Source organism: Lachnospira pectinoschiza (assembly GCF_900103815.1).
GTDB classification, from domain to species: Bacteria; Bacillota; Clostridia; order Lachnospirales; family Lachnospiraceae; genus Lachnospira; species Lachnospira pectinoschiza_B.
Window position 1 is genome coordinate 1 of the sequence record NZ_FNHZ01000008.1, and the last position, 57,671, is coordinate 57,671.

At 36.6% G+C, this 57,671-nt stretch carries 41 protein-coding genes and 17 tRNA genes; 50 read left to right on the forward strand and 8 right to left on the reverse strand.

Annotation, left to right across the window (positions count from 1 at the left end; genetic code table 11):
- The first annotated feature begins 136 nt into the window (after positions 1-136).
- From BLQ66_RS10460 to BLQ66_RS10560, 21 genes are all read left to right on the forward strand, one after another.
- Positions 137-208: transfer RNA gene (locus tag BLQ66_RS10460), tRNA-Asn, on the forward strand.
- A 39-nt stretch (positions 209-247) separates the two neighbouring features.
- Positions 248-319, forward strand: a tRNA-Glu gene (locus tag BLQ66_RS10465).
- Between the two features lie 29 nt (positions 320-348).
- Positions 349-420, forward strand: a tRNA-Thr gene (locus tag BLQ66_RS10470).
- A gap of 7 nt (positions 421-427) precedes the next feature.
- Positions 428-501: transfer RNA gene (locus tag BLQ66_RS10475), tRNA-Ile, on the forward strand.
- Positions 502-534: 33 nt separating this feature from the next.
- Positions 535-608, forward strand: a tRNA-Asp gene (locus BLQ66_RS10480).
- A gap of 40 nt (positions 609-648) precedes the next feature.
- Positions 649-721 (forward strand) — tRNA-Val (locus BLQ66_RS10485).
- A gap of 32 nt (positions 722-753) precedes the next feature.
- Positions 754-840, forward strand: a tRNA-Leu gene (locus tag BLQ66_RS10490).
- A 29-nt stretch (positions 841-869) separates the two neighbouring features.
- Positions 870-943 (forward strand) — tRNA-Arg (locus BLQ66_RS10495).
- 268 nt (positions 944-1,211) lie between these two features.
- Positions 1,212-2,363 (forward strand): THUMP domain-containing class I SAM-dependent RNA methyltransferase, encoded by a 1,152-nt coding sequence (locus tag BLQ66_RS10500; RefSeq protein ID WP_074522115.1) that lies wholly within the window; start codon positions 1,212-1,214, stop codon positions 2,361-2,363.
- Between the two features lie 122 nt (positions 2,364-2,485).
- The gene (locus tag BLQ66_RS10505; RefSeq protein ID WP_074522116.1) at positions 2,486-3,073 is read left to right on the forward strand and encodes an XTP/dITP diphosphatase; all 588 of its coding nucleotides are present in this window, start codon (positions 2,486-2,488) and stop codon (positions 3,071-3,073) included.
- On the forward strand, positions 3,066-3,557 hold the full coding sequence (locus BLQ66_RS10510; protein WP_034246276.1) for a metallophosphoesterase family protein: 492 nt from the start codon (positions 3,066-3,068) through the stop codon (positions 3,555-3,557). The genes BLQ66_RS10505 and BLQ66_RS10510 overlap by 8 nt, the downstream gene beginning before the upstream one ends.
- Positions 3,558-3,779: 222 nt before the next feature.
- Positions 3,780-3,854, forward strand: a tRNA-Pro gene (locus tag BLQ66_RS10515).
- Between the two features lie 18 nt (positions 3,855-3,872).
- Positions 3,873-3,943, forward strand: a tRNA-Gly gene (locus BLQ66_RS10520).
- 4 nt (positions 3,944-3,947) lie between these two features.
- A tRNA-Arg gene (locus tag BLQ66_RS10525) sits at positions 3,948-4,021 on the forward strand.
- Positions 4,022-4,034: 13 nt separating this feature from the next.
- A tRNA-His gene (locus BLQ66_RS10530) sits at positions 4,035-4,108 on the forward strand.
- 109 nt (positions 4,109-4,217) lie between these two features.
- Positions 4,218-4,289 (forward strand) — tRNA-Gln (locus BLQ66_RS10535).
- A gap of 30 nt (positions 4,290-4,319) precedes the next feature.
- Positions 4,320-4,392 (forward strand) — tRNA-Lys (locus BLQ66_RS10540).
- Positions 4,393-4,583: 191 nt separating this feature from the next.
- Entirely contained in the window at positions 4,584-5,417 is an 834-nt protein-coding gene (locus BLQ66_RS10545) for an Mrp/NBP35 family ATP-binding protein (protein ID WP_074522117.1), read from the forward strand.
- Positions 5,418-5,524: 107 nt separating this feature from the next.
- Positions 5,525-6,853, forward strand: coding sequence for a glycosyltransferase family protein (locus tag BLQ66_RS10550; RefSeq protein WP_074522118.1), 1,329 nt, complete (start codon positions 5,525-5,527; stop codon positions 6,851-6,853).
- A 36-nt stretch (positions 6,854-6,889) separates the two neighbouring features.
- Positions 6,890-6,971: transfer RNA gene (locus tag BLQ66_RS10555), tRNA-Leu, on the forward strand.
- A 160-nt stretch (positions 6,972-7,131) separates the two neighbouring features.
- Entirely contained in the window at positions 7,132-8,016 is an 885-nt protein-coding gene (locus BLQ66_RS10560; RefSeq protein WP_074522119.1) for an aldose 1-epimerase family protein, read from the forward strand.
- Positions 8,017-8,019: 3 nt separating this feature from the next.
- On the opposite strand, the gene BLQ66_RS10565 is transcribed toward BLQ66_RS10560, so the two are convergent.
- Positions 8,020-9,171 carry an MFS transporter gene (locus BLQ66_RS10565; protein ID WP_074522120.1) on the reverse strand — a complete coding sequence of 384 codons (1,152 nt, stop codon included), beginning with the start codon at positions 9,169-9,171 and terminating at the stop codon, positions 8,020-8,022.
- Between the two features lie 303 nt (positions 9,172-9,474).
- Between BLQ66_RS10565 and BLQ66_RS12170 the strand changes: the two genes are divergently transcribed.
- The 7 genes from BLQ66_RS12170 to BLQ66_RS10600 all read left to right on the forward strand — a co-directional run bounded on the left by BLQ66_RS12170 (position 9,475) and on the right by BLQ66_RS10600 (position 21,987).
- A complete protein-coding gene (locus tag BLQ66_RS12170) occupies positions 9,475-11,019 on the forward strand; it encodes a right-handed parallel beta-helix repeat-containing protein (RefSeq protein WP_242869347.1) in 1,545 nt (514 codons plus the stop codon).
- Between the two features lie 316 nt (positions 11,020-11,335).
- On the forward strand, positions 11,336-12,670 hold the full coding sequence (gene glnA, locus BLQ66_RS10575) for a type I glutamate--ammonia ligase (RefSeq protein ID WP_074522121.1): 1,335 nt from the start codon (positions 11,336-11,338) through the stop codon (positions 12,668-12,670).
- Between the two features lie 14 nt (positions 12,671-12,684).
- Positions 12,685-13,236: an ANTAR domain-containing response regulator gene (locus BLQ66_RS10580; protein ID WP_027431889.1), complete on the forward strand. Its 552-nt coding sequence runs from the start codon at positions 12,685-12,687 to the stop codon at positions 13,234-13,236.
- A gap of 155 nt (positions 13,237-13,391) precedes the next feature.
- Positions 13,392-14,264 (forward strand): diaminopimelate epimerase, encoded by an 873-nt coding sequence (gene dapF / locus BLQ66_RS10585; RefSeq protein WP_074522122.1) that lies wholly within the window; start codon positions 13,392-13,394, stop codon positions 14,262-14,264.
- 15 nt (positions 14,265-14,279) lie between these two features.
- The gene (locus BLQ66_RS10590; protein WP_074522123.1) at positions 14,280-14,912 is read left to right on the forward strand and encodes a cyclodeaminase/cyclohydrolase family protein; all 633 of its coding nucleotides are present in this window, start codon (positions 14,280-14,282) and stop codon (positions 14,910-14,912) included.
- Positions 14,913-14,921: 9 nt separating this feature from the next.
- Positions 14,922-15,764: a bifunctional 5,10-methylenetetrahydrofolate dehydrogenase/5,10-methenyltetrahydrofolate cyclohydrolase gene (locus BLQ66_RS10595; protein ID WP_074522124.1), complete on the forward strand. Its 843-nt coding sequence runs from the start codon at positions 14,922-14,924 to the stop codon at positions 15,762-15,764.
- A 298-nt stretch (positions 15,765-16,062) separates the two neighbouring features.
- The gene (locus BLQ66_RS10600; RefSeq protein ID WP_074522125.1) at positions 16,063-21,987 is read left to right on the forward strand and encodes an Ig-like domain-containing protein; all 5,925 of its coding nucleotides are present in this window, start codon (positions 16,063-16,065) and stop codon (positions 21,985-21,987) included.
- A gap of 147 nt (positions 21,988-22,134) precedes the next feature.
- Here BLQ66_RS10600 and glpK read toward each other — a convergent pair whose 3' ends face one another.
- Together glpK and BLQ66_RS10610 are read right to left on the reverse strand one after the other, a co-directional pair.
- Complete coding sequence (glpK, locus tag BLQ66_RS10605; protein ID WP_074522126.1) at positions 22,135-23,640, reverse strand: glycerol kinase GlpK; 1,506 nt, start codon at positions 23,638-23,640, stop codon at positions 22,135-22,137.
- An 81-nt stretch (positions 23,641-23,721) separates the two neighbouring features.
- Positions 23,722-24,639, reverse strand: coding sequence for a YitT family protein (locus tag BLQ66_RS10610; protein WP_083330350.1), 918 nt, complete (start codon positions 24,637-24,639; stop codon positions 23,722-23,724).
- A 210-nt stretch (positions 24,640-24,849) separates the two neighbouring features.
- Here BLQ66_RS10610 and trpS point away from each other — a divergent pair, with 210 nt between their 5' ends.
- Positions 24,850-25,854: a tryptophan--tRNA ligase gene (trpS, locus tag BLQ66_RS10615; RefSeq protein ID WP_074522127.1), complete on the forward strand. Its 1,005-nt coding sequence runs from the start codon at positions 24,850-24,852 to the stop codon at positions 25,852-25,854.
- Positions 25,855-26,081: 227 nt separating this feature from the next.
- Positions 26,082-26,516: a GatB/YqeY domain-containing protein gene (locus tag BLQ66_RS10620; RefSeq protein ID WP_074522128.1), complete on the forward strand. Its 435-nt coding sequence runs from the start codon at positions 26,082-26,084 to the stop codon at positions 26,514-26,516.
- A 76-nt stretch (positions 26,517-26,592) separates the two neighbouring features.
- Here the strand turns inward: BLQ66_RS10620 and BLQ66_RS10625 are convergent, their stop codons facing one another.
- From BLQ66_RS10625 to BLQ66_RS10635, 3 genes are read right to left on the reverse strand one after another with little or no spacing between them, the layout of a single operon-like run.
- Complete coding sequence (locus BLQ66_RS10625) at positions 26,593-27,726, reverse strand: anaerobic sulfatase maturase (RefSeq protein ID WP_074522129.1); 1,134 nt, start codon at positions 27,724-27,726, stop codon at positions 26,593-26,595.
- 59 nt (positions 27,727-27,785) lie between these two features.
- On the reverse strand, positions 27,786-28,355 hold the full coding sequence (locus BLQ66_RS10630; protein WP_074522130.1) for a chromate transporter: 570 nt from the start codon (positions 28,353-28,355) through the stop codon (positions 27,786-27,788).
- Entirely contained in the window at positions 28,352-28,924 is a 573-nt protein-coding gene (locus BLQ66_RS10635; protein WP_074522131.1) for a chromate transporter, read from the reverse strand. Before BLQ66_RS10635 ends, BLQ66_RS10630 begins: the two co-directional genes overlap by 4 nt.
- A gap of 134 nt (positions 28,925-29,058) precedes the next feature.
- On the opposite strand from BLQ66_RS10635, the gene BLQ66_RS10640 reads away from it, so the two are divergent.
- The 4 genes from BLQ66_RS10640 to BLQ66_RS10655 all read left to right on the forward strand — a co-directional run bounded on the left by BLQ66_RS10640 (position 29,059) and on the right by BLQ66_RS10655 (position 35,486).
- Positions 29,059-29,925: a LysR family transcriptional regulator gene (locus BLQ66_RS10640; RefSeq protein WP_083330351.1), complete on the forward strand. Its 867-nt coding sequence runs from the start codon at positions 29,059-29,061 to the stop codon at positions 29,923-29,925.
- Positions 29,926-29,952: 27 nt separating this feature from the next.
- A complete protein-coding gene (locus BLQ66_RS10645) occupies positions 29,953-31,683 on the forward strand; it encodes a BglG family transcription antiterminator (protein WP_074522132.1) in 1,731 nt (576 codons plus the stop codon).
- A 310-nt stretch (positions 31,684-31,993) separates the two neighbouring features.
- Positions 31,994-33,850 (forward strand): glucose PTS transporter subunit IIA, encoded by a 1,857-nt coding sequence (locus BLQ66_RS10650; protein ID WP_074522133.1) that lies wholly within the window; start codon positions 31,994-31,996, stop codon positions 33,848-33,850.
- A gap of 31 nt (positions 33,851-33,881) precedes the next feature.
- Positions 33,882-35,486 carry a sulfatase family protein gene (locus BLQ66_RS10655; protein ID WP_074522134.1) on the forward strand — a complete coding sequence of 535 codons (1,605 nt, stop codon included), beginning with the start codon at positions 33,882-33,884 and terminating at the stop codon, positions 35,484-35,486.
- Between the two features lie 59 nt (positions 35,487-35,545).
- Here BLQ66_RS10655 and BLQ66_RS10660 read toward each other — a convergent pair whose 3' ends face one another.
- Positions 35,546-36,301 (reverse strand): MurR/RpiR family transcriptional regulator, encoded by a 756-nt coding sequence (locus BLQ66_RS10660; RefSeq protein WP_074522135.1) that lies wholly within the window; start codon positions 36,299-36,301, stop codon positions 35,546-35,548.
- Positions 36,302-36,483: 182 nt separating this feature from the next.
- Here BLQ66_RS10660 and BLQ66_RS10665 point away from each other — a divergent pair, with 182 nt between their 5' ends.
- The 8 genes from BLQ66_RS10665 (at position 36,484) to BLQ66_RS10700 (ending at position 48,033) form a co-directional block, all read left to right on the forward strand.
- On the forward strand, positions 36,484-37,911 hold the full coding sequence (locus BLQ66_RS10665; protein ID WP_074522136.1) for a PTS transporter subunit EIIC: 1,428 nt from the start codon (positions 36,484-36,486) through the stop codon (positions 37,909-37,911).
- Between the two features lie 57 nt (positions 37,912-37,968).
- On the forward strand, positions 37,969-39,444 hold the full coding sequence (locus BLQ66_RS10670) for a sulfatase family protein (RefSeq protein ID WP_074522137.1): 1,476 nt from the start codon (positions 37,969-37,971) through the stop codon (positions 39,442-39,444).
- 580 nt (positions 39,445-40,024) lie between these two features.
- On the forward strand, positions 40,025-41,770 hold the full coding sequence (gene aspS / locus BLQ66_RS10675) for an aspartate--tRNA ligase (RefSeq protein ID WP_074522138.1): 1,746 nt from the start codon (positions 40,025-40,027) through the stop codon (positions 41,768-41,770).
- Positions 41,771-42,320: 550 nt separating this feature from the next.
- On the forward strand, positions 42,321-42,617 hold the full coding sequence (gene gatC / locus BLQ66_RS10680; RefSeq protein ID WP_074522139.1) for an Asp-tRNA(Asn)/Glu-tRNA(Gln) amidotransferase subunit GatC: 297 nt from the start codon (positions 42,321-42,323) through the stop codon (positions 42,615-42,617).
- Between the two features lie 372 nt (positions 42,618-42,989).
- On the forward strand, positions 42,990-44,438 hold the full coding sequence (gene gatA / locus BLQ66_RS10685; protein WP_074522140.1) for an Asp-tRNA(Asn)/Glu-tRNA(Gln) amidotransferase subunit GatA: 1,449 nt from the start codon (positions 42,990-42,992) through the stop codon (positions 44,436-44,438).
- Between the two features lie 17 nt (positions 44,439-44,455).
- Entirely contained in the window at positions 44,456-45,892 is a 1,437-nt protein-coding gene (gatB, locus tag BLQ66_RS10690; RefSeq protein WP_074522141.1) for an Asp-tRNA(Asn)/Glu-tRNA(Gln) amidotransferase subunit GatB, read from the forward strand.
- Between the two features lie 441 nt (positions 45,893-46,333).
- The gene (locus BLQ66_RS10695) at positions 46,334-47,254 is read left to right on the forward strand and encodes an LCP family protein (protein ID WP_074522142.1); all 921 of its coding nucleotides are present in this window, start codon (positions 46,334-46,336) and stop codon (positions 47,252-47,254) included.
- 74 nt (positions 47,255-47,328) lie between these two features.
- Positions 47,329-48,033: a hypothetical protein gene (locus BLQ66_RS10700; RefSeq protein WP_074522143.1), complete on the forward strand. Its 705-nt coding sequence runs from the start codon at positions 47,329-47,331 to the stop codon at positions 48,031-48,033.
- A gap of 214 nt (positions 48,034-48,247) precedes the next feature.
- Here BLQ66_RS10700 and BLQ66_RS10705 read toward each other — a convergent pair whose 3' ends face one another.
- The gene (locus BLQ66_RS10705; protein WP_074522144.1) at positions 48,248-48,625 is read right to left on the reverse strand and encodes a PilZ domain-containing protein; all 378 of its coding nucleotides are present in this window, start codon (positions 48,623-48,625) and stop codon (positions 48,248-48,250) included.
- A 280-nt stretch (positions 48,626-48,905) separates the two neighbouring features.
- Here BLQ66_RS10705 and BLQ66_RS10710 point away from each other — a divergent pair, with 280 nt between their 5' ends.
- The 8 genes from BLQ66_RS10710 (at position 48,906) to cysE (ending at position 57,649) form a co-directional block, all read left to right on the forward strand.
- Positions 48,906-49,793, forward strand: a complete 888-nt coding sequence (locus tag BLQ66_RS10710) for a phosphoribosylaminoimidazolesuccinocarboxamide synthase (RefSeq protein ID WP_143453006.1) — start codon at positions 48,906-48,908, stop codon at positions 49,791-49,793.
- Positions 49,794-49,861: 68 nt separating this feature from the next.
- Positions 49,862-51,304, forward strand: a complete 1,443-nt coding sequence (gene purF / locus BLQ66_RS10715) for an amidophosphoribosyltransferase (protein ID WP_074522181.1) — start codon at positions 49,862-49,864, stop codon at positions 51,302-51,304.
- Between the two features lie 77 nt (positions 51,305-51,381).
- Positions 51,382-52,812, forward strand: a complete 1,431-nt coding sequence (gene purB, locus BLQ66_RS10720) for an adenylosuccinate lyase (RefSeq protein ID WP_027431871.1) — start codon at positions 51,382-51,384, stop codon at positions 52,810-52,812.
- A 1,107-nt stretch (positions 52,813-53,919) separates the two neighbouring features.
- Positions 53,920-53,992: transfer RNA gene (locus BLQ66_RS10725), tRNA-Val, on the forward strand.
- Positions 53,993-54,027: 35 nt separating this feature from the next.
- A tRNA-Met gene (locus BLQ66_RS10730) sits at positions 54,028-54,101 on the forward strand.
- A gap of 192 nt (positions 54,102-54,293) precedes the next feature.
- On the forward strand, positions 54,294-56,219 hold the full coding sequence (locus BLQ66_RS10735; RefSeq protein WP_074522146.1) for an EAL domain-containing protein: 1,926 nt from the start codon (positions 54,294-54,296) through the stop codon (positions 56,217-56,219).
- 181 nt (positions 56,220-56,400) lie between these two features.
- Entirely contained in the window at positions 56,401-56,955 is a 555-nt protein-coding gene (ispF, locus tag BLQ66_RS10740; protein ID WP_074522147.1) for a 2-C-methyl-D-erythritol 2,4-cyclodiphosphate synthase, read from the forward strand.
- Between the two features lie 19 nt (positions 56,956-56,974).
- Complete coding sequence (gene cysE, locus BLQ66_RS10745) at positions 56,975-57,649, forward strand: serine O-acetyltransferase (protein ID WP_074522148.1); 675 nt, start codon at positions 56,975-56,977, stop codon at positions 57,647-57,649.
- The last annotated feature ends 22 nt before the right edge of the window (positions 57,650-57,671 follow it).

Here is a 57,671-nt window from a genome sequence, read left to right on the forward strand (position 1 = left end):
AGGTTAAGGTTTGGATAGAGAGTGAGAAATCACTGAACAATACGAGGGTTATTCTTTAAGGATAATCAAACGGATGGTATATTTAATGTGCAGTTTTGAAAGAGCAATCTTTCAGGCATTATCGATAAGATAATATTCCTCGATAGCTCAATGGTAGAGCACTCGGCTGTTAACCGAGTTGTTGTAGGTTCGAGCCCTACTCGGGGAGCTGTGATAGGAATATCACTATTTGTATGAATACAAATAAGGCGCCATGGTCAAGCGGTTAAGACACCACCCTTTCACGGTGGTATCAGGGGTTCAAATCCCCTTGGCGTCATAGAGTAGAGCAAATGTGTAGATTTTCATGCCGACATGGCTCAATGGCAGAGCAGCTGATTTGTAATCAGCAGGTTGTTGGTTCGACTCCGACTGTCGGCTCTTATTTGGACCTTTAGCTCAGTTGGTTAGAGCAACCGGCTCATAACCGGTCGGTCCTGGGTTCGAGTCCCCGAAGGTCCATTTGTTCTACTCGTTTTTTTCAAAAATTATTATGGCCTGGTGGCTCAGCTGGTTAGAGCGCCGCCCTGTCACGGCGGAGGTCGTGGGTTCGAACCCCATCCGGGTCGTTTACAATTTAATATTGTAAAGTAAACAATGTTTACATATGGGGTCTTAGCTCAGCTGGGAGAGCATCTGCCTTACAAGCAGAGGGTCACAGGTTCGAGCCCTGTAGGCCCCATTTAAGTCTTAAAAGGGCTAAAAACCACACATGCCGGTGTGGCGGAACTGGCAGACGCACAGGACTTAAAATCCTGCGGGACTTATACTCCCATACGGGTTCGATTCCCGTTGCCGGCACTTAAACATCTTTGATGTTTACTTTATATGTACGTGTAGCTCAGCTGGATAGAGCGTCTGGCTACGGACCAGAAGGTCGCGAGTTCGAATCTTGTCACGTACATTGACCTTGCAAACTTTCTTTGCAAGGTTTTTTTATTATTATGAATTATACAAATTCTTACATTTTAATACAAATTCCAAACATAAACTAGTTAAGACCTAGAGCTATTAGCATGATTATACATGTTAGTAAAATCTAGATAATCTAGCATTGGACTTTAGTAAAATTGACATTGAATTCCATAGGAATTAATATAAGTGTATGTGCATTTAAAAATAAAAGCACAGTGTATATGTATAATTCACTAAGAAATATTTTGGAGTAAGTTATGAATACATTTGAATTGATTGCGCCATGTCACTTTGGACTTGAGGCGGTATTAAAAAGAGAAATATACGATTTAGGTTATGACATCTCAAAGGTTGAAGATGGTAAGGTAACCTTTATTGGCGATGCTGAAGCTATTGCTAGAGCTAATATTAATCTTAGAACAACTGAGAGAATTCTTCTTAAGGTAGGCCAGTTTAAGGCTACTACATTTACAGAATTATTCGATCAGACAAAGGAATTACCATGGGAAGAGTTTATTCCTAAGAATGGTAAATTCTGGGTAACAAAGGCTAATTCAGTTAACAGTAAGCTCTTTAGTAGCTCAGATATTCAGTCCATCGTTAAAAAGGCTATTGTAGACCGTTTAAAGGACAAATATAGCGTTAATTGGTTTGATGAAGATGGCGAGAGCTATCCAATTAGAGTAACAATTATGAAGGACATGGTAACACTTGCATTAGATACAACAGGTGTTTCTCTTCATAAGAGAGGCTATCGTCCGGTTGCTGGTAAAGCTCCTATTTCAGAGACACTTGCAGCTGCGTTAATTATGTTAACTCCATGGAAGAAGGATAGAATTTTAGTTGATCCATTCTGCGGTAGTGGTACATTTGCAATAGAAGCAGCTATGATGGCGGCTAATATTGCTCCCGGTGTAGAGAGAAACTTCCAGGCTGAGAAGTGGACTAACTTCATTGATAAGTCCCTTTGGAAGGATGCTAGAGAAGAGGCAAGAGACCTTGAAGAATTAGATGTTGAGACTGAAATTCAGGCTTATGACATTGATGAAGAGGTAATTAAGAAGGCGAGAATCAACGCTAAAAGAGCAGGCGTTGACCATTTGATACATTTTCAAAATCGAGGCGTGGAGGAGTTAAGCCACCACAAGAAGTACGGCTTTATCATTACTAATCCACCTTATGGCGAGCGATTAGAGGATAAGGAGACACTTCCTAAGATTTACTCTGATTTTGGACGTCAGGCAGCATTACTCGATACTTGGTCAGTTTACATGATCACATCTTACGAGGATGCGCAGAAATATTATGGCAAGAAGGCAGATAAGAATAGAAAAATCTATAACGGTATGTTAAAGACTTATTTTTACTCATATATCGGACCAAAGCCACCAAAAAAGACAGATAAATAACTATAGTATGAGTATATTTACAATACTTGTATCATCTATCTGACGAGTACAAAAAATAAATATCTTTCTGAGTGCAACTGCAAATAATAAATTGCACTCAAAATAAATTAGGGGAGGCAAAAATGTCAGAAATTATATTAGCTTCTAACAACAAAGATAAGGTAAAAGAAGTAAAGCAGATTCTATGCGACTACGACATCGTTTCACTTAAAGATGCCGGAATTGATGTGGATGTTGAGGAAAATGGCACTACATTTGAAGAAAACGCACTTATAAAGGCAAGAGCTATTGCTAAGATTACAGGAAAGATGACAATGGCAGATGACTCTGGACTTGAAATTGACTATTTAGATAAGGCTCCAGGAGTATATTCAGCAAGATTTATGGGCCATGACACAAGTTATGACATTAAAAATAAGGCTTTAATTGAGAAGTTAGAGGGCGTTGAAGGACAGGATAGATCATGCCGTTTCGTATGCGCTATTGCAGTAGTTTTCCCAGACGGTAGAGAATTAGTAAAGAGAGGCACAATGGAAGGCCTTTTAGCTAAGGAAATATCAGGGGAGAATGGATTTGGTTATGATCCAATCGTATTTTTACCAGAATATGGTAAGACATCAGCTTCTCTAAGCCCAGAGGAGAAGAACAAGATCAGTCACAGAGGTAAGGCATTAGCACTAATTAAAGAGGAGCTTAAGAATTATGCATAGAATTATGATTGTAAGTGATACTCATCGAAAAGAGGCTAATTTAGCCCAGGCGCTTCATAATGAGGGTCAAATCGATAAGTTGATACATTTAGGGGATTTTGAAGGCGAAGAGGACGTTATAGAGGCTATGGCAGGCTGCGAGACTATCATGGTGCCAGGAAATAACGATTTTAGTTCTAATATGCCTGCAGAACAGGAAATAACTATTGCTGGCAAGAAGATTTTACTTACACATGGACACTATTATTATGTTTCTCTTGATTTGCAGACTCTAAGAGAGGAATGTAAGGCTAGAGATATAGATATTGTCATGTTTGGACATACTCATAGACCACTTATCCAGGAGGAGAAGGATATTACCTTTATTAACCCTGGAAGTATTAGTTATCCTCGTCAAGAGAGCAGAAAATGCACCTATATTATGATGGAATTCGAAGATTTTGAAAAAAATTGCAAAATAGACTTTACAATTAAGGAAATATAGTGTATAGTTAGTAACTGTTGTGACTGCCACGACAAAGCGGCCGGGAGGCAAGCATCTGGTATAGTTACAACAGTTTGAGAATACAGATTCCATCAGTGTTTGAAGGCAATCGAGCTTCTCAAAAAGAGTTGAAAAAAGTCAAAAAAACACTTGACAATAACAACTCACTGATGTAAAATACATCTTGTTGTTGCGACACATCAACAACAAAGACAAACACCTCGGGGTGTGGCTCAGCTTGGCTAGAGCGCTTGATTTGGGATCAAGAGGTCGCAGGTTCGAATCCTGTCACCCCGACTTACAACTAAATAATCTGCGGGTGTAGTTCAATGGTAGAACACTAGCCTTCCAAGCTAGATACGTGGGTTCGATTCCCATCACCCGCTTCGTGTGTCCGTAGCTCAGTTGGATAGAGCAACGGCCTTCTAAGCCGTGGGTCGAGGGTTCGAATCCCCCCGGGCACACTATTTTTTTATGGTGGGTATAGCACAGCTGGTCAGCGCGTCAGATTGTGGCTCTGAAGGTCCAGGGTTCGAATCCCTGTACCCACCCTTTTTTTATTTAAGGGACTTGATAACGCTTGTTATTTCGGGGGATTATTTAGTTTGACGATATACGCGGAAGCGGATGATATATACTAAACTGATTATTCAGTTATATTGGGCTATCGCCAAGCGGTAAGGCACAGGGTTTTGATCCCTGCATTCGCTGGTTCGAATCCAGCTAGCCCAGTTGGATTAGCGATAATCCTGAAATCACTTTGGGTTCATAGCTCAGTTGGTAGAGCACTAGACTTTTAATCTAGGTGTCGCGGGTTCGATCCCCGCTGGACTCATATTTAAAGCCAGAAGATTTAATCTTCTGGCTTTTTTGTTACCCTTTTTTAAAGACACATCAGTTAACATATCATTTATTTAAATGTCAATTTACCTACACTTTTCTTGCTTTTATAAGAGTACACATTTCCATTATTCTAATCTATGTTGTATAATATCAATTGAGTAAAAAATTTCGGAGGAAGACTCGATGAGCGAAGAATACAGAAATGAAACAAATAACGCTAAGTCTATTAGCGACTTAAAGCCACCAGTTAAGGAAGAGCCAAAGAAGGCTAACAATTATGATGGTGTTAAGAAAGTAATTGCAGTAGTTAGTGGTAAGGGTGGCGTTGGTAAGTCCCTTGTTACTTCTATGCTTTCAGTAAAGTCAAGACAGGCTGGCTTAAGCACAGCTATTTTAGATGCTGATATTACAGGCCCTTCAATTCCAAGATCTTTTGGTGTTAAGGATAGAGCTATGACAGATGAGGCTGGTACAGTTATTTACCCAGCTATTACAAGTACAGGTATTAAGATGATGTCTCTTAACCTTTTAATGGATAATGAGACAGATCCAGTTATTTGGAGAGGTCCAGTTATTGCTAATGCAGTAAAGCAGTTCTGGGAAGAGGTTTTATGGGAAGACGTTGACTTAATGTTTGTGGATTGTCCTCCAGGAACAGGTGACGTTCCACTTACAATTTTCCAGACATTACCAGTTGCAGGTATCGTAGTTGTTACATCACCTCAGGATTTAGTTTCTATGATTGTTGAGAAGGCTGTTAAGATGGCTAAGATGATGAAGGTTCCAGTGCTTGGTATTGTTGAAAATATGTCATATTTTGAATGCCCTGACTGCGGCAAGAAGCATTACATCTATGGTGAAAGCCATATCGATGAAATCGCAAAGGATCTTGATATTAAGACAGTTGCAAAGCTTCCAATTAAGCCAGAAGTTGCAGCAATGGTTGATTCAGGTAGAGCAGAAGATATTGATGTATCTGCCCTTGATGATATTTTCGAGGCAATTAAAGAAGCATAAAAATTAGAAAGAATCTAAATAGAAAAATGTAATTATAGATTATCTAAATATAGATAATTTAATTAGTTATATACATAAGCATGTAATTAGTGATTTTGGGGGATAGCATGAAATTAATTATGTTTATGGGTGGAGTTGAAACTCTAGAATATTTTTCAATGGAGATAGCAAGATATTTAGAAGAAAAAGGCTATGAAATCTTTTGGTATAATCTTTTGGTCGGAGCAAGCGAAGTCTCTAGGCTAAAGGGATTTTTTGATGCCAATAAAAGTGAGGATTTCATAGCCTTTACTTTTAATCATGAGGGAATTGCTGGGGAAGAAGGCTTGTATTTTCTTGATAGTGAATCGGTGGAGGATACTGAAACTGTGTGTGGGAAAGTAGATTGTAAGAACGGCTTAAACAGCCCGAAGCTAGTTTCAACCACTAAGCTAACTAATATCTGGGATAATTACCATGTTAAGGTTATTAACATGGTGGTAGATCACCCACTTTACTATCACAAGTATCATAAGTACTTACCAAAGAACTATCATCAGATAAATATTGATAAAAATCATTTTGAATATATGCGACATTTTTATCCTGAAATTAAGAATGTTAGTTTTCTTATGACGGCAGGAATGGAGCTAAATAAAGATAGGGATATTTTGCCGGATAGGCCTTATTTATTCATGGATGAGAGAAAATATGACATTGTCTTTACAGGCAACTTCACTCCGAAATACATATTGCAAAAGTCTATTGAAAAAATGGGACAAGACTACATAGACTTTTACGAGAGTGTTCTAACGAGAATGATAAAGGAACCAAAAGAAACAATTGAAAAAATCGGACAAGAGGCCTTAATTAAGGATATAGAAGGCATAACAGAGGCAGAGATAAGAGAGGCTATGCAGACTATGTCCTATGTGGATTTGGCGGTGCGTTTTCACTATAGGGAGCTAATGATACGGGCGCTAACAGACCTTGGTTTTAGGCTTACAGTTGTGGGGGAGGGCTTTGAGTATATGAAGCTAAAGCATCCTGAGAATTTAAACATGCTTGGCGGTGGTAATACGAAGAAGTGTCTTGATAGCATAAGTCAGGCAAAGATTTCCCTAAATGTCATGCCTTGGTTTAAGGCGGGGGCTCATGATAGGATTTTTACATCTATGCTTAATGGGGCAGTGCTACTTACAGATAGCAGCACATTTTTAGATAAGGAAATTCTAACGGAGGAGAACTGCATAAGATATAGCCTTGAGCTTTTAAGAGACTATGAGGCATCAGGCTTTGATTTAGGCCTAATAGAGGATTTTGGGTCGAAATTAAGGAATTTGCTAGAGGATAAGGAAAAGCTTTCTAAAATGGCAAATAGCGCCTACATTTTTGCAAAAAACGGACACACATGGGAAGATAGAGCAAAGATAATAGAAAAGCTTTTTTTCACTTGACGTACGCTTAAAAACATGATAATATATTGAATGTTCGCGGATATGGCGGAACTGGCAGACGCGCTAGATTTAGGTTCTAGTGGGGTACCCCGTGCAGGTTCGATTCCTGTTATCCGCATAGATTTAAGAGAGTCTTTTAAAGGCTCTCTTTTTGTTTTACTTAAGAATCTAGACTTGGCTTTATTGAAAATAATAGGGACTTTGTTTATAATTAAACAATGTCCCAATATATCGATGAACATTGGAAATAAAAAGATGATTTGAATTGGAGGTTTAATATGGAGTTTTTTATAGAAAATGATGAATTAAAGCTTACAGTTAATTCAAAGGGCTGTGAGATTAAATCAGTTAAGTCTGTTAAGACAGGGGAAGAATATATGTGGTCGGCTAATCCAGAGGCTTGGAAGAGAACTGCCCCAATACTTTTCCCTATTGTAGGTAAATATGCTGATAATGAAAGCATTTACGAGGGCAAGACTTATACTATGACTCAGCACGGTTTTGCAAGAGATAAGGAATTTACACTTGTGGAAAATGCTAATCAGAAGCTTGTAATGAAGTTAGAGTCGAATGAGGAAACTAAGGCTAAGTATCCTTTTGATTTTGAGCTTTATGTGGAATATGATTTGTGTGAAAATGCAGTTACAAAGAAGATTAAGGTTGTAAATAAGGATACTAAGACAATGTATTTTAGCCTTGGTGGTCACCCAGCTTTTGTTTGCCCAGAATTAAAGGAATCTCAGGCAGGGGTGAAGATTTGTTTTGAGAAGATAGCAGATGAAACTAAGGGAATTAGCTATAAGTTATTAAGCGAGAATGGCTTATTAGTTGACGAGGAATATAAGCTTCCTTTAAATGAGAATAGGGAATTTGAAATTGATAAGACTTTCTTTGATAAGGATGCTTTAATCCTTGAGAATAAGCAGGCTAGCAAGATTTCTCTTGATTATAAGGGCAGAAAGTACGTAACCGTAGAGTTTGATGCCCCAGTATTTGGCCTATGGTCAGCAGCAAAGAAAGACGTTCCATTTATTTGTATTGAGCCTTGGTATGGTAGAACAGATAAAGAAGGCTTTAATAAAGACTTAACTAAGCGTGAATGGGGCAATGAACTCGCAGTAGGACAGGAGTTTAATGCAAGCTATAAAGTAAACTTTAATTAGAGTTTAAGTGAGTTTCTTAGTAATTCTAATTAAGATAAGTAAGGCTATTAGTGATATTAGGAAAAATGCAGCAAGAACCAGAATAGCAACTCTTAGGTTATACTGCCCACCGACAAAGCCTGTAAGGGCTGTAAAACAGACGCCACCAATTCCTGTGGCGGTTGTTATCATTCCTGTGGCTGTGGCCTTTTTTGAGCCAGCTAACGGCATGGCTATATTTAAGACACTAGGATAGATTGCGCCTGAGGCAAAGCCTAGTGGTATGCACAAAAGTAAGATTCCAATAGGGTTAATTAGGTTGGTTATTAGTAAAATTATGCTTGGAATGGAAATTATACAGATAAGTAAAATTATTTTTGAATATTTTCCAAGGTAACCAACTAATACTCTTGCAGGAATCATAATAATCCAGAATAAACTTAAAGCGTATTTGCCTAGGTTAGAGTTTAATTCCTGGGCAAATAGGCTATCTATAAAGAAAGCGAATCCATTTTCAAAACCAACATAGATACACATAATAATACATAGACATATAATGGCCAAAATAATGAAGTTTCCGCTAGTTTCCCCTTCTAAATCCGGATTAACGACTGTTTCCTTTTGGTAGTTATTAGACTTAGTTAGTCCTAAAAATGCAAAAACTGAGGCAAGGGCAATAAGAAGGAATAAGGTTTTCCAGCTTAGTCCAATTTTTAAATAAGCACTAACAATTAAAGGTGCAATGAAAGCGCCAAGGGCATACATAGAGGTTAAAAAGCCGATTTTTTGGTTATAGGATAGGGGATAGGAATCTGCAAGGGCAGCAATAGTAATAAACTGAAGGGCGCTTGTACTAAGGCCAAGAAAGAAAACTCCAGCTATAAATACGACTTTTAGATTAATTAAAGTGATTAAGCTAGCTGCTAGAATTTGAATAAAAAGGATTATTTTAAGGCAGTTGATTTTGTTGTTTCTATCAGCCCAAGCACCTAAAAATATAGGCGCAAGCATAGTGGCAAAAAGCTCAACTGAGGCAAAAAGTCCCTTAGAGGTATTAGAAAGATCGTAATCTTTGCCTATATTTAATAAGCTTGCTTGATATCCTCCAGCCTCAAAACCGTTTATAAGTATAATTAAAAAGAAGGCTAGCCATAAGAAATCACGTTTTTTAATCATTAAAATTCCCCCTAATCTAAATGAATCCCCTAATTTCATTTCCCTATTTTTATTCCTATAAATGTTCCATATAGTAATAATATACTATTATAGATAATTATACTATATTAATAAAAGATAAAAATGAAGAATAAGTCCTATAGACAAAACATATAATTATGCTTTTTGCACAAATAAAATGTGAAAATTTTGTGAATTATCGTGACTATTAAACAGAACATATTTGTGCTAAATTAACCTATGTTCACTACTAATAGCGAAGGTTTAAAGTAGCATTAATAAGGCGTTTTGGGAGGTATTAATATGAGAAAGGCAAGAAGATTTTTATCACTTGTTTTAGCGCTTGTTTTAGTTACAGGAGCAAGCTTAATGTTGATGGTATCTAATGTTTCTGCAGCATCAACATCATGGAACTTTAAGAATAGTTCATTTAAGAATCTTGGAACAATTAAGAGTACAGTGTCAGTTGATGGACTTACACTTATTGCAACAAGTTCTAAGACAATGTCTGTAAAGAAAGAAAATGTAACAGTTAACGGTACAGCATATACACATTGCCTAGCACTAGGGGGAACTGGCGATAAGTATGGTCGTGCTGTAAAGGTTCCAGTAACAAAGAACAGCACAATTAAAGTAGTTCTTAGAAGTAGCGGAAGCTCAACAAGAACTCTTACAGTTGCTAATTCTAATGGCAATACAATAAGCACAATGTCAGCTGCTTCAACAGCTAGCCAGCAGACATATACATATACAGGTGCTGATGGTTACATTTATCTTTATTCTAAGAACAGCGGAATCAATATCTACAAGATTCAGGTAGACCAGGCATCAGGTTCATCAAGCTCAGGTTCATCAAGCTCTGGATCATCTAGTTCAGGTTCTTCTAGCTCATCTGGTTCAAGCTCATCAAGCTCAAGTTCTAGCTCATCTACAACAGGCAGCACAATAACTGTTAAGAACGGTGGAACAAGCTTAGAGTCAGCTATTAAGAGCGCTAAGAAGGGTACAACAATTGTTATCGATGGTACAGTTAAGTCAGGTGCAATCACACTTCCAGCTGGTGTTAACATCTCTGGTAAGAACAATGCAACAATCGACTTCTCAAGCACATCAGGTTCATCTGGTCGTGGTATCACAATCAATGGTAGCGGTAGTACAATTGAAAATGTAACAATTAAGAACGCTGCTGATAATGGTATTTACATTACAGGTTCTAATAACATTTTCAAATATGTAACAACATGCTACAACGATGATGCTGGTGTTCAGGTATCAAACGGTGGTGCTTACAACAAGTTCTACAACTGTAACTCACATCACAATGCAGATGCAAAGGGTGAGAACGCTGATGGATTTGCTGTAAAGCTTCATTCAGGTGAAGGTAATTACTTTGAAAATTGTATCGCTGAATACAATTCAGATGATGGTTGGGATTGCTACGCAGCTCATGGTGCAGTTCAGTTCAAGAATTGCCAGGCTAACTACAACGGTTACTGTGATGGTATTTACGGTGATGGTAATGGTTTCAAGCTTGGTGGTGTTGATAACAAGACTGAAGGCAAGGCAGCACATTTAGACCCACTAAATCACTACCTTGAAGGTTGTAAGGCAATCGGTAACTACGCAGCTGGTTTTGATAGAAACAACCAGAACGGTGTTGTTACAATGAAGAATTGCTACGCAGAAGCTAACAAGAAGTACAACTACAACTGGCCATTAAAGGGCAAGCCATCTGCACTTGGTTATGAAGTAACATTTGGCAAGGCTATTATCCAGGATTGTACATCTAAGAATGGTAAGAATAAGATCGATGGTGCAACACTTAAGGGAAATTGCATCGGATTTTAAGATACATAAAAATTGTCTATAGTTAAATAAGATAAAAGCGAATTATAATGCTACTTTGGCGCCGTGAGAGAAATCTTGCGGCGCATTTCTTATTATGGGATTTTGAGGGCTTTGCGGCGCATTTCTTATTTTAGGACCACAATACATTGTAAAGCGGGGGATTGCTTACACTGCGTTCAAACCTTACAAACTAGTCCTAGATAGGGGAAAATTCCTAAATTTAGAAAGTTAAATAGTATATACAAGAAATGAATAAATGATGTATATTAATATATGTGTGTATTAAAATTTAAGCTTTTTAAAGGAGGATGAATACATGAGTAAATATACCAGAGAAGATATATTTAGAATGGTAGAAGAAGAGGACGTTGAATTTATTAGATTGCAGTTTACAGACATTTTTGGTGCTTTGAAAAATGTAGCAATCACCTCAAGTCAGTTAGAGAAGGCTCTAGACAATCAATGCATGTTTGATGGTTCTTCAGTAGAAGGCTTTGTAAGAATAGAAGAATCGGATATGTTTTTACATCCAGATTATGACACATTTGAAATATTCCCATGGAGACCACAGCAGGGTAAGGTTGCCCGTTTGATTTGTGATGTCTATATGCCGGATGGAACACCATTTGAGGGAAATGTGCGTTACGTACTAGAGAAGGTAATTAAAGAGGCTGACGAAATGGGACTTAAGTTTGATGTAGGTCCTGAGCTTGAATTCTTTCTTTTCCAGACAGACGAGGACGGAAACCCTATTATTAATAATTACGAGAGAGCCAGCTATTTTGATATCGGTCCTACAGATTTAGGGGAAAATGTTAGACGAGATATGGTACTTAATCTAGAAGAGATGGGCTTTGAGATTGAGGCCTCACATCATGAAATAGCTCCAGCTCAGCACGAGATAGATTTTAAATATGATGAAGCCCTAAAGACAGCAGATGCTATTATGACTTTTAAGCTAGCAGTTAAGACAATTGCTAGAAGACATGGACTTTATGCAACCTTTATGCCAAAGCCACAGGAAGGAATCAATGGTTCAGGAATGCATATTAATATGTCCCTTGCTACAAAGGATGGCAAGAACATTTTTGCAGATGATACTGATTCTAATGGCTTATCAAAGGAAGCCTATCACTTTATTGCAGGTATTTTAAAGCATGCAAAGGGAATGGCAGCTATTACCAATCCTATAGTTAATTCCTATAAGAGATTAGTGCCAGGTTATGAGGCACCAGTTTATATTGCTTGGTCTTCAACTAATAGAAGTCCACTTATTAGAATTCCTGCAGTTAATGGAAGCGGCACAAGAGTTGAGCTTAGAAACCCAGATCCAGCAGCTAATCCATATCTTGTAATTGCTTGTTGCCTTGCAGCAGGACTTGATGGAATCAAGAATAAGCTAGAGGTTCCAAAGGGGGTTGGTAGAAACCTTTACGAGATGACAGAAGAAGAAAGAGCTAAGGAAGGCATTGATGAGCTTCCTGAAAATCTTTACGAAGCCCTTAAGTGCTTAAAGGAAGATAAGTTTATTTGTGGCGTTTTAGGTGAGCATATCACTAATAAATATATTGAAGCAAAATTATCAGAATGGAAGGCCTACAAGGAACAAGTTACTAAGTGGGAAGTTGATGAGTACCTTTATAAATACTAATTAAAGGAGAGTATATGGCTACAATAATAGTTGCATTTCCTAAGTTGGAAGAAGCAAGAGCCATCAGAAATCTTTTAATCAGAAAGGGTTTTGATGTAGCAATGCCCCTAACTAGTGGAGCCCAGGTTATAAACCAGGCGGACTCCCTTGCTAGCGGTATTATAGTGTGTGGTTATAAATTATCAGATAATATGGTCTATACAGACCTAAACGAATATAAGCCCAAAAGTTTTGAGATGCTACTTGTAACCTCTCAGAACCGATGGGAAGAATGCAGAGATAATAATATAGTCTGTCTTGGCACTCCTCTTAAGGCCAACGAACTAGTATCAACACTTGAGATGATGATACAGTCCCAGATTCGAACTAGAAAAAAGAAGAGGAGCACACCTACAAAACGTTCACCTGAGGAACAAAGAATAATTGATGATGCTAAGCATCTTCTAATGGAAAGAAATAATATGTCGGAACCAGAGGCATTTAGATATATACAAAAGTGTAGTATGGACAGTGGCAATTCTATGGTGGAATCCGCGAGAATGGTTATTGGTTTATATGAGGAATAGCAAAAGAATTTAGCTTGTTAAAGTATGGGCTAATTGATACAATAATTAGGGTTTAGCATTTTCTAAACCCAAGATATGTAGTAGGAAAATGTTTCTAGGTCGTTTTTTTACAAAAGGCCAAAAGATACATTTTCATAAAAAGAAAGAGGTAGTGTATGAAGTTTACAAAAATGCATGGTATAGGTAATGATTACGTTTACGTTGATTGCACAAAGACTGAGCTTAAGAACGCTAGTGAAATTGCAATTAAGGTAAGTGATAGACATTTTGGAATCGGTTCAGATGGACTTATTCTTATAAAGAAGTCAGATAAGGCTGATTTTTATATGGAAATGTATAACGCAGACGGTTCACAGGGCAAGATGTGCGGTAACGGCATTAGATGTGTGGCAAAGTATGTTTGCGATAATAAGCTTACTGACAAGGATGAGTTTACAGTAGAGACTCTATCAGGAATTAAGATTTTAAAGGTTACTAAGGACGAGAAGGGATTAGTTAGCCTTGTTAAGGTAGATATGGGTGCCCCAATTCTTGAGGCAGCAGACATTCCTGTAGATGTTACTAATCTTAAGAACTACTCTAATAGAGAAGATAAGAAAGTTATTGATGAGACAATTGAAGTGGATGGTAAGGAATACAAGGTAACTTGCGTATCTATGGGTAACCCACATGCCATAGTTTTCATTGATAACACAATTGATATTAAGGATTTCCCTCTTGAAAAAATCGGACCTAAGTTTGAATGTCATCCTGCATTCCCAGAAAAGGTTAACACAGAATTTATTCAGGTAGTGGATAATAAGAATTTAAATATGAGAGTTTGGGAGAGAGGTTCAGGCGAGACACTTGCTTGTGGAACAGGCGCTTGCGCTAGCTTAGTAGCTACTCACTTAAACGGTTTATGCGATAGTAATGCAACTCTTCACTTACTTGGTGGTGATCTTAACATCACATGGGATAAGGAAGAGAACACAATTATTATGCAGGGCCCTGCAACAACTGTATTTACTGGAGAAATTGAGGTCTAAGAAAGGGATAATAATATGGAAATGCAAACTATGGTTATAGATGACTTTATAAAGGAGCTATCTTCAAAGGCTTCCGTGCCAGGAGGAGGCGGAGCTTCAGGACTTGTGGCAGCTATTGGTATGAGTCTTGGAAACATGGTTTTAGCCTTAACTGATGGCAAGAAGAAGTATGCCCAGTATCAGGAAGAAGTAGAAGCGACTATTAAGGAAGCAGATGCACTAACTAAAGAGCTTCTTCTTTGTATGGATAAGGATGCTAAAGCCTTTGAACCTCTATCAAAGGCTTATGGTCTTAAGAAAGATACTCCAGAAGAGATAGAACATAGAGATAAGGTCATGGCAGAAGCCCTATTAGTTGCGACAAATGCACCCCTTGATATGATGGAACTTATATTAAAGGCCATTAAGATGATTGAGCGAATTGCAGTAATTGGCTCTCGTCTAGCACTTAGTGACGCTGGCGTTGGTATTGCCATGTGTAAGGCAGCAATGGAAGGTGCATCTTTAAATGTATTCATTAACACTAAGTTAATGAAGGATAGAGAACTTGCTAAGTCACTTGATGCTAAGGCAGAAGGCTATTTAAAGGAAGCAAGAGAAATCGCTGATAAGACATTTGAAGAAGTGGTTAAGGCAATTAAGGGTTAGGAGATAGTTATGCAGGAATTAAGAGGAATTAATGTAGCTAATGCTATTAATGAGAAGATTTTAGAAGATGTTAAGGGCTTAAAGGGAGCAATCCCACACCTTGCAATTATTAGAGTTGGTGAGCGTCCAGATGATATGTCTTATGAGAGAGGCGCTACAAAGAAGATGGATAAGTTAGGCTTTAGAGTAACATCTTTTGTTTATCCGAATGAAATTACTAACGAAGAATTTCAGAAGGAATTTGATAAGATAAATGAAGACGAAGATATTGATGGCATCTTACTTCTTCGTCCCCTTCCAAAGCATTTAGATGAGAAGGCTATTGAGAATAAGATCAATCAGATGAAGGATTTAGATGGTATTTCTCCAGCAAACCTAGCTAAGGTATTTGCAGGAGATGACACAGGAATGGCTCCATGTACAGCAGAGGCAGTAGTTGAGATGCTTGACTTTGCAGGCGTTGACTTAAAGGGTAAGAAGGTCACTATTATAGGAAGAAGCCTTGTAATTGGTAAGCCTGTGGCAATGCTTTTGCTTAAGAAAAATGCAACAATTACCATGACTCATACAAAGACCGTAGACATGCCAAAGACTTGTAGAGACGCTGAAGTCTTAGTGGCAGCAGCGGGTGTAGCTCGTATGGTAGATGAAAGCTATGTTGGAGATGGCGCTGTAGTTATTGATGTTGGTATCAATGTGGATAGCGAAGGCAATTTGTGTGGTGATGTGGATTTTGATAAGGTTAAGGAAAAGGCTTCAATCCTTACACCAGTGCCAGGTGGCGTAGGTTCAGTTACAACATCTGTACTTGCAAAGCATTTGTTAAAGGGTGCTTTCTTAAGAAGAGGCTAAATATATTAATAAAAGGGAATTGTTTCACATTGTGGACAATCCCCTTTTTTTAGTTTAAAATTATATTAAGAAAATTCGTGAAAAACTAAATAGCTAATAATTCATAGTATCTAATAGTGTGAAAATTTTTTTGAAAAAATTTACGTTTTCTTCTAAAGATTTTTATTTAAAACACCGATATAGTACATAGATGATTAGTATAGTTGCGTGAAAAATATCTAGTATGGGGACAAATACTGGCTTTGCGCGATGTAGCTTATGAGAGAAGGGACTTAAACATAAGCAGGGGGACAGCACTATGGAATTAATGAGAGTGGACAAAGGAAAGAGAAAAACTAAATTACGTCTTAGAAAAGATAGAGTTCTAGCTGTAATAAGCGTTATATTGGATATTGCCGTTTTGGTAAATTCAATATGGTTTATTGCGGCTTTTTTTAAAGCAGAAAATACAATTGCTACAACTGTAACTAACACCTTTTTAATTGGTACAGGTAGCCTAGGCACTAGTGCAAATTCAAGAAATATTGCAGTAGATGCTAGTGGTACAGTTTATGTAGTTTATAATACAGGTTCAACGGTTTGTTTTAAGACAAGTGCAGATAGTTTTACAGAAGAATATCCTCTTATTACAAGTGCCACAGGTTCTCCAGAAATAGTTTATTATGAATCGGGAAACTGTATGTTAATTTCATGTACTAATGGGTCTTCTGCCCTTCTTTATTATGGAAGTGGAACAAGCTTTAGTCAGAGTACTGATAATAGTGGAATTACAACTACTGCTAGTTCAGTTCATATGGCAATTTCAGGTGCCTATATTTATATGGTTGATAACACAGCACAGAATATTTGGGTGGCTACAACAGCTAGCTCTTATGGTGGTTATACAATTCAAGACAGCGTAACTGCAACTAATGCAGATATTGCAGCCACAGGCTCAACAGTTACTGTATCTGCGGAGGTTTCAGGATATCTAGCGGTTTATAGAAGTTCTGATGCTGGGGAAACATTTTCCGATTTAGGAATTACTGATACAGAGATAACAGGCCTATCTGTGGCAAATTATTCAGGAACTTCGTATATCTATGGAGATTCTGTAGGATATACTTTAGCTTCAAGTGGAACTAGCCTAACATCTATTGATGTAACTACATCTAGTTCAGGAATGAGGTCTGTGATTTATTCAAGTGGCCTTTATCAAACCTATTCAACTGGAACAGTTTATGCACTTAGTAGTGGAAATTCTACGGATGTAGCAAGCGGAACTAATCCAAGTATTGCCGTATCTAACGGAATTGCTTATGTAGCCTATGTTTCAGGTGGAGTGGTTTATGTATCAGAAGTTAGAGGCCTTGTATCAGGATATTATCTAACTTGTGATCCTTCTATGGTACAGTTCCTTATTGGCCAAGAAACAGCCATGCCTGTGGTATTAACAAATTCAACAACAAGTGCAATTACAATAAACTCAATTACAGCCCCATCAGGCTATACAATAACTTATGCTGGTTCAAGTATTACAGGTTCTGCTATATCATCAGGAGATGATTTAGCCTTTAAGTTAGTGCCAGATGAAGCGGTAACGTCAAGCATGACAGGTTCTATAACGGTTGGCTATAGTTATGCAGGTTCTAGCTATAGCTTAGTTATTCCAGTTAATACTTATACATCATCTACTGGAGATACTAATTATGATAACTTAACAACAACAGCTACAATTACTTATGATGCCACAACTAATGGTGGTGCTACAGATGCCACAACAGCTACAGTGGATATTGGTGACTTAGCAGACCTAACACCATCTGCCGTTAGATCAGGTTGTAATTTCCTTGGTTGGAACACATCTGCTACAGCAACAACAGCCCTTTCAAGCTTTATTGTTGCAAGGGATACAACCCTTTATGCAATCTTTTATGTACCTGTAACATCTATTACCCTTAGTAATTCCACCCTGTCTGTGGAGTCAGGTAGTACAGCCTCTCTTTCTGTTGCTGGCTACGAGCCAACAGATGCCACTTTGCAGACGGTGTCATGGACAAGTAGTGATACAAGCGTAGCTACAGTAGATGAAGACGGCCTTATTACTGCGGTTTATCCAGGTACTGCAACCATTACAGCAACTGCTGATGGTTCTGATGACAGTTCCGTAACGGCTACATGTACCGTAACGGTTACACCACGAAGCTATACCTTAACATATGATGCAGCAACTAATGGTGGTGTCTTAACAAGTGGAGACGAAACTAGTTCTGTTACAGTAACAGAAGCTTCAACAATATATTTAACTAATAGTGTAACAGCCGAGGATTATGTATCTTCATCAGATAATATGATTTTTATTGGTTGGAATACAGATTCTACAGCAACAACAACACTAGATAGTCTAACAATTGTAGATGGCCTTGCTAATACAAGTGATGTTATTACCCTTTATGCTATTTATGAGAAAATGGCAGTAACAGTTTATGACGAAGAAGATAATGTGGTAAGTGATTCAACTATGACAGTTGCTGAAAATCAGGTAATCGACCTTACAACAGTAGTTTCACCAACAAGCTATGTACCAGAATATACCTTGACTTATACAAGTTCTGATACAAGTGTTGCTAAGATTAATGAAGGACAGTTAGTAATGCAGTCAGGTTCAGGCGGAACAACAGGAGTTTATATTACTGTAACAGCCACACCAACAGACACTAGTTATGAAGAAGTATCTGCTACAGTAAATCTTAATATTACAGGAGCTCAGTGTATTATTACCTATGATGCACAAACTACAGGAGGTAGTGAGGATACTGTTACAGAAAGTCTTATATATGGAGATGAAGTAGATGTTTCTACAAGTTGTTATACAGCTACAAAGACCGGTTATACTCATATTGGCTGGGCTGTTTCAACAACTGCTACAACAGGTATTACAGCCCCTTATTATGCAACAGGAAATGCTACACTTTATGCCGTATTTGAAAAGATAAAAGTAACTCTTGATAATACAGCTATAACAATTACAGAAGGAGACACAGCAACTCTTACAGCAACAGTTACACCAACAGAAACATCAGATCAGTCTGTAACTTGGGCAAGTAGTAACGAGGCTGTTGCAACAGTGGATCAAAATGGTGTAGTTACAGCAGTGGCAGAAGGTAGTGCCTCAATTACTTGTACCCCAACAGCAGGTTCAGATGAGACCTCCTCTTGTACTGTAACAGTTGAACCATTTAGATATACTCTTACCTATGATGGAAATGATGGAGAGTCTAGTGTCACATCAGAAGAATATGCAGCAGGAGAGTCAGTAGATTTAACAGCTACAGCAACTAAGGAAGGAGCAATGTTTAGAGGATGGGCAACCACAGCTACAGCAACAGAAGCTCTAGATAGCTTTACAATGCCAACAAGCTCTACAACTCTTTATGCAGTTTATGAAGATTATGAAGTAACCCTTGATAAGGAAAGCATTACCTTTATGGAAGGGGAAAGTTCTACAATTATAGCAACTTTAACTCCAACGGATGCCAATCCATCCACAGTTCACTATGAATGCGAGGACACTAGTATTGCAACAGTAGATGAAAATGGAACGGTAACGGCAGTTTATCGCGGAGAAACTGTAGTTAATGCCATAGCAGATGTAGATGGAACTGTATTTGCAAGCTGTGCCATTATAGTAGAACCACTAGCATATCTTGTAAGTTATGATGCAGGTCTTGGAACTACTGATGCAGAGGAAGAATACGTAGAATACGAAACAGAGGCTGATCTATCCTATACAGCCGAAAGGGAGTACTATACATTTTTAGGATGGAATACAGATCCTTATGCAACAACAGCTTTAACTAGTCTTTCCGTAACTAAGGCCGTGACATTATATGCAATTTATGAGGAAATTTTGCCAACAGATATTAGCTTAGATCAAACTGAATTAACTATGACTGTTAGAACAACAGAGACACTAACAGCTACCATAACTCCAACAGATGCCCTAGATACAGCAGTTCGTTGGTATTCAAGTAATGAAACAGTTGCTACCGTTGATTCTACTGGAACTATAACAGGAGTTTCTAAGGGAACAGCTACAATTACAGCAGAGTCTAATGCAGTGTCAGGTCTTACAGCTACTTGTGAATTAACGGTTAATCCAGTTTATTATACAGTAACTTATGATGCCGAAACTAATGGTGGTGAGTCAGAATATGAGAGCTTGCAAGTTGAAGAGGGTGAGTCAGCCCTTATAAATGTAGTGGCAACAAAAACTGATTACGTCTTTGCAGGATGGGCAACTAGTTCTACTGCCACAGCGGATGATGTCTTAACAGAATACGTGCCAACAGCAGATGTAACCCTATATGCAATATTTGAAGAGTTGGAAGTAAGCCTTGATATGACTTCAGAAACCCTTATGGAAAGACAGACCATTACCATAACTCCAACAGTTACACCAAGCTACGTAGATGACAATACCGTTACTTGGTCAAGCTCCGATGAAACGGTTGCAACAGTTGATGAAGATGGTGTGGTAACGGCAGTATCTCAAGGCGCCTGTGTTATTACTGCTAAGGCAAATGCAGGCACAAATGTATTTGATCAATGTGTAATATTAGTAGAAGATGAAATCTATACAGTAACTTATGATGCCACAACTAATGGCGGAACAAGTTATATTACAGAAGAAGATATATCTTACGGAGATGAGGCAGATTTAACAGTACCAGCCTATAAAGATAATTACTATCACATAGGTTGGAATACAGATCCAGATGCAACAGAAGCCCTAACTTCAGTAGTGGTTTCAGGGCCTGTAACCCTCTATGCAATTTATGAGGTAAAGGTTCCAACAGCTATAGATTTAGGGGACGATATAAGTATTCAGATTGAAAGCGCAGATTATATTGACGCGACTATTACACCATCGGATTCCCTAGATACGAGTCTTACTTGGACAAGTAGTAACGAAGATGTGGCAACGGTAGATGACCATGGTAGAGTTGAAGCGCTAGCCCTTGGAACTACAGTAATTACAGCTACATCTGATGCAGATACAAGCGTTTCAGATACAGTAACTGTAACGGTTATAAAGAAGCGTTTCACAGTAACCTATAATGCAGAGTTTAACGGTGGTACATCAGATACTAGCTCCCTTACAGCAATAGATGGGGAAGAAGCTGACCTAAGCGTGGAAGCTAGCCGATATGGATACATTTTCCTAGGCTGGAACACTGATAGGGATGCAACAGAGGCCTTAACTTCTTTAACTGTTACTGAAAATGTAACTCTATATGCAATCTATGAAAAGATTGAGGGTAGCAACAAAGAGGTGGCGATACTTGATTCTGTAACGGATGGGGATTCAGATGTTACAGTAACTAGTACTTCAGACATGGCAATTGATGACTTAACAGATGAAGAGAAGGCTAATATTATAGCTGGAGCTCTTTCAGTTTCAGAGGTTTCAGAAGTTTATGCAGGTAATCTTGCAGCCGTAGTTGAGATTGTAATATCACCAAATAATCAGAGTATTACAAGTACCGACAGCGTGCTCTTGCTTAATATGAGAGATTCTAATTACACTGAAAATATTCACTTCTTTAACACAGATATATATAGAACTCTTAATTACACTAGTGGCACTACAGAGACCGAGGAATTAACAAGCCTTGATACTGCTATTAACCTTTGCTATACAATACCATCTGAAATTACGGTGGTTTCAAATAGAGGCTTTAGAATCGTAGCTGCCCATGAGGATGACAATAGTAATAAATACGCTCAAAGCTATTCAGATACAGATAGTACTTATGAAACTGTGACAATTAGTATTGATAAGTTCTGTTTAATGGGACTTATTTATAGAGAAGATGCAGATACTTCAAGTACAGATTCAGATTCAAGCACAGATTCAGGAAGCTCTAGCTCAGGAAGTTCTAGCTCATCTGGCTCAAGCTCAAGTGGAACTAGCGGCTCTAGTAGCTCAAGCTCTTCTAGTTCAGGAAGTTCAGGCACAGCCTCAACAACCTCAGAAGTTTCAGGAGTGCCATACGATGGAAATTCTGCCAATGCAAAATATGTAGTTGTTGGCCTAGCTACAACTCAAACCGGTGATAAGCCAAATACAGTTTGGTATATTACCCTTTGTATATCAGCAGTAATTACCAACCTAGCCCTAAAGAAGGAAATTGATAGGCGTAAACTAGAAAAGGCGGCAAGACTAAAGCTAAGGTCGTAAGTTAGCTAAAAGATAAGGATAATAAAAAATTTTATAAATGTAGGACAAAATAAGAATAAGCCAGCTAAACAAGTATTTCTTCGGAGCTTTTAGCCCGAATAAATCTACAACGTTTAGCTGGCTTATTAATTGCTTATTATTTTTTATTTAGTCATTTTCTGCATCTTCCCCCCAGACTCTAGCACACTTAACAGCACGCTTCCAGCCGCGAAGAAGTTTCTCTCTTTTATTATCATCCATGTTAGATTTGAAATTCTTAGCAAGTTTCCAATTATTCTTAATATCTTCCTTATTTTTCCAATACTTTGTGGATAAACCAGCAAGATAAGCAGCGCCAAGAGCTGTTGTTTCAATACAGCTTGGTCTGTGAACTTCAACCCCTAAGATATCTGCCTGAAACTGCATAAGGAAGTTGTTAGCAGCAGCGCCACCATCTACCTTTAAGGCCTTAAGAGAACAAGCACTGTCTTCCTTCATGGCCTCTAAGACATCTGCTACCTGATAGTCAATTGCCTCAAGAGTAGCCCTAATAAAATGTTCCTTCTGACAGCCTCTAGTAAGTCCCACGAAAGTACCTCTAGCATCAGAGTCCCAATAAGGAGCTCCAAGTCCTGTAAAGGCTGGCACAAAATACACTCCTTGGCAGTCCTCAATAGCATCTGCATATTCCTCTGACTGGGCGGCAGTCTTAATCATACGAAGGCCATCACGTAGCCACTGAATTGCTGCACCGCCGATAAAAACTGAACCTTCAAGGGCATAATTTATTTCATCTGAAGTAGAAGCTGCAATAGTGGTAACTAGGCCATTTTTGGACTTAATTGCATTTTTACCAGTATTAAGTAAAAGAAAGCAGCCTGTACCGTAGGTATTTTTGGCCTCCCCTTCTTCAAAACAGCACTGTCCAAAGAGGGCAGCTTGTTGATCACCTGCAATACCACAAATTGGCACCTCACCACCAAGAACCGTTGTATCTGTGTAGCCAAAAAGATTACTACTTGGCATTACATTTGGCAAAATGTTTCTAGGAATCTTAAAGTAATCAAGTAACTTTTCATCCCAATCTAGCTTGTGAATATCAAAAAGCATGGTTCTGCTTGCATTAGTGTAGTCTGTAGCGTGAACCCTTCCCTTAGTAAGATTCCAAACAAGCCATGTATCCACTGTTCCAAAGAGAAGTTTACCGGCATTGGCAAGCTCTCTTGCTGTAGGCACATTTTCTAAAATCCAAGCAATCTTAGAAGCGCTAAAATAAGCGTCTGGAATAAGGCCAGTAGTGTCTGTAACATAGTCAGATAGCCCGTCCTCCACTAGCTTATTAATAATTGGAGCGGTACGCCTGCACTGCCAAACAATGGCGTTATAAACAGGAATTCCCGTCTCCTTGTTCCAAAGAATTGTAGTCTCTCTCTGGTTTGTGATTCCAATGGAATCAATGTCTCTGTAGGATAGACCCGCCTTTAAAAGGGCCTCCATGGCCACACCTAACTGTGAGGACCAAATCTCCATAGGGTTGTGCTCAATCCAACCTGGCTTTGGGTAAATCTGCTCAAACTCTTTTTGCTCTTTTGAAATAATATTACCTTGCTTGTCAAAGATAATACAGCGAGAACTAGTAGTTCCCTGGTCTAGAGCCATTACATAATCTCTCATAATCCCTCCCATTAGTAAAATTAATTCTAAATTTAATTTATCGTTTTCTTATGTTTTTATTATTTTTCTTATGAAAATGTATTAATACTCCTTTGGTCTGTAGAAGCGGCCCTGCACCTGCTGGGTACGCATTACATTTACAAAAGCCTTAGGATCAGTGGTCTTAACGGCCTTTACCACATGAGAGCTCTCCTGTGATGAAATTACGGAATAGACCACATTTCGTTCGCAGTGTTCATAAGACCCCTCCCCTTCAAGAATAGTGGAGCTGTGACCGCTAATGGCAGCAATAGTTTCCACCACTTCTCTAGGTTTATTAGTGACAATAAAAAGGGTTGTCTCCTGATATTTTCTATAAAGGAGATGAAGCACCTGAGTTGATATAAACTGGAAAACAATGGAATACATGGCCTTGTCCCAACCAAAAAGGAAGCCAGCTATGGTAAGAATCACAGTGTTAAAGCCCAGAATTATATTAAAGGAATCTATCCCCTTTCTTTCTGATATGAAAATGCTAATAAAGTCGGTACCTCCACTAGTGGCCCCGCTAAGTAAACATATACTTATGGCTACACCATTAATGATTCCACCAAAGACAACTAAAAGTAATATGTCATTAGTGATTTTAATGGTAGGAAGTAAATCTGTTAGCACACTAGTTACAATAATCATATACACAGATAGAATTGTAAAATGTTTACCAATGTATCTAAAGCCTATATAGACTGGAATTGCGTTTATAAGCAGGTTAATTATGGTGTAGGAAACCTTAATATTAAAAAACTGCCAAAAGATTTGCTGGATTAAAAGAGTTAATCCTGTAGCACCTCCTGGAAAGGTGTTGGCGTTGCGCACAAATATCTTAATATTAAGCGCCATAATTACAGCGGCAAAACTAATAAAGATAAAGTTGCGAATTCGTAGCTTTAAACTTATTGTATTGCCGTTTTTAGGATTTTTTAAACAAGTAGATGTGTTTTGATTTTTCTTAGTTAACATGTTATTTCCTCTTTTTATAAATTTGTAATAAAACGACAAAATAATAGAATTTATTCTCCTCTAATTATAACAAATCTAGGGGATAAAACGAATATATAAGGAATATAAATTTTCACTTTAATAAGTTAAAGAAGTGTGGTAAAATCGTATTCATGGTGTATAAAGATACATTTTCACATCAATAATAAGACTAAAAACAGGAGGAAAGTTATGGAAGAGAAGAAAAGAATGCTATCAGGCATCCAGCCAAGCGGCGACTTACATTTAGGTAATTATTTAGGAGCCATTAAGAATTGGTCAGACAGAGTTAACGACTATGACTGCTTCTATTTCATGGCTGATTTACATACAATTACGGTTCGTCAGAATCCCGCTGATTTAAGAAAAAGATCTATTAATCAGTTAGCACAGTATATTGCTTGTGGTTTGGACCCTGAACAGAATACATTGTTTTTACAATCTCACGTTCCAGAACATGCGCAGCTTGCCTGGGTACTTAATTGTTACACAATGTTTGGCGAACTACAAAGAATGACACAGTTTAAGGATAAGTCTAGTAAGCATAAGGATAATATCAATGCAGGTCTATTTACATATCCTGTACTTATGGCAGCAGATATTTTACTTTACCAGCCAGACTACGTACCAGTAGGTGAAGATCAGAAGCAGCATGTTGAAATCTGTAGAGATATTGCCCAGAGATTTAATAGTATCTACGGAGACGTATTTAAGGTTCCTGAGCCACTTATTGCTAAGACTGGCGCTAGAATCTATGGCCTTAACACACCAGGAGATAAGATGAGTAAGTCTAACCCTGATGGTTGTGTATTTATTATGGATGATCCTGATACAATTGCTCGTAAGTTTAAGAAGGCAATTACAGATTCAGATACAGAGAATTGCGTAAGATACGATAAGGAGAATAAGCCGGGTGTGGCTAACCTTATGAATATCTACTCAACAGTTACAGGCAAGACTTTTGAAGAAATTGAAAAGGAATTTGATGGCCTTGGATATGGTAAGTTTAAGCCTGCAGTAGGAGAGGCAGTTATTGAACATCTCCGTCCAATTAGAGAAGAGTCAGAAAGACTTATTAAAGATAAGGCTTACTTAAATGACGTTTATATGCAGGGTGCCGAAAAAGCTGGCTATATTGCTATGAAGACTCTTCGTAAGGTTTATAAGAAGGTTGGTTTCTACCAGCTTACAAAGTAATTGATTTACTTTAAAGATGTATTAATTTTATAATGATAGAAATTACAGGTTAGCTATTCAGATAATGAATAGCTAATTTTGTAACTCCTATAAATAAAGAAGAATTCTAAAGGAACGTTAGTTATTATTTATGAAAATGTATTTAGCTATCTTAATTGCTGACTTAAGAAAATGCATGGCTAACAGTTACTTTAAAAAGAATTTTAACCTAGATTAAGGAGGATTTTATGACATTAGAAAAATTACAAAAAGATATGATTGCAGCTATGAAGGCACATGAAAAGGATAGAAAGGAAGCTATTTCATCTTTAATCGGTGCAGTTAAGAAGTATGCAATTGATAACGGCAGCAGAGACAACATCACAGAAGATATTGTTGATCAGGTGGTTTTAAAGGAATTAAAGACAGCTAAGGAGCAGGTTGATTCTTGCCCAGCTGATAGAACAGATCTTTTAGAAGAATATAAGTTAAGATATGACATTATTGCAGAGTACGCTCCAAAGATGATGTCTGAAGAAGAAATTGTTGCCTTACTTGAGAAGGACTTCGCAGAAGTACTTGCAAGCAAGAACAAGGGTCAGATTATGAAGTCAGTAATGCCAGCACTTAAGGGTAAGGCTGATGGAAAGCTAATCAACCAGATTGTAGCAAGATATTGCTAATTAATAAGAATATAGATGGCCCTTAGGCAATATGAATAAAAAAGTGCCTTTCTCATATTGAGAAAGGCACTTTTATTTATCTTCCCATCACATAATTTGTAAGTTCAAGGAGCTTATCAAAACGCTCATCAAAGAATCTTTTATAAGCTTTACAAAAGTAATTAAGACCCTTTGTACCATATCCAAGCTCTTCATCCTTTGCAGTAAATCTGTTTCGATAACAAGCCCCTCGACAAAGCTTAAACCATTTACAATTTAAGCATTCATCAGGTCTATAATAAGAACGCTCAACAAAGCTTATTTCTTTACGCTTTTTATCTATAGTTTCAAGGCTATCGTAATTTAGATTGCCAAGCTTTAAATCGTCTAATACGTAGAAGTCGCAAGGATAGACATTTCCATTAGCCTCAACAGTATAGGCAATTCCACAGACTCCGTTTTGCTCACAGGATTCTGGAGGATATCCAGCAATAATACCCATGTAGTTGTCAAACTGGCGAATGAAGGGAGGTGTTCCCTTTAAAAGATCTTCATACCATAAATCAAAAAGGTCAATTAAAAATTGTCCGTAGATTTCAGGGGTAAGGGAGTATTCCTCTTTCCCTCTTTCTTCTTCTAGAGGATCTAGACAAGAAATAAATTGTAGGTATTTATAGCCCTTAGCTTTATAATCCTTGTAGATCTCTTTTATATTTTCTGCCACAGCTCTATGAATAACCGTAAGTACATTGTAATCAACTCCGTATTTATCCATAAGTTTAGTGGCTTCTATATTCTTCTTATAGCTATTACCCTTATCCTTAGGATGTCTATAGGCATTATGAATTCTTTCAATACCATCGATTGAGATACCTGTTAAAATGTTATTTTCCTTTAAAAAGCGACACCATTTTTCATCAATCAAATAGCCATTAGTCTGTATTGCAATTTGGATTTGAACCTTATTTTTATTGTAGATTTTAAGAAATTCAACAGCCTTTTTGAAAAAATCTAGGCCGCAAAGTGTTGGCTCTCCCCCTTGAAAAGCAATAGAATAAAAGCCTTCTGCCCTAGTAAGGGTGTTCTTAATAACATTTTCAAGAGTCTTAATTGACATCATTCCAAAGGAGGCAGTCTGTCTTTTGGCGCTTTCGTCGCAATAAAAACAGTAATCACAATTAAGATTACAATTTCCTGACGCTGGTTTTACAAGTACGCTAATTGCTGGCATAAGAACCTCCTTTTCTTTAAACTAATATTATTATATCAAAAAATCATGCTATAAACTAACTATAGACTTGAAGTTGCAAATTGAACAATTAATTCTGCAACACCACAGCCTACCATTACAAGAATAGGGTCACATTTATATTTCTGCAGACAAAATAGAGCAACTAAAAATAATACAAAGGCCCTAATATTAACATCTGTTGCTATATGAGCAAAGCCAGCTGGTAATACTGTAGGAATTAAGATAGTAAGACCGGCTGTAAAAATCATTGCAATTACTGCAGGTGCTAGGGCGGATAAAACCTCCTGTAATGTGCTTAAATTCTTAAATTTAACATATAGCCAAGCAAGTATTGTAACAAATATACAAGAAGGCAAGATTACACCAAGAGTTGAAACAATAGCTCCCGGAATACCAGCTACCTGATTACCTACAAAGGTTGCTGAATTTACAGCAATAGGGCCTGGTGTCATCTGGGAAATTGTTACTAGGTCAGAGAAATCGCTTGTGCTTAACCAACCATATTTATCAATAACCTGACTTTGAATAAGGGGCATAGCGGCATAACCGCCACCAAAACTAAAGGCTCCAATTTGTAAAAATGCTAGGAATAATTGAATATATATCATTTAGAAGCCTCCTTAATATTTTTTCTGCTCTTTATAAATGCCTTGCAAAGACCATAGGCAATGACAATAAGGATTATAATTACAACATTTACATCGAAGTAATAATTAGCTATAAAGCTGGCAATAAGGATTATTATCTTACTAATATCCTTTTCTTTTAACACATCCTTAGTCATGTCATAAACTACTGAAATAATAACGGCACTAACACCTGAACGCATGCCAAGAAGTAAGGCCTTAATTACTGTGTTGTTCTTAAAAGCGGTATAGCAAGCGGAAATAGCGCTAAGAATTATAAAAGGTGGAATAATAGCTCCAAGTACAGCACATATAATTCCTGGGATTCCACAAATCTTATAACCTACTACAATGGAACCATTTACTGCAATCGCTCCTGGTGATGACTGCGCAATTGCCACTAAATCCAACATTTCTTTTTCATCTATCCAATGTAATTCATCAACAAATTTCCTCTTTAGCAGGGTAACAATTACATAGCCGCCGCCAAAGGTGAAAGTACTAAGATATAATGTTGAAAAAAATACTTTTTTTAATTTTTTTATATCCATTTTTCCTCCTAATTTCAAGTTTTTACCTTGTCCTAATTTTTTTCACATTATTATTGTATACCTTGTAAAAAGATAGGTAAAATTGTATTATTTTATTATAATCATAGCTAATAGACTATGAATAGGAGGGATAAATGAATTTAAGACAGATAAGAATATTTTTAACGGTTTGCAAATGTAACTGTAATATAACGGCAGCAGCTAAGGAGCTACATATGACACAGCCTTCAGTGTCAATTGCTATAAAAGAAATAGAAAATTACTATAACATAGTTTTATTTGATAGACTCTCTAGACGTCTATATTTAACAGAAGCTGGCAAAGAACTATTAAAATACGCCGAAAGGCTTGTGAGCGTTTCTGAGGATTTAGAGGAGAAGATGTTATCCTGGAATAAGGCCGAAAGAATTAGAATAGGTGCTAGTTTAACAATTGGTAGTGAATATATTGCAGAATATGTGCAGCAATTAAAGGCAAGGATTGAAAATGTTGATGTAAGAGTTCTAATAGAACCCTCAAGATATCTAGAAAAAAAGCTATTAACTAATGAGCTTGATATTGCATTAGTGGAAACTTCCGTTCATATAGAAGATTTAAATAGATTAGAGTACAGGGAAAGCCCCCTTGTAATAATAGCTCATAAAGATAGAATAAAGGCAGATAAAATCTCCCTAGAGGAGTTTATAGAACTTCCTCTACTTTTAAGAGAAAAGGGCAGTGGTATAAGAGAGACCTTTGATAGAGTAATGGAGGAAGCTGGTGTAAATGTAGATCCTATCTGGGAAGCCCAAAGCACCATGGGGCTTATTAATGCCGTTTCTATGGATATGGGAGTTTCAATTATTTCAAAAAAGATTTTAGATAGTAGGGTTTCTGATAAGAATATCAAAGAAATAAAGGTAGAGGATATGGAATTTATACAGCATTTTTCTATTGTCTATCATAAGGATAAGGTTTTAACACCGGCAATTGAAGAGTTGATAAGGATATGTTGTGGGTAAATATAGTAATGTAAAAGGGGTAAAGATATGTTAACAGAAAGACAGGTATATATAGTTGGTTTATGTATTAATCCTTCTATTGTTAGGACAATAGGTGAAATTTCAAAGATACTAAAGGTATCAGAAAGAACGGTTTTACAGGAAATAAAAGAAATAAATGAAGAATTAGGGGATAAGTTAGTTTGTAAGAAAGGAAATGTATATGTTAGCAAAACATTTTCTAAGGATTTTTTAAAACAGCTTCAAACTAACTGTGTGGGCTATACAAAATATGATAAGTACAAACGAGATAGAGTAATTATGACTTATTTGGCCTTTAGGGGAGACTATGTAAGTTTAGAAGAAATATCAGAGCATATATTTTTATCTAAAACAGGTCTTTATAAGTATATTAAATCTGATTGGAGATTACAGGAAAGTTTAGAGTTTGATCCGGTTAAAGGAACTAGGCTTAAAGGTATAAACGAGTGGAAGGAAGAAGAAATAAGAAGATTTATAAGTAGAAATATTAACTGGAACTATGAAAAATTAGAATTTTTAAATTTGGATTTTGAGCCTTTGAAAATGATTAGCTATATTGAAAAAATTTATGACGAATATATGATTATTTCTGGAAGAACTGTTGCTGATATAGTAAAAACGGACATGGTTAATTATATAGCAGTCACAATAATTAGAAAAAAGACTGAGCATGAATTAGAGGAAGAAAGTTATACAGGGGAATTTACTAGAAGTAATTTTCTAGAAGACATTTCTAAAAAAATAGAAGAGGAATTTAATGTTAGATTTTCAGATCAGGAAAAAATCTTAATGGAAGAGGTGCTTAGAAGCGCAGAGCAAATTAATTATTCATTTGGAAAGAATAATCCCGACATCAAAAAAATTCAAAAAATAGTTGAGAAGTATCTTATAGATATAAAAAGAAAGATGCATATTAAATTTGATGAAAATGAAGATATGAATTTTAAGTTTTCTCTACATTTATTTCATCTAAAGAAAAGAATGGAGCAAAATGTATATACTCCTAATCCTGATAAAAGAGAAATAAGCGGCAGATTTCCTTGGGCTAGTGCCCTGGTAAGAGATTATTTATTGCCAAAGCTAGATTTTAAAGTACAGGAAATAGAAATTTCAGCTTTAATACTTTATACGGAGATTTACTTAAGAAGTGGAAGGGAACAATTACACGCATTTTTTATTACTAGAGATGTTCCAGGTAGAATTGTCTATACCTTAGAAATGTTAAAGACTGTTTTGTCAAAGGAATTATCTTCAATTGAATTAGTGCCTTTTTACAAATTTGATTTGTTAAAGGAAGAATATCTTAAAAGGAAAGCAATATTTATAACTACTGAGGCGGATGTAGCAATATTATCAAAGCAAATGGTTTTGATTCGTCCGCTTATGGAAAAGGATGAAGAAGAAAGAGCGGTTAAACTAATAAAGTTAATGATAAAGGAGAGTGAAGCGGAGAAAATAAATATAGATGTAAAGGAGCTTAATTTAGATGGGGAGGAATTTTTAGAAAAAGAAGATAAGGATAGATATATCGTTTCTAATTATGATTATTTAATTGACTATAATTTTATATCTGATGAAGAAAGTTCATTAGATAGGATAAATTTTGATAAGCAGATTGAATATAGAAATCATATGGTAAAAGGAATTATAAGAGCTAATTTATGTCCAGAAAAAACTAATCCTTATTTATTTACAGATAAATTAATAGATATACTGTTAAATGTGAACGCAGTGTAAGCAATCCCCCGCTTCAAAAGCGTAAGCTTTAAGCGGGGGTATAAAGCTTACTAGTGTCAGAAGGGGTTAAAGCCCCTTCTGACAGGTGGCACAAAGTGCCACTGCGTTCATGAGGAAGTAGCGAAGCGGATTCCGAATGTCCGCTTTACTAATAACTAATGTGTACTTTTTTGCAAAAAAATCCGCAGAATAGTGAATGGATTTTTCTTTTCATAATAAATTATACTGTATCTAAATCAAAAAGACTTTTTGAACGCACTAAAAAATGTAAGAAATATAATGCAAATCTTTAAGTTTGGGAGGATTTAGTATGGGTGATTACGCAAAAATTGCAAAAGATGTATTGGATAGGGCTGGTGGAAAAGAAAATATAAAATCCGCTATGCACTGTATGACAAGACTTAGATTACGCATAAATGATGCATCTAAGTTTGATGTGAAGGCTATGAAAAACGTTTCGGGGGTTATAGACGTTAAAGTAGTAGGTGAACAATATCAAGTTATTATTGGACAGACAGTAGATAAGGTTTATAAGGAATTTATTGCGCTGGGGGTTAGCGCAGAAGATTCTGATGAGCAAGATACTAATGAAGTAAAAGAAAAATTTAGTCTTAAAAGTTTAGGAACTGGAATTGTTAATGCAGTAATAGGTTCTACAATACCTGTATTATCAGCCATGATCGGTGGCGGAATGTTAAAGGTTATTGTAATGCTTATTCAGCAGATTAATCCGGCATTGGCAACTAATGAAACATTAACACTTATTAAGATGCTAGGAGATTCTGTATTTTATTTTATGCCTGTAATTATTGCAGGGGCAGCAGCTAAGCATTTTAAAACAAGCTTACCAATTGCAGTTGCCTTAACAAGTTTCTTGATTTGTCCAGATTTTATTGCAGGTCTAGCAGATGGTTCTATTAGTAGTATTATAGGGCTACCAGTAACAGCCGCTAAATATTCAAGTACTGTTTTACCAGCTATTTTAACAGTATTTGTATTATCAAAAGTTGAAAAGTTAATTAAGAAAATAATTCCTGAGGTTTTATCAACAGTTTTAGTACCAACTTTAACAATGCTTGTAATGTTACCTTTAATGATTGTAGCATTAGCACCACTTGGTGATTGCATTGGTACATATATGGCTAAGGTACTTATGTTTATGTATAACAATTTAGGCTTTGTAGGAATGGGTGTAATGGGAGCTTTAAGACCATTACTTATCTTTACAGGAATGCACCATGCCTTATCACCAATTGCACTAAACTTTATTACAACACAGGGCTATGATCCATTTTTCTTTAATACAGGTATTACATATGTAATTGGTTCAGGTGCAGCATGTTTAGCAGTATTCTTTAGAGCAAAGGATAAAGCAGTTAAGTCTAATGCTTTTACATGTAGTACAACAGCTATTTTAGGTGGTATTACAGAACCATCATTATATGGAATCTTATTTAGATATAAGAGACCACTTATTGCAGTTATGCTTGGAAATTTTGTAGCTTCTGCTTATATGGGACTTACACATACATATATGTATGTTATGCCAGGTAGCACAGGTGCCTTTGGTCTTCCTTCTTTTGTAGGACCAACCTCTGCTAATCTAATTAACGGTCTTATAGCTGTAGCATTATCAGCAGCAACAGCTTTTACAGCTACTATGATTTTAGGAATTAAAGAGGAAGCTAGTGAGAAAAAAGACGAGAAAATTAAAGAATGTGCAGACAATGAAATCCTAGCTCCAATTTCTGGAGAGGAATATAGTATTGAAGAAGTTAATGATGAAACTTTCGCAACTAAGATATTAGGTGATGGTACAGCCTTTAAGCCAGTAGGAGATAAAGCTATTATATGTGCTCCTGCAAATGGAAAATTAATAACTGTTTTCCCAACTAGTCATGCATTTGGTCTTGTATCAAATGAAGGAGTGGAAATGCTTGTTCATATAGGAATTAATACAGTAGAAGCAAATGGTGATGGCTTTAAATATGTTGGACCAAAAGAAGGAAGCCAGGTAAAGGGCGGAACACCAATTGTTGAAGTTGACTTAAAGAAGTTAGAGAAGAAGTATGATATGAGTACAATGCTTATTATTACAGATTCTAACGGTAAGAAGATTGGTTTTAAGAAGGGTAATGTTTCTTGTGGAGATGTTATTGCAGTTTAAATAAAAGAAATGTGAAAGAGAAGTGAAAGTTATGCCTAAGAAGAAAACTAATATAATTATTATTAATCCAGATGAGATGAGATTTGACACCATGGGACATATGGGTAATCCTGCAGCTAAAACACCAGCATTAGATAATTTTGCTAATAATGAAGCAGTGTCTTTTAAAAATTGCTATGTCCAAAATCCTGTGTGTGTACCTAGTAGATGTAGTTTCTTTACAGGTTTGTATCCTCATGTAAATGGACATAGAACTATGTCACATTTATTACAGCCTCATGAAACAAGTATGTTTAAAGAACTTATGAATCAAGGCTATTATGTTTGGATGAATGCAAGAAATGATTTAGTTGCAACTGAATATGAGGGCTTAGTAGAAAGTCATGCAGATGAAATCTTTTATGGTTTTAAGGATGAGAGAAGGAATAGTTTTACAAGAGGAAAGTTAGATAATCCTATAGAAAAGGAAGAAGAAATTAAAAAATTTAGGAACTCTTTCTATGAGGGTAAGACTGATGGTGCAATGGATCGAGATTGGGAGGATATGGAAGGCGCTATTGATAGAATTAAACATATGAAGGAATTAGATAAGCCTTTATGTTTATTCTTAGGCTTAATGAATCCACATCCGGAATATAGATGTGAAGAGCCTTGGTATTCATCTATTGATAGAGAAAAAGTACCAACACGAATTAAAGCAGAAGAATGCACTAATAAATCTTTTATTGAAGAAAAAATTCGTGAATATCAGAATTTAGGAGATTATTCAGAAGAATCCTGGAATGAATTAAGGGCTACATATTTGGCACAATGTAGTAAGGTGGATGAAATATTTAAACGAGTATGTGAGGCTTTAAAAGAAGTAGGCGAATATGATAATTCAGCAATATTTTTCTTTAGTGATCATGGAGATTTTACAGGGGATTATGGCTTATCTGAAAAAGCACAAAATACCTTTGAAGATTGTCTAACAAAGGTTCCTATGCTTATTAAACCACCAAAGGATTTTGGAAAAATAGATCCTGGAGTTACTGATTCATTAATAGAATTAGTGGATTTTTATGCAACAGCCATGGATTTTGCCAATGCAGAGTCAGAGCATGACCATTTTGGAAAAACTATAAGACCTATTTTGGAGAATCGTGAAAATAAAATTAGGGATTTAGCTTTTTGCGAAGGTGGAAGAATGGCCTATGAAGATCATTGTGATGAATATCATATAGCAGGTCCTAATGGCCCTAATAAAAATGGCTTATATTGGCCAAAACAAAAAGCTCAATCAAATTCAAAGGCACATGCAAAGGGAACAATGGTTACAGATGGTCATTACAAATATGTGCATAGAAGCGAAGGCTTGTGTGAGCTATATGATTTATATAAAGATAAAGGAGAGAGGTACAATTTAATAGATAATCCTGAATATAAAGAAATAGTTATAGATTTAAAGATGAAAATGTTAGATTGGTATCAAGAAACTTGCGACATAGTACCAAGAAAATATGATTCAAGAGTTACAGCAGAAAGTATTATTAGAATGGTGGGCGGCCAGATTAGTAAAGAAAAAGAAGATGAAATAAGAAAGTTAATTGGAAAAGGTTCTCCTATGAGTAGCGTACTTGCTGTTGCAAAAAGTTAGAAAAATGTAAAAACCCCTGATATAAAAAACAATCATACCATTATGATATGATTGTTTTTTTATTTGGCTTCACGAAAGTAAGCCTCCATAACTAGTTCAATTCCAAGAAAGAAAGATATAGCTTCATCAAGTATATACTGACAACCAAGATGAATTGCTGATGGAAGAATTAGTTTGTCTTCACACATTAAAGAAAGTTTAGAGTTGTGGTCCATTGTAAAGAGAAGTACTGTGACCCCCTTCTTCTTTAAATCTTCTACATGTTCAAGATAAATATCTGAGGCACTAATTGAAAAAATAATTAATATATCATTCTTTTTTAAAGTCTTGATATTGAATTCAAAATTACTAAGATCTGACGGTACATAAGCCGATTTGCCTTGTCTTAAAAGTCTAAAAGCCATTTGCTTAGCGCTTAACATAGAATGATAATTACCAAAACATAGAATAGTGTTAGCTTTCTTAATTTTATTAGCAAAGGTTTTAGCAATTTCATAATTTTCGACAGTTTGGATTCCTTGTAACAAAAATTCATAGTACTTTAATGGCGTGTTTTCACCGTCAGAAAAAGTTTTATTATCTGATGTGTTTTGCGGTTCTTCTAAAAATGCTTTACGAAAATCTGAATAACCATTAAAACCTAATTTGTGGCAAAAACGGACAATAGCACTTCTTGAAACATCGCAACTATGTGAAAATGCTTCACTATTTAGTCTTTGTAAATCATAAGGGTATGAAATTATATAATCTGCAATTTTTCTCTCATTTCGAGAAAATTCAGGAAGTTGTTCTTTGATTTGTTGTAATAAAGTCATAATTTTACCTCCTTAATACAACTATATCATAATTGACAAATTTGGCAATGGCCATTTGTTAAAAATCTACAAAAACGACCGAAAATGGAAAAATATTTTGTAAATATGTTGCAAAAACGGACGAAATGAAGTAATCTAAAAATGTAAAAAATATATATCCTAAATTGAAGGAGGGTTTTGTTATGAAGGCAAAGGAAAGAAAGGAGCTAGCAAAGTTCATATTGAACAATGTTGGTGGTAATGAAAATGTCGTTTCATTGATTCACTGTGTAACAAGACTTAGATTCACATTAAAAGATGAGTCAAAAGCGAACACACAGGCCTTAAAAGACAAGGATGGCGTAATTGATGTAATCCAAAAGGGGGGAATGTATCAAGTAGTCATCGGAAATGCAGTAACTGAGGTTTTTGATGAGGTAATGGCTATTGCTACATTTTCAAAATCAAACGAGGATATGCCGGTAGTAGAAGAAAAGAAAAAACCAATAGATAATCTTATTTCTACAATCGCTGGTATCTTCACACCAATACTTGGTTTAATGTGTGGTTGTGGTGTAGTTAAGGGTTTAATTGTATTTTTGGGAGCGCTAGGCCTTTTATCTACAACAAGTGGTACTTATATAATTATTAATGCAATTGGGGATTCGATTTTTTATTTCTTCCCTGTTTTCATAGGTTATACTGCAGCAGAAAAATTTGGCATGAACAAGTTTGTGGGTATGGCAATTGGTGCGTCATTAATTCATCCAAATATTATTGCACTTAATTCTGGTGCTGTTATAACAACACTCTTTTCTGGAACTTTTATGGAGACATCAGTTAAAACTACATTAGTTGGTATTCCAGTAATGTTAATGTCTTATTCATCCACAGTTATTCCTGCTATTTTAGCATGTTTCGTAGGATCAAAGATCGAGAAGTTCTTTAAAAAGATTATTCCAGATGTTTTGAAAATGTTCCTCGTTCCAGCTTTTACACTTGTAATAACTGTAAGTATTACACTTATAATTGTTGGACCAGTTGCAACATGGTTATCTGATTTAATTGGAGTTGTATTCTTAGCATTCCATGATTTCTGTCCACCACTTGCAGGAGCTTTGATTGGTGGAACATGGCAGCTTCTTGTTATGTTTGGTTTACATCAGGGCATTACTCCTATTATGTTTAATAACTTGGTAACTAATGGTTGCGAAAGTGTTATTTGCTGTATGCAGGCTGTACCTTTTACAACATGTGCAGTTGTATTTGCAGTTTATTTAAAGACAAAGAATAAGAAACTTAAAAGAACAGCTCTACCTGCAGCTATTTCAAGTTTCTTTGGAGTTTCAGAACCATCAATTTATGGCGTTACAATTCCTTTAAAGATACCATTTATTATTACAAATCTATCAGCAGCTGTAGGTGGTGCTCTAATGGGCTTATTTGGATCAAAAATGTATACAATGGGTGGAATGGGCTTATTTGCCTTCCCGGCTTACATTAGTCCTGAAAACGGCTTTGATATGGGCTTTTATGGCGTGTTAATAGCAGTAGGAGTTTCCATGCTATTAGGTTTTGTACTTACTTTATTATTATGGAAGGAAAAGCCAGAGCAAGCTAAAGCTAATTAGTACTTATATTAGTAGAAAATGTATAAATTAAAACACAGGAAAGACAGGTGAACATAGATGAGAACGATAATGATTATGTTTGATACATTGACAAGAAAATTTTTACCTAATTATGGAAATACTTGGGTGGATGGACCAAACTTTCAAAGATTAGATTCACATTGCGCAAAGTTTGATAACTTTTATGGTGGCAGTATGCCTTGTATGCCTGCAAGAAGAGAATTACATACTGGTAAATATAATTTTACTCATAGAAGCTGGGGCCCTTTAGAGCCTTTTGATAATTCGGTTTTTGAATGCCTAGAAAAAAATGGAGTATATTGTCATTTAGTAACAGACCACTCTCATTATTGGGAAGATGGTGGAGCAACATATCATAATCGTTATGACAGCTGGGAAGGCTTTAGAGGACAAGAAGGAGATCGCTGGGTGCCTCATGATGTAAATGTAACAATCCCGGAGAATAGAAATCCTCTTAATAAAGAAGGCCTATCAGTGGCCCAGCATTATAGAAATAGAACAAGGCAGCAGACAAAAGAGGAAATGTCTAGTGTAAAAACTTTTAAGGCTGGTCTTGATTTTATAGAAGAGCATTTAAATGAAGACCAGTGGTTTTTACAAATTGAAGCCTTTGATCCGCATGAACCTTTTTATGTGCCAGAAGAGTTTCGAAAAAAATATGGCTTGCCAGAGGAAGAAACTATTAATTGGCCTAAATATGGAAAGTTAGATGAGGATAGAGATTATCACGAAGATATAGAAAATAGTAAGAAAGAATATGCAGCTCTTGTTAGCTTATGTGATGAAAGCTTAGGTAAGGTTTTAGACTACATGGATAAGAATGATATGTGGAAGGATACTTGTCTTATTGTAAATACTGACCATGGCTTTTTACTTGGGGAACATGAGTGGTTTGGAAAAAATTTCCCACCACTTTATGATGAGTTAATTCATACACCATTCTTTATGCATGTTCCTAATACATTAGAGGGAGGAAATGTAGATTTATTATGTAATACAGTAGATATTGTACCAACACTTCTTGATCTATACGGTATAGATACAGAATCTATGGGAAAATTGGATGGCTCTTCAATATTAAAGAGAATAAATAAGGAAATACCAGAAAAAAGAGAAGTGTTATTTGGATTGCATGGAGGCTATTCATGTATTAGTGATGGAAGATATGTCTATATGAAAGCAACGGAAAATCCAGATAATCAGCCATTGGCTGAATATACTTTAATGCCTACACATATAAGAGGATTTTTTGATAGAGAGGCATTAAAAAAGGCAGAGCTTGTTGAAGGCGACGCCTTTAGTAATGGTATTCCAGTTTTAAAGATTCCTACAAAGAGTTATTTAAATAACTATAAACAGGGAAATAGATTATATGATTTAGAAACAGATCCTGAAGAAAAAAACAACTTATATAATGAGGAAAATAAAGAAATCTGGAATAGTAGATTAAAAGAAGCGCTAGAAAATGTAGAAACCCCTGATACAGAGTTTCTTAGACTTAATTTACTTTAAATTAAGTTTATGAGACAAGATGGAAATCCAAGCATTCTTTAGGATGCTTGGATTTTTGTTAATTAAAACTTGAATTTCAAACTTAGTTATGTTACACTTTCAAAGTTAATATCAGTTAGTGAAATTAGATATTAACTAATTGAAGAGATGCATTTGCATCAGCTAAAGACTATGAAGGAGACTTCTTTTCATGGAACTTGACAGGAAAGTGGCGTCATCGACTGAAAGCGCACGCAAGGAATTGTTAAGAGGAACACTCTGGAGTTGAATATCTGAAAGTTAGAAGAAATTAGAAAGTTAATTCTAGATTATTTTAAGCGTAGGATATTACGTTACACGCGTTAAGTGTTAATGAGGAGTAAGAGCTTGATAAACTTATCTTGTCGCTTTTATTCAAATGCGGGTGGTACCGCGGATTATTAGATAATTCGCCCCGGAAGTTAAGAAACTTCCGGGGCTTTTTTATTAAATTTAGCTTTAATAAATAGTCAGACTAGGATTTAGCCTAGTGTTTTCCGGAAGAAGCACATTTGCATAAGAATGTTTTAAAGGCCTTTGGGCTTAGAAGAAAGGAGAAATTATGAGTAACATTTACAGAGACGTTAACCTCTCTCAGGTTAGTGAATCAGACATTGGAAAAGAATTAAAGGTTTCAGGATGGGTTGAGAACATCCGTGACCACGGTGGAGTTTCATTCATCGATTTAAGAGATATGTACGGCGTTTTACAGGTCGTATTAAGAGACGCAGCACTTCTTGATGGTATCCACAAGGAAGAGTGTATCTGCATCGAAGGTATCATGGAGAAGAGAGATGAGGAGACATACAATCCAAAGCTTCCTACAGGTACAATCGAACTTGAAGCTAAGAAGATTACAATCCTTGGTAAGGTTTACCAGCAGCTTCCATTTGAAGTTATGACATCTAAGGAAGTTAGAGAAGATGTAAGACTTAAGTATAGATACTTAGACCTTCGTAATGAAAAGGTTAAAGATAACATTTTATTTAGATCACAGGTAATTTCATTCCTTCGTTCTAAGATGACAGAGATGGGATTTGTTGATATTCAGACACCAATCCTTTGCGCTTCATCTCCAGAAGGTGCTAGAGATTACATTGTTCCATCAAGAAAATATAAGGGTAAGTTCTACGCTCTCCCACAGGCTCCACAGCAGTATAAGCAGTTACTCATGGTTTCTGGTATTGATAAGTATTTCCAGATTGCTCCATGTTTCCGTGATGAAGATGCTAGAGCTGACCGTTCACCAGGAGAATTCTATCAGTTAGACTTCGAAATGAGTTTTGCTACTCAGGAAGATGTATTTAGAGTTGGTGAAGAAGTTTTATCAGCAACATTTGAAAAGTTTGCTCCAGAAGGATATACAGTAACACAGGCTCCATACCCTGTAATTAGCTATAAGCAGGCTATGCTTGAATTTGGTTCAGATAAGCCAGATTTAAGAAACCCACTTAGAATTATTGATGTTACTGACTTCTTCCAGAAGTGTACATTTAAGCCATTTATCGGCAAGACTGTAAGAGCTATTAAGGTTCATGCAGATATGTCTAAGGGCTTCCATGAAAAGTTACTTAAGTTTGCTACAAGCATTGGTATGGGCGGACTTGGTTACTTAGAGGTTAAGGAAGATTTATCTTACAAGGGACCTATTGATAAGTTCATCCCAGATGAAATGAAGAAGGAATTCCTTGAACTTGCTGGTCTTGAAGCGGGCGATACAATCTTCTTTATGGCTGATAAGGAAGAGAAGGCTGCATTCTTTGCTGGACAGATCAGAAACGAATTAGGTGAGAAGTTAGATTTAATTGAGAAAAATGCATACAGATTCTGTTATGTTAACGACTTCCCTATGTTTGAAAGAGATCCAGAAACTAAGAAGATTGGATTTACACATAACCCATTCTCTATGCCACAGGGCGGCTTAGAGGCTCTTAAGACTATGGACCCACTTGATATCTTAGCTTACCAGTATGATATCGTTTGTAACGGTATCGAGCTTTCTTCAGGTGCTGTACGTAACCACGATATGGAAATCATGGTTAAGGCATTTGAAATCGCTGGCTACGATGAAGAAGTATTAAAGGCTAAGTTCGGAGCCCTCTACAACGCATTCCAGTTCGGTGCACCTCCACACGCTGGTATGGCACCTGGTGTTGATAGAATGATTATGTTACTCCGTAACGAAGAAAATATCCGTGAAGTTATTGCATTCCCTATGAGTGGTACAGCACAGGATCTTATGTGTGGTGCACCTAATGAGGTAACAGAGCAGCAGTTACGTGAGGTTCATATTAAGGTACGTGACTAAAGGAAGCAAACGGGAGAAGAGCAAATGAAGCCAGTCTTTTAAAAGACACGCTCTCGCTAAGCTAACCACGTAGCGCTAGATAAGACTTTTCTTCGCCTTTCAGGCTTGAAAATTCTAACTAGCGACGCGGTTAGAATTGTCTTTTAGAAAGACTACTTCATTTGCTCAAAACCCCCGATATGCTTTTTAATCCCGTAGGGCTAGGGGTGCCAAACCTCTACGTTAGTGCTGTCTGGAGGGTGGTGCGAGGCCGGAGGGCTTTGGACTGACGGACGCCAAAAGCGCTTCGCTGTTTGGCTGAGAGTGCAGCCGAGAGTGTAGTGCGAGGCCGGAGGATTTTGGACTGACGGACGCCAAAAGCGCTTCGCTGTTTGGCTGAGAGTGCAGCCGAGAGGTTGACGCAAGGCCGGAGGGCTTTGAACTAACGGACGCCAAAAGCGCTTCGCTCTTTGGCTGATAGTGCTATCTGGAGTTTGGTGATGCCACTAGCTATATATATTTGGGAAGGATTTCCCATAAGTTTTTTTAGATTTTGAAAGGAGGAACTTTTATGGCTAATGTTATTAGTGATGAGACTATTGATTACGTTGGTATCTTAGCTAAGCTTGAGCTTTCTGATGAGGAAAAGGAAGCTGCTAAGAAGGATATGGAAGATATGCTTGATTACATTGACAAGCTTGGTGAACTTGATACTACAGGTATTGAGCCAATGTCACATGTATTCCCAGTTAACAACGTAATGAGAGAAGATGTTGTAACTAACGGTGATGGTAGCGAGGCTACACTTAAGAATGCACCAGAACATAATGAGTCAGGATTTATAGTTCCTAAGACCGTTGAATCATAAAATATAAAGTGAAACGAGAAGCTTAAAAGCAAGATAAAAACTAGGGTTGAAGAAACTTTAATTTTAATGGTAAAAAACATAACCTCATGTTTTTGTTTCCCAATCCACCTATAGTTTTTACTTGCTTGAAAGCTTTTTGCTAAGGATGCGTGAAGTCTCGGGGATGTGGCCTGCGGAGGTCTCTATCCTTTGTAAAAACTGTCCTGTAGCCGTCGCTAGTTATTTTCTTAGAGCGTAAGCGATAAAGAAAATTTACTAGCGCTACGAGCTACAGCAAGCGAAAGCGTGTTTTTTAAGAAGGAATAGAGACGACGCAGGCGCCCACCGTTTCGCACGCAAGCTTAACAAACATTGTTTCAAGAAAGGAAAAATATGGATTTACTCAATTTAACAGCGCACGAACTTTCCGCTGCCATTAAATCTGGCGAAACTACAGCTTATGAAGCTATGGAAGCAGTTCTTGCTAGAATCGATAGTACAGAATCAGATATTAATGCGTATGTTACAGTAGATAAAGAAGCTGCCCTAGCTAAGGCTAAAAAGGCAGATGAAGACATTAAGTCTGGTAAGCTTACAGGTCCTCTTGCTGGTGTTCCTGTGGCTATTAAGGATAACATGTGTACTAAGGATATGCTTACTACATGTTCATCTAAGATTTTATCAAACTTTGTTCCTACATTTTCATCAGAAGCTGTACTTAAGCTAGAAGAAGCTGGAGCAGTAGTTATTGGTAAGACAAATATGGATGAGTTCGCCATGGGTTCTACAACAGAAACATCATTCTATGGTGCAACTAAAAATCCTAGAAATACAGAACACGTTCCAGGTGGTTCTTCAGGTGGTTCAGCTGCAGCAGTTGCGGCTAATGAAGCATTTGCAGCACTTGGTTCAGATACAGGTGGATCAATTAGACAGCCAGCTGGTTACTGTGGTGTTGTAGGTTTAAAGCCAACATACGGAACAGTATCTAGATATGGTCTTATTGCTTACGGTTCATCTCTTGATCAGATTGGACCTTTAACTAAGGACGTTACTGACTGTGCCTTAATTCTTGATGCAATTGCAGGCAAGGATGACAAGGACTCAACTTCTATTGGTCGTGAAAAATATAACTTCGCCGACAGCTTAGTTGATGACGTTAAGGGCATGAAGATCGGTATTCCAAGAGATTATTTTGGAGAAGGTCTTGACCCTGAAGTTAAGGAAGCAGTTCTTAAGGCAGCTAAGGTCTTAGAAGAAAAGGGCGCTATTGTAGAAGAGTTTGATTTAAGCTTAGTTGACTATGCTATTCCAACTTACTATACAATCGCAGCAGCAGAAGCATCATCTAACCTTGAAAGATTTGATGGTGTTAAATATGGTCATAGAGCAGCAGAATACGAAGGACTTCACAACATGTATAAGAAGACTCGTTCTGAAGGCTTTGGCCCAGAAGTTAAGAGAAGAATCATGCTTGGTTCCTTCGTACTTAGCTCAGGTTACTATGATGCATATTACTTAAAGGCATTAAGAGTTAAGGCTCTTATTAAGAAGGCCTTTGATGAAGCATTTGCAAAATACGATGTAATCCTTGGACCTGTTGCTCCAACAACAGCACCAAAGCTTGGTTCATCTCTTGCAGATCCTATTAAAATGTACTTATCTGATATCTATACAATATCAGTTAACTTAGCTTCTCTTCCAGGTATTTCACTTCCATGCGGCAAGGCAAGCAACGGCCTTCCAATTGGTTTACAGTTAATTGGTGATTGCTATAGAGAAGACAATATTATTCGTGCAGCTTACTCTTATGAGTGTGCTAGAGGCGAATTAAATTTCTAGAAAGGAAGGGCGATTAGATGAAGGAATACGAGACAGTCATTGGTTTGGAAGTTCACGTTGAGCTTGCAACTAAAACTAAGATTTTCTGTGGTTGTTCTACTGAGTTTGGTGGAGCACCTAATACACATACTTGTCCAGTTTGTACAGGTATGCCAGGTTCCCTTCCTGTTTTAAACAAGAAGGTAGTTGAATACGCAACAGCAGTTGGTCTTGCTACTAATTGTGATATTACAAGAGATTGCAAATTCGATAGAAAGAATTATTTCTACCCAGATAATCCACAGAACTACCAGATTTCTCAGTTATATTTACCAATCTGTAGAAATGGTCATGTGGACATTAAGTTAGAAGACGGTCAGACTAAGGAAATCAGAATCCATGAAATCCATATGGAAGAGGATGCTGGTAAGCTTATTCATGATGAGTGGGAAGATGTTTCATTTGTAGATTACAATAGATCAGGTGTACCACTTATTGAAATCGTATCAGAGCCAGATATGCGTTCAGCTAAGGAAGTTGTTGCATATCTTACAAAGCTTCGTAACACAATTCAGTATCTTGGTGCTTCAGATTGTAAGCTTCAGGAAGGTTCAATGAGAGCCGATGTTAACCTTTCAGTACGTGAAAAGGGTGCAACTGAATTTGGTACAAGAACTGAGATGAAGAACTTAAACTCATTCTCAGCTATTGAAAGAGCTATTGAAAATGAGCGCGCTCGTCAGATTGACTTAATTGAGTCAGGAGAAGGGGTAACTCAGGAAACAAGACGTTGGAACGATGATAAGGAATATTCATATGCTATGCGTTCTAAAGAGGATGCTCAGGATTACAGATATTTCCCAGATCCAGATCTTGTTCCAATTCATATCTCAGAAGAATTCTTAGAGGAAGTAAAGTCAAAGCAGCCTGAATTTAAGGATGCGAAAATGTTACGCTACAAGGAAGAATTTGGTCTACCAGATTATGATATCGAGCAGATTACAGATTCTAAGAAGTTAGCTGATATTTTTGAAGCTACAGTTGCAATTTGCAATAATCCTAAGAAGGTTTCTAACTGGTTAATCGCAGAAACAATGCGTATCTTAAAGGAACGTCAGTTAGATCCTGTAGATATTAAGTTTAAGCCAGAGGCACTTGCTAGAATCATCGAGCTTACAGACAAGAGCGAGATTAATAGTAATGCAGCTAAGGAAGTCTTTGAGGCTATCTTTGATGGCGAGGTTAATCCAGACGATTACGTTAAGGAACACGGCCTTAAGCAGGTTAACGACGAGGGTGCACTTCGTGCAACAGTTGAGCAGGTAATTGCTAACAATCCTCAGTCAGTTGCAGATTACAAGGGTGGTAAAGAAAAGGCTATTGGCTTCTTAGTTGGTCAGACTATGAAGGCAATGCAGGGTAAAGCTAACCCAGGTATGGTAACACAGTTACTTAAGGAATTACTTAATAACTAATTTGCAATAGATTTAAAATGAATAAACTTATACACAAATTTTTTAGACGATAATTTAAAGCAATAATGTTTGAAAAAATTTGTGGTGGAGATTGGAGCCTACTTTTAGAGTAGGCTCCTTTTTTATAGCTATTTTTAGTTTAAATTAGTTGATACATTTTCTTGTACAAAATAGACATTAGTAAAACTATACAAAATTGTTTGGAAATAATAAATAAAAATATTGCAGTTGAAATATATTTATATTTGTAATATACTGACGTTAGTTTCGAAATTTGCACAATTAAATAATATATTTTGACCTTTTTAAGGAGGGAGAATCATAAAGGCAAAGAAAAATAAGATATTAAAGGTTATTGCTATAATACTTGCTTGCGTTTTAGCTTTATTTTTAGTTGCCACTGTAGTTTTAGTAGTAATGAGATTTACTGGGAAAACTAAATTGGAGAATTGTTATGCAGCAGAGAATAATCTTGATTTAGGAATGACAGATGAAGACGGGAAGATTTGTTATAACGGCAATTATTACGAATATGATGAAGATGTAATAACAATTTTATTTATGGGTATTGATAAAATCAACAAGGTAAAGAAAGGCTTGACACATTTAGACGGGGGTTGTGCAGACGTTTTGTTTCTTGGCATTATCAATACTAGAACTAAAACAGTTAAGTTGCTTGCCATTAATAGAGACTCAATGGTTGATATTGACGTTTTAAATATTAAAGGCGAGGTAAGATATACAAAACCGCTACAAATCACACTAGCCCATGGTTATGGATTAGGACTTGAAGATAGTTGTCTTAATCAATGTGATGCGGTTTCAAGATTGTTATATGGAATACCAATAAATGCTTATGTATCCTTGAATATGGGAGGAGTTGCCGCTTTAAATGATGCTATTGGCGGGGTTACTCTTACTTCTCTAGATGATATCTATATAGAAGACATGGAGATAGACATTGCAAAGGATGAAGAGATACATTTGACAGGTAAACAGGCTTACTTTTACGTTAGGTTTAGAGATGAGGCAGTTTATGAATCTGCTAGGATTCGCCTTGAGAGACAGAAGCAATATGTTGAAGAATATTGCAGGCAGTTACTTAGCAATTCATTAAAGGACCTTTCAAATATTGTAAATGTATATAATGCTGTAGATGATTACACAGTAATGAACTTATCGACAGATGAGTTGGTGTATTTGGCATCAATGCTAATTGGATATGAATTTGATTTTGAAAATATTTATAGTTTGGAAGGCAGCACTTATTCAAATCCAGAGACTTATCACGAAGAATTTACAGTAGATGAAGACTCGACTAAAAAATTGATACTAGATCTCTTTTATAGACAAATTGATTGAGTTTAAATAGGCGGACACCACAACGGCTATTTAGATATAAAAACACAAGTTATCTTAAGGAGGTATCTTAATTTATGAAAAAGAAAATTTTAGCTATGGTTTTATCACTTGTATTAGTAGGCGTGCCTGCAATGGCTGTATTAGCTGATTCATCATCTTCAACTACAAGTACAGAATCAACAATTACTGTTGATGTAACTGCAGAGGAGACAAATGAAGATCAAGCAGAAGTAACAATTGATTCTGATTCAGCATTAACAGCTGATGATTTAAATGCTGATGGATATGCATTAGATGATCTTAATGATGCAACTATTACAGATATGGCTACTCAGATTGCTAATGTATTAAATGATTTATCATCAGTTGCTACTTTATTAGATAGCTCAGTACTTGCAAAGGCTGCAAAGGATACTAGTTATAAGGTAGCAGCTACAGTTCTTGCTTATGTTGATATTGAAATTGATACAGCTACAGAGAATTCTGATGGTACTTATACAGTAACTCTTGAACTTCCAAATGTAGCAGCTAATGAAGAGGTTTTAATTTTACATTACGATGATGATGCAGGAGAATTTGAAACAATTAAACCAACATCTGTTGGATCAGGAACAGTAACATTTAATGTATCAAGCTTTTCTCCATTTGCATTTGTAAAGCTTGATGTATCAACACCTAGTGGTGATACAGCTCCTATCGTACTTTATGTTTTACTTGCAGTAGCAGCTCTTGCTGTAATCGCTGTAGTATCTAGAAAGTACTTAAAGGCAGCAAAGTAATTTATAGAGTAATCTCTAATTAAATTAAAAAGTAACACCTTAAAAAATAAACGCAACTTATAAACTTAGAAAACTTATAAGAAACGGAATTGGAAGATTATATACAAAATTATAATCTTAGCAATAAATGTGGTGGGGACTGGTGCCTGCTTTATAGCAGGCACCTTTTTGCATGTCTGATTACGATATAGTTCTTATTAAATGCTATTATGCATTAATTAGCTGCTTCTTCAGCGTCAATCTCGTCTTCATATTCTTCAAAAATATAATTAAGGATTGAGGACATACCAACGAATTCACATCCATATGAATACTTATCTGAGTCGTCTAACTGCTGGCATCTTATAATCTTGACTACGCAATATAAAACGTCTTCTTCTTCGCCAAGTCTAAGGGCAGCATTGAAATAAAATCCTATTGGGAAAACGCTCTTTGATTCAAAGCCAATGCCGCTTTTTGAGATATTAATAACTCGGATTGGTGAATCAACATTCTGAATCTTAACATTGTTCTGCTTAAAAAGAGTGGATACGTTAAGCTTTAAATCGGCTTTCACTCTTCTGTGGCGTCTCTTCTCGATTCCGTCGTTCATAAGAAATCCTCCAATATTTATTAGGGTTTTGACTTATGCAAATACAGGCTCCCCTTAAAGCCTTCCAAACTAGTTTAACTACTTTTATGATACACTTTCACCCTTTCTTTTGCAAGCAAGTGACTATTGATTTTAAATCTAGGCTGTTATATAATTTTTCACGGATTGCCTCTTTATCTAAGATGGCAACAATCTCGTCTAAACCTATAGGCGAGGCCTAATATCTAGACTATTCGGCTTAAGTAGTCTATATATTATTAATATTATTTATAAGAAAAGGATGGGCACGTTAATGGAGAAGTTAAAGTTACTCTATGAAGGAAAAGTAAGAGAAGTTTATGACAATGGAGATTCGCTTATAATAGCAGCGACAGACAGAATCTCGGCATTTGATCATATTTTAAAGAATAAGGTTACAGATAAGGGTGCTATCCTTACTCAAATGTCAAAGTTCTGGTTTAATTTAACAGAAGATGTAATTGCAAATCATATGATTACTACAGATGTTTCTGAAATGCCAGAGCAGTTCCAGAATGAGGATTATGTTGGAAGAACAATGAAGGTTAAGAAATTAACTATGTTACCAGTTGAATGTATCGTTAGAGGATATATCACAGGTAGCGGTTGGGCTAGTTATAAAGAAAATGGTACAGTTTGTGGTATTAAGTTACCAGAAGGTCTTAAGGAGTCAGAGAAATTACCTGAACCTATCTATACACCATCTACAAAGGCAGAGATTGGTGATCACGATGAGAATATTTCATTTGAAAAGAGTATTGAAGTTATCGAAAAAGCATTCCCAGGTCATGGAGAAGAATACGCAACAAAGATTAAGGACGCAACAATTGCAATTTATAAGAAGTGTGCAGAATATGCTTTAACAAAGGGCATCATTATTGCTGATACAAAGTTTGAATTTGGTTTAGATTCAGAAGGAAATGTTGTAATTGGTGATGAAATGCTTACACCAGATAGCTCAAGATTTTGGCCATTAGAAGGTTACGAAGCAGGAAAGAGCCAGCCATCATTTGATAAGCAGTTCGTAAGAGACTGGTTAAAGGCTAACCCTGATAGCGACTACCTTCTTCCAGAGGACGTAATTACTAAGACAGTTGATAAGTACAAGGAAGCTTACCTTATGTTAACAGGAGAAGAATTCTCTAAGTAGATCGATTAATCGGAGGAATTATGACATTTTGTAAAAATAAATGTGCAGATTGTAAGAGTGTCTGTAAAATGAATGAAGAACTTCTAAATCGTGAGGACGATTTTGAAGGAGATATCATCCATGATGAATGTGGTGTTTTTGGAGCTTATGACTTTGATGGACACGACGTTTCATCAACTATTTACTATGGCCTTTTTGCCCTACAGCATAGAGGACAGGAAAGTGCCGGTATTGCAGTAGGCGATACTAACGGCCCTAAGGGTGTTAAGTGTTACAAGGATATGGGCTTGGTTAATGAGGTTTTCAATCATGAGAATCTTTCTAAGCTTTGTGGCGATATTGGTGTTGGACATGTACGTTATTCTACAGCGGGTAGTTCTGTTCGTGAAAATGCACAGCCTCTTGTAATTAACTACGTAAAGGGAACTCTAGGTATGGCACATAATGGTAACCTTCTTAACGCTGTTGAGTTAAGAGAAGAGTTATCTTATACAGGTGCTATTTTCCAGACTACTATTGATTCAGAAGTTATTGCATACTTAATCGCAAGAGAGAGATTATATGCTCCAACTGTTGAATTATCAGTTAGAAATGCTATGAGAAGAATTAAGGGTGCTTATTCTTTAGTAGTAATGAGTCCAAAGAAGCTTATTGGCGCAAGAGATCCATTTGGCTTTAAGCCACTTTGTATTGGTAAGAGAGATAATACTTACTTTTTATCATCAGAGACATGTGCTCTTGATACAGTAGGCGCTGAATTTGTAAGAGATGTTGAACCTGGTGAAGTTGTAACAATTACACCAGAGGGCATTTTTAGTGATAAGAGTCTTTGTCAGGAAAAGCATGCTAGATGTATTTTCGAATACATTTACTTTGCAAGACCTGATAGTAAGATTGATGGAATGGGCGTTTATGAGTCTAGAATTATCGCAGGTAAGATTTTAGCTCAGACACATCCTGTTGAGGCTGATTTAGTTGTTGGCGTTCCAGAATCTGGCAATCCAGCGGCTCTTGGCTATTCTATAGAATCAGGCATTCCATATGGCAATGCATTTATAAAAAATAACTACGTTGGTAGAACATTTATCAAGCCTAAGCAGGGTGAACGTGAGTCGTCTGTTAAGGTTAAGTTAAATGTACTTAAAGAGGCAGTTGCAGGCAAGAGAGTTGTCATGATTGATGATTCCATTGTTCGTGGTACAACTTCTGCTAGAATTGTAAGTTTACTTAAGGCAGCAGGTGCAAAGGAAGTTCATGTGCGTATTAGTTCGCCAGCTTTCCTTCATCCATGTTATTTTGGTACAGATATTCCTTCAGAGGACCAGCTTATTGCTTCAGGTCACTCAGTTGAGGAAATCTGCAAGATGATTGGTGCTGACTCACTTGGTTACTTAGATGTTACAAGACTTTCTGAGATGATCGGTGGCAAGACTGACATTTGCGACGCTTGCTTTACAGGAAATTATCCCATCGAACCTCCAAAGATTGATATAAGAGGAGAAATGGGCTAATAAAGGCTAACGATATACAATATAAGCTAGGCTTAGATTAATTAAATGAAAAAAATAAGGAAGGCGGATTTATAACAATGAATGACGTTTATCAGACACCACTTGCTCAGAGATATGCAAGTAAGGAAATGCAGTACATTTTCTCACCAGACATGAAATTTAAGACTTGGAGAAGATTGTGGATTGCACTTGCAGAAACAGAGAAAGAGTTAGGACTTGATATAACAGATGAGCAGATTGAGGAATTAAAGGCTCATAAGGATGATATCAACTATGAGGATGCAAGAAAGCGTGAAAAGGAAGTAAGACATGATGTTATGTCTCATGTTTATGCTTACGGTTTACAGTGTCCTAAGGCAAAGGGAATTATTCACTTAGGAGCAACATCTTGCTACGTTGGAGATAATACAGACATTATTATTATGACAGAAGGTCTTAAGCTTGTAAGAAAGAAGCTTATCAATGTCATTTCTGAATTAGCTAAATTCGCAGAGGAGTATAAGGCACAGCCTACTCTTGCATTTACACATTTTCAGCCAGCTCAGCCAACAACAGTAGGTAAGAGAGCTACTTTATGGATGAATGAATTTGTAATGGATCTTGAAGATTTAGATTATATTCTTTCAACAATGAAGTTACTTGGTTGTAAGGGTACAACAGGTACACAGGCTTCATTCTTAGAATTATTCAACGGTGATCATGACAAGATTCGTATGATAGATAAGAAGATTGCTGATAAGATGGGCTTTGACGCTTGTGTTCCAGTTTCAGGTCAGACTTACTCTCGTAAGGTTGATACAAGAGTACTTAACGTACTTGCAGGAATCGCTGCTTCAGCACACAAGATGTCTAATGATATCAGATTATTACAGCACTTAAAGGAAGTTGAAGAACCATTTGAAAAGAGCCAGATTGGTTCATCAGCTATGGCATATAAGAGAAATCCTATGAGAAGTGAAAGAATTGCTTCTTTAGCAGATTTCGTTATTGCAGATGCACTTAACCCAGCTATCGTTTCATCAACACAGTGGTTTGAAAGAACTCTTGATGATTCAGCTAATAAGAGAATGTCAGTACCAGAAGGCTTCTTAGCAGTAGATGGTATTCTTGATTTACTTCTTAATGTTACAGATGGTCTTAAGGTTTATGATAAGGTTATTCTTCGTCACTTCATGGCAGAATTACCATTCATGGCTACAGAGAATATCATGATGGATGCTGTTAAGGCTGGTGAAGATAGACAGGTTATGCATGAGAAGATCAGAGAATTATCAATGATCGCAGGTAGAAGAGTTAAGGAAGAAGGTCTTGATAATAACCTTCTTGAACTCATCGCAGCAGAACCATCATTCCACGTAACAATGGAAGAGCTTCAGGCTAAGATGGAACCTATCAACTACGTAGGTCGTTCAAGAGAACAGGTAGATGAGTATTTATCAGAAGTAATCAAGCCAATCCTTGATGAGAATAAAGAATTACTCGGCATGACAGCAGAGATTAATGTGTAGCTGGATTTGCTACGCAAAGCCAGCGCCCGTATCGTGCGAAGCACGATACAAGGTATGAAGAATAGTATAGTGGGACGTGGGCCAACGCCCGTATCACCCGAAGGGTGATACAAGGCATGAGGAATAGAGTGGTGGTTCATGTTGGGCCAGCGCCAGTATCGCGTTTACGCGATACAAGGCATGAAAAATATTGTAGTGGGATGTGGGCAAGAGCCCATCCCGCTGTAAATAAGAGGCGATTTTTGTACCGACCCCCAAAAGTTAGACCTAAAAATCTAACGATTGGGAGGTCGGTACATTTTTCGCCTCTTTTTTATTATTATAACTTACTGGGTTTCTTCTAACTTGCTTATTAATTTTTGACGGATTTGTCGAATTTACTTCTGATAATAAAACTAGATACCATCACCGAGAAATTTTCTTTGATTTGATGGAGAATTATTATAATTTTATCGCTATAGCCTACAGGCAACACAGAGAAATTTCTTATTTGCTTGCAAAGTGATAGTTTAGTATATTTAATAGTTACAGGTAAATAAAAGATTTCTTGGAATTGCATGTAGCTTATAAAGTAAGGCTTACATACTGATGCGGTTAATTCTTGCTTTTTTTGTTATTACTTGTAGGGTATTAAGAGACAGGAAGAAATCTCTTTATCACGTTAATATACGAATTACAGGTAAATAAAGAAAAAAGCAAGTTTGAATGTAATAGTTAATGAAACTTAACTAGCTCAATTCATTCAATATAGGAAAAATTTTGATTTGATGGTATAACCCGCCGAATTACAACAGTTTCTAGGAAAGATAAAAACCCACCAATACATCAAATCCAGAAAAAGTAAGATTTGATGGTAAAATCCAGTGCCAGAATCAAAGAAAAACAGTAAACAACGACCCACAACAAGCTCCCCACTCAACAATCCCTCTAATTTCAATCCTATTCCCACACTTTCTATATTATAGAAATCAAGAACAACTATATATCCTAAACTATTGATAAATACTGACTTTTTTCAAAAAAAATTACAAAAAATGCTTGACAGAAAAGAGCTAATTGTTATATACTATCCAAGTCGCAAGTGCTTAGCACTTCGGCGATAAGCTTGGGGTCTTAGCTCAGCTGGGAGAGCATCTGCCTTACAAGCAGAGGGTCACAGGTTCGAGCCCTGTAGGCCCCACTACTATTCCAAGTAGAAGCTTATCAATATAATATGGCGAGATAGCTCAGTTGGCTAGAGCACACGGTTCATACCCGTGGTGTCGTGGGTTCAAATCCCTCTCTCGCTACTAAAGTTAGCAGGTCGAAAGACCTGCTTTTTTGTTGCCTAAAGCCAGCTAATATTGTTTTAAGCAGAAGTCTAATGGTCCTTCATCTTCCTAGCTTGATACTTGAAAAAAGCTCTATATAAGTTTAAAATTAGATTATATATTGAGCGTGAATAATTTTGACTTTTAATAACACTACTTTCAGGAGGAACTATGGCTAACGAAGTATATAATATAGTCGGTGAAGTAGCATCATTATCCTTTGGGATAATGATTATTATTTTGATGCTTTTTACAAGACCAAGGATTACCTTTGTATATAAGTTATGTTCTATAGGCTTGTTCCTTGCAGTAATCGCAAATGCGGTTAATATCCTAATTATCAAGCTTGCTGCTGATTTTCAAAAAGATGATTTTGTCTTTCTAGGCTTTTTAATGATTATTTTTATGGTGATTTATTTTTTTGTAATTTCTCTTTTATTCTCATATATTAGCTTTCTTTCAGCATATAGGCGTCGATCTGCTACAGCAATTAATATCATAATCTTTATTGTTGCAATTATTTATTGCTGGTTTGCTGTGTCTAAATTTATAAATGGAGAAATTTTGGTAGCAAAAAACGGAATTCTTGAGCTATACATTTTTGAAAAATTCCTGATTTTAAGTTCCTTTGTGGCTTCCTTTATGTCTGTGGTAATTACTATAATCGACTACGATAACCTGTCAAAGATCGTAAAAAAGACAGTGTTTTTCTTCTTTGCAGTTAACCTTATTATTTTGCAGCTGCAGTACCTCTTTTATCCGCACATTTTCATAAGCATTACTTATGTGTTGCCTTTTGCTATGTTTTATATAGTTTTCCATGCAAATCCTCACGACGAGCTTATGGGAAGTCAGGATAAGAGCTCCTTTGAGACTATGATGCGCCAGGATAAGGTGGCGGGTAAAAATGTACTGTATATGTTTATTAAGGTGCCACGCCTGACAAATTTCGATTTCCTGGGGGACAATAATTTCGTCTATCTCCATACTGCTAGATGCACAAGAAAGCTAGAAAATTTAGGCTACGGCATAACGATTTTTAATTTAGGTTATGGCGAATTTGCTATTAGATTTAGCAATAGATATTTTATAGATACTAATAAAATCACCGGCAAGGTGGTGGAAATTTTAAAGGAATTCATTGAATTTGAGGAGAGCAACACTATTTATAGGCTTGTTGTCATGGATGCTAAGAAGGTGAATTTTGATCCTTATAGGGCTAGAATGTTATTTCTATATATTTTAGAAAATAAAATCGAGGACGATTTTTCATCTATGAGCTATATAATTCGTGCCTCCGATTATGATGCCTTTGAAAAAGAAGAGAGGATTCTATCGGTTTTAAGGGACATTTCCTATGAGAGAAATCTTAATGATGAGAGAGTGCTTTGCTATGCCCAGCCAATTTTTGATGTAAGCACTGGGGAGTTTAGGACGGCAGAGGCTCTTATGCGTCTAGAGCTTGGGGGACATGTAATTGGGCCAAGACGCTTTATAGGACTTGCTGAAAAACATGGCTACATCCACACCCTTACTTGCATTATGTTAAATAAGGTTTGCAAGGAGATTAAGAAATTAGAGGATGCGGGTTATGATTTTGACGGCGTTACCCTTAATTGCTCGTCTATTGAATTTTCAAGTAAGAATATGTATAAGCAGTTGTTTAAAATAATTTTTGATAATAAAATACAGATTTCCCATATTAGAATGGAGCTTACAGAAAGCGCTCTCTTTAGCAATTCTTCTAATGTAATAACAAACATGAAGAAGTTAAATGAGGCGGGAGTGATTTTCTATCTTGATGACTTTGGAACGGGCTACTCAAATTTTGAGAGAGTAAGGGAGTATCCTTTTAATATCATAAAGTTTGATAAGTCCTTACTTTACGCCGCCGAGAAGGATGATAATATGTCAAATGTAATGTCAACCATGGTTAACATGTTTAAGGCAGAGGGCTGCCAGACTTTAGTTGAGGGTGTTGAAAATGATTATCAGAATAAAGTTTCACTAAATAACGGTTTTGATTTCATCCAAGGCTATAGATATGCAGTACCAGAGCCGATTGAAGCCCTAGAAAATTATTTTAAGAAAGATTAAAGGAGGGGCTTATTCTCCTTGCCTTATACTTGCTAAGTTTATAAAAATATGGTTTACTTATAAGGTTAGAGCAATAATTAATCTATACTTTAGAAATCCTTAGATTATAAGGACTAAAGCTAAGATTTTAGATAAATAAGACAGAAGCATTTTAATAAAGACAAGATTAGGAGGAAGTGCAATGAGAGTTGGATTGGGTTATGACGTACACAAGCTAGTTGAAGGAAGAAAGCTTATTATTGGTGGCGTTGAGATTCCATACGAAAAAGGCCTTCTTGGACATTCAGATGCAGATGTGCTTCTTCATGCTATAACTGATGCAATTTTAGGAGCTGCAGCCCTTGGAGATATTGGTAAACATTTTCCAGATACAGACCCTAAATACGAAGGAGCAGACAGCTTAAAGCTGTTATCTGAAGCCGGCAAGATGGTGGATGAGAAGAACTTCATTATTGAGAATATAGATGCAACTATAATAGCTCAAAAACCTAAGATGAGACCTTATATAGATACAATGAGAGAAAATATTGCTAAGGCCCTTGGTTTATCAATTGACCAGGTCAATGTCAAGGCAACAACAGAAGAAGGTTTAGGCTTTACAGGTAATGGTCAGGGGATTTCATCTCAGGCTATTGCGTCTATTTCATCAGTGGATAACTACATTTATGGTGAATCTGATATGACAAATTGTTGCGGCGGTTGCAACGGAAATTGTCCAAAAAATCAGAATAGTTAAATGAAATGGAAGCGATTTTATGAATTTTTTAAAATATGTAAAACAAGAAACCGAAGTAATTAGACAAAAGGATCCAGCCATTAAATCTAACTGGGAAGTCCTTTTATATCCTACTTTCTGGGCACTTTATCACTATAGAAGAGCTCATAAATTGTATGAAAAGGGACATTTTTACAGAGCAAGAAAAATTTCTCAAAGAGCAGCAAGAAAGACGGGTATTGAAATCCATCCCGGTGCTGTAATTGGGGAGGGTTTCTTTGTGGATCATGGTCATGGAGTAGTAATTGGCGAAACAGCCATTATAGGTAATAACGTTACTCTTTATCAGGGCGTAACCCTTGGTGGTACTGGTAAGGAGCATGGAAAAAGACATCCAACTCTTGGAGATAATGTCATGGTAGGAGCTGGAGCTAAGGTACTTGGTAACATTAAGATTGGCAATGATTGTAAGATTGGTGCCGGTTCAGTAGTTGTAAGAGATGTGCCAGATGACTGTACAGTCGTTGGTATTCCAGGTAAGATCGTGGTTCAGGATTGTAAGCGATTAATTGAAAATCTCGATCAGGTAACACTACCAGATCCAGTTGCGGCAGAATTCTGCAAGCTTAAGGACGAGAATGAGAGAATCTTAAAGAGAATAAGTAAACTTGAGAAACAGGTTGCTGAGAACAGAGATCATATGATTATAAACTAAAAGAGTTTACAGGGAAGGTAAT

Coding starts and splice junctions, on each gene's coding strand:
- BLQ66_RS10500 (WP_074522115.1), top strand. CDS start 1,212: ATGAATACATTTGAATTGATTGCGCCATGTCACTTTGGACTTGAGGCG.
- BLQ66_RS10505 (WP_074522116.1), top strand. CDS start 2,486: ATGTCAGAAATTATATTAGCTTCTAACAACAAAGATAAGGTAAAAGAA.
- BLQ66_RS10510 (WP_034246276.1), top strand. CDS start 3,066: ATGCATAGAATTATGATTGTAAGTGATACTCATCGAAAAGAGGCTAAT.
- BLQ66_RS10545 (WP_074522117.1), top strand. CDS start 4,584: ATGAGCGAAGAATACAGAAATGAAACAAATAACGCTAAGTCTATTAGC.
- BLQ66_RS10550 (WP_074522118.1), top strand. CDS start 5,525: ATGAAATTAATTATGTTTATGGGTGGAGTTGAAACTCTAGAATATTTT.
- BLQ66_RS10560 (WP_074522119.1), top strand. CDS start 7,132: ATGGAGTTTTTTATAGAAAATGATGAATTAAAGCTTACAGTTAATTCA.
- BLQ66_RS10565 (WP_074522120.1), bottom strand. CDS start 9,171: ATGATTAAAAAACGTGATTTCTTATGGCTAGCCTTCTTTTTAATTATA.
- BLQ66_RS12170 (WP_242869347.1), top strand. CDS start 9,475: ATGAGAAAGGCAAGAAGATTTTTATCACTTGTTTTAGCGCTTGTTTTA.
- glnA (WP_074522121.1), top strand. CDS start 11,336: ATGAGTAAATATACCAGAGAAGATATATTTAGAATGGTAGAAGAAGAG.
- BLQ66_RS10580 (WP_027431889.1), top strand. CDS start 12,685: ATGGCTACAATAATAGTTGCATTTCCTAAGTTGGAAGAAGCAAGAGCC.
- dapF (WP_074522122.1), top strand. CDS start 13,392: ATGAAGTTTACAAAAATGCATGGTATAGGTAATGATTACGTTTACGTT.
- BLQ66_RS10590 (WP_074522123.1), top strand. CDS start 14,280: ATGGAAATGCAAACTATGGTTATAGATGACTTTATAAAGGAGCTATCT.
- BLQ66_RS10595 (WP_074522124.1), top strand. CDS start 14,922: ATGCAGGAATTAAGAGGAATTAATGTAGCTAATGCTATTAATGAGAAG.
- BLQ66_RS10600 (WP_074522125.1), top strand. CDS start 16,063: ATGGAATTAATGAGAGTGGACAAAGGAAAGAGAAAAACTAAATTACGT.
- glpK (WP_074522126.1), bottom strand. CDS start 23,640: ATGAGAGATTATGTAATGGCTCTAGACCAGGGAACTACTAGTTCTCGC.
- BLQ66_RS10610 (WP_083330350.1), bottom strand. CDS start 24,639: ATGTTAACTAAGAAAAATCAAAACACATCTACTTGTTTAAAAAATCCT.
- trpS (WP_074522127.1), top strand. CDS start 24,850: ATGGAAGAGAAGAAAAGAATGCTATCAGGCATCCAGCCAAGCGGCGAC.
- BLQ66_RS10620 (WP_074522128.1), top strand. CDS start 26,082: ATGACATTAGAAAAATTACAAAAAGATATGATTGCAGCTATGAAGGCA.
- BLQ66_RS10625 (WP_074522129.1), bottom strand. CDS start 27,726: ATGCCAGCAATTAGCGTACTTGTAAAACCAGCGTCAGGAAATTGTAAT.
- BLQ66_RS10630 (WP_074522130.1), bottom strand. CDS start 28,355: ATGATATATATTCAATTATTCCTAGCATTTTTACAAATTGGAGCCTTT.
- BLQ66_RS10635 (WP_074522131.1), bottom strand. CDS start 28,924: ATGGATATAAAAAAATTAAAAAAAGTATTTTTTTCAACATTATATCTT.
- BLQ66_RS10640 (WP_083330351.1), top strand. CDS start 29,059: ATGAATTTAAGACAGATAAGAATATTTTTAACGGTTTGCAAATGTAAC.
- BLQ66_RS10645 (WP_074522132.1), top strand. CDS start 29,953: ATGTTAACAGAAAGACAGGTATATATAGTTGGTTTATGTATTAATCCT.
- BLQ66_RS10650 (WP_074522133.1), top strand. CDS start 31,994: ATGGGTGATTACGCAAAAATTGCAAAAGATGTATTGGATAGGGCTGGT.
- BLQ66_RS10655 (WP_074522134.1), top strand. CDS start 33,882: ATGCCTAAGAAGAAAACTAATATAATTATTATTAATCCAGATGAGATG.
- BLQ66_RS10660 (WP_074522135.1), bottom strand. CDS start 36,301: ATGACTTTATTACAACAAATCAAAGAACAACTTCCTGAATTTTCTCGA.
- BLQ66_RS10665 (WP_074522136.1), top strand. CDS start 36,484: ATGAAGGCAAAGGAAAGAAAGGAGCTAGCAAAGTTCATATTGAACAAT.
- BLQ66_RS10670 (WP_074522137.1), top strand. CDS start 37,969: ATGAGAACGATAATGATTATGTTTGATACATTGACAAGAAAATTTTTA.
- aspS (WP_074522138.1), top strand. CDS start 40,025: ATGAGTAACATTTACAGAGACGTTAACCTCTCTCAGGTTAGTGAATCA.
- gatC (WP_074522139.1), top strand. CDS start 42,321: ATGGCTAATGTTATTAGTGATGAGACTATTGATTACGTTGGTATCTTA.
- gatA (WP_074522140.1), top strand. CDS start 42,990: ATGGATTTACTCAATTTAACAGCGCACGAACTTTCCGCTGCCATTAAA.
- gatB (WP_074522141.1), top strand. CDS start 44,456: ATGAAGGAATACGAGACAGTCATTGGTTTGGAAGTTCACGTTGAGCTT.
- BLQ66_RS10700 (WP_074522143.1), top strand. CDS start 47,329: ATGAAAAAGAAAATTTTAGCTATGGTTTTATCACTTGTATTAGTAGGC.
- BLQ66_RS10705 (WP_074522144.1), bottom strand. CDS start 48,625: ATGAACGACGGAATCGAGAAGAGACGCCACAGAAGAGTGAAAGCCGAT.
- BLQ66_RS10710 (WP_143453006.1), top strand. CDS start 48,906: ATGGGCACGTTAATGGAGAAGTTAAAGTTACTCTATGAAGGAAAAGTA.
- purF (WP_074522181.1), top strand. CDS start 49,862: ATGAATGAAGAACTTCTAAATCGTGAGGACGATTTTGAAGGAGATATC.
- purB (WP_027431871.1), top strand. CDS start 51,382: ATGAATGACGTTTATCAGACACCACTTGCTCAGAGATATGCAAGTAAG.
- BLQ66_RS10735 (WP_074522146.1), top strand. CDS start 54,294: ATGGCTAACGAAGTATATAATATAGTCGGTGAAGTAGCATCATTATCC.
- ispF (WP_074522147.1), top strand. CDS start 56,401: ATGAGAGTTGGATTGGGTTATGACGTACACAAGCTAGTTGAAGGAAGA.
- cysE (WP_074522148.1), top strand. CDS start 56,975: ATGAATTTTTTAAAATATGTAAAACAAGAAACCGAAGTAATTAGACAA.